The sequence below is a fragment of the Amycolatopsis vancoresmycina genome, assembly GCF_000716785.1.
GTDB classification, from domain to species: domain Bacteria; phylum Actinomycetota; class Actinomycetes; order Mycobacteriales; family Pseudonocardiaceae; genus Amycolatopsis; species Amycolatopsis vancoresmycina.
The window spans coordinates 111,377-169,047 of sequence record NZ_JNYY01000014.1 but is presented as its reverse complement, the minus strand read 5'-3'; the positions used below and the strand labels follow the sequence as shown (position 1 = coordinate 169,047).

49 protein-coding genes and 1 riboswitch (2 of these 50 running past the window's edge) are annotated in these 57,671 nt (G+C 72.4%); of the genes, 7 read left to right on the top strand and 42 right to left on the bottom strand.

The window, feature by feature from the left end:
* On the top strand, positions 1–571 hold the 3' portion of the coding sequence (locus OO60_RS29945) for a class F sortase (RefSeq protein ID WP_033262669.1). 14 nt of this gene lie to the left of the window's left edge; only the last 571 of its 585 coding nucleotides appear in the window; the start codon falls outside the window, past its left edge; its stop codon occupies positions 569–571.
* Between the two features lie 322 nt (positions 572–893).
* Here OO60_RS29945 and OO60_RS29940 read toward each other — a convergent pair whose 3' ends face one another.
* The 3 genes from OO60_RS29940 to OO60_RS29930 form a co-directional block, all read right to left on the bottom strand.
* Positions 894–1,934, bottom strand: coding sequence for an LLM class F420-dependent oxidoreductase (locus tag OO60_RS29940; protein WP_003055952.1), 1,041 nt, complete (start codon positions 1,932–1,934; stop codon positions 894–896).
* Between the two features lie 84 nt (positions 1,935–2,018).
* A complete protein-coding gene (gene fahA, locus OO60_RS29935; protein ID WP_003055948.1) occupies positions 2,019–3,230 on the bottom strand; it encodes a fumarylacetoacetase in 1,212 nt (403 codons plus the stop codon).
* Positions 3,231–3,392: 162 nt separating this feature from the next.
* Positions 3,393–10,016: a DUF885 domain-containing protein gene (locus tag OO60_RS29930; protein WP_003055946.1), complete on the bottom strand. Its 6,624-nt coding sequence runs from the start codon at positions 10,014–10,016 to the stop codon at positions 3,393–3,395.
* A gap of 133 nt (positions 10,017–10,149) precedes the next feature.
* Here OO60_RS29930 and OO60_RS29925 point away from each other — a divergent pair, with 133 nt between their 5' ends.
* On the top strand, positions 10,150–11,154 hold the full coding sequence (locus OO60_RS29925) for an AsnC family protein (RefSeq protein WP_003055943.1): 1,005 nt from the start codon (positions 10,150–10,152) through the stop codon (positions 11,152–11,154).
* Here the strand turns inward: OO60_RS29925 and OO60_RS29920 are convergent.
* From OO60_RS29920 to OO60_RS29880, 9 genes are all read right to left on the bottom strand, one after another.
* A complete protein-coding gene (locus OO60_RS29920; RefSeq protein ID WP_003055941.1) occupies positions 11,151–12,080 on the bottom strand; it encodes an RluA family pseudouridine synthase in 930 nt (309 codons plus the stop codon). The two genes, OO60_RS29925 and OO60_RS29920, sit on opposite strands and share 4 nt — an antisense overlap.
* Positions 12,077–12,706, bottom strand: a complete 630-nt coding sequence (lspA, locus tag OO60_RS29915) for a signal peptidase II (RefSeq protein ID WP_003055939.1) — start codon at positions 12,704–12,706, stop codon at positions 12,077–12,079. The genes OO60_RS29920 and lspA overlap by 4 nt, the downstream gene beginning before the upstream one ends.
* Before the next feature lie 23 nt (positions 12,707–12,729).
* Positions 12,730–13,335, bottom strand: coding sequence for a hypothetical protein (locus OO60_RS47510; RefSeq protein WP_003055936.1), 606 nt, complete (start codon positions 13,333–13,335; stop codon positions 12,730–12,732).
* Between the two features lie 16 nt (positions 13,336–13,351).
* On the bottom strand, positions 13,352–14,686 hold the full coding sequence (locus tag OO60_RS29905) for an aminotransferase class V-fold PLP-dependent enzyme (protein WP_003055935.1): 1,335 nt from the start codon (positions 14,684–14,686) through the stop codon (positions 13,352–13,354).
* Between the two features lie 39 nt (positions 14,687–14,725).
* Positions 14,726–14,840, bottom strand: a riboswitch (SAM riboswitch).
* A 77-nt stretch (positions 14,841–14,917) separates the two neighbouring features.
* On the bottom strand, positions 14,918–16,396 hold the full coding sequence (locus tag OO60_RS29900; RefSeq protein WP_003055934.1) for a potassium/proton antiporter: 1,479 nt from the start codon (positions 16,394–16,396) through the stop codon (positions 14,918–14,920).
* A 97-nt stretch (positions 16,397–16,493) separates the two neighbouring features.
* Positions 16,494–17,234, bottom strand: a complete 741-nt coding sequence (locus OO60_RS29895) for an ArsR/SmtB family transcription factor (protein ID WP_003055932.1) — start codon at positions 17,232–17,234, stop codon at positions 16,494–16,496.
* A 166-nt stretch (positions 17,235–17,400) separates the two neighbouring features.
* Positions 17,401–19,029, bottom strand: coding sequence for a penicillin-binding transpeptidase domain-containing protein (locus tag OO60_RS29890; RefSeq protein ID WP_003055930.1), 1,629 nt, complete (start codon positions 19,027–19,029; stop codon positions 17,401–17,403).
* A gap of 80 nt (positions 19,030–19,109) precedes the next feature.
* Entirely contained in the window at positions 19,110–22,277 is a 3,168-nt protein-coding gene (ileS, locus tag OO60_RS29885; protein WP_003055928.1) for an isoleucine--tRNA ligase, read from the bottom strand.
* A gap of 243 nt (positions 22,278–22,520) precedes the next feature.
* Complete coding sequence (locus OO60_RS29880; RefSeq protein WP_033262575.1) at positions 22,521–23,819, bottom strand: MFS transporter; 1,299 nt, start codon at positions 23,817–23,819, stop codon at positions 22,521–22,523.
* A gap of 64 nt (positions 23,820–23,883) precedes the next feature.
* Here OO60_RS29880 and OO60_RS29875 point away from each other — a divergent pair, with 64 nt between their 5' ends.
* Entirely contained in the window at positions 23,884–24,630 is a 747-nt protein-coding gene (locus OO60_RS29875) for an ArsR/SmtB family transcription factor (protein WP_033262574.1), read from the top strand.
* A 77-nt stretch (positions 24,631–24,707) separates the two neighbouring features.
* Here OO60_RS29875 and OO60_RS29870 read toward each other — a convergent pair whose 3' ends face one another.
* The 11 genes from OO60_RS29870 to OO60_RS29820 all read right to left on the bottom strand — a co-directional run bounded on the left by OO60_RS29870 (position 24,708) and on the right by OO60_RS29820 (position 33,794).
* Positions 24,708–25,274, bottom strand: a complete 567-nt coding sequence (locus tag OO60_RS29870; protein ID WP_004561795.1) for a hypothetical protein — start codon at positions 25,272–25,274, stop codon at positions 24,708–24,710.
* A 124-nt stretch (positions 25,275–25,398) separates the two neighbouring features.
* Complete coding sequence (gene wag31 / locus OO60_RS29865; RefSeq protein ID WP_004561796.1) at positions 25,399–26,253, bottom strand: DivIVA-like cell division protein Wag31; 855 nt, start codon at positions 26,251–26,253, stop codon at positions 25,399–25,401.
* 52 nt (positions 26,254–26,305) lie between these two features.
* The gene (locus OO60_RS29860; protein ID WP_013224824.1) at positions 26,306–26,581 is read right to left on the bottom strand and encodes a YggT family protein; all 276 of its coding nucleotides are present in this window, start codon (positions 26,579–26,581) and stop codon (positions 26,306–26,308) included.
* 115 nt (positions 26,582–26,696) lie between these two features.
* Positions 26,697–27,296: a cell division protein SepF gene (locus OO60_RS29855; RefSeq protein ID WP_004561798.1), complete on the bottom strand. Its 600-nt coding sequence runs from the start codon at positions 27,294–27,296 to the stop codon at positions 26,697–26,699.
* Positions 27,297–27,392: 96 nt separating this feature from the next.
* Complete coding sequence (locus OO60_RS29850; protein ID WP_004561799.1) at positions 27,393–28,103, bottom strand: YggS family pyridoxal phosphate-dependent enzyme; 711 nt, start codon at positions 28,101–28,103, stop codon at positions 27,393–27,395.
* Positions 28,100–28,804 (bottom strand): peptidoglycan editing factor PgeF, encoded by a 705-nt coding sequence (gene pgeF, locus OO60_RS29845; protein ID WP_033262573.1) that lies wholly within the window; start codon positions 28,802–28,804, stop codon positions 28,100–28,102. The genes OO60_RS29850 and pgeF overlap by 4 nt, the downstream gene beginning before the upstream one ends.
* A gap of 69 nt (positions 28,805–28,873) precedes the next feature.
* Positions 28,874–30,181, bottom strand: coding sequence for a cell division protein FtsZ (gene ftsZ, locus OO60_RS29840; protein ID WP_004561801.1), 1,308 nt, complete (start codon positions 30,179–30,181; stop codon positions 28,874–28,876).
* Positions 30,182–30,423: 242 nt separating this feature from the next.
* Complete coding sequence (locus OO60_RS29835; RefSeq protein ID WP_244885598.1) at positions 30,424–31,194, bottom strand: anti-sigma factor; 771 nt, start codon at positions 31,192–31,194, stop codon at positions 30,424–30,426.
* The gene (gene sigK, locus OO60_RS29830; protein WP_004559066.1) at positions 31,191–31,805 is read right to left on the bottom strand and encodes an ECF RNA polymerase sigma factor SigK; all 615 of its coding nucleotides are present in this window, start codon (positions 31,803–31,805) and stop codon (positions 31,191–31,193) included. The genes OO60_RS29835 and sigK overlap by 4 nt, the downstream gene beginning before the upstream one ends.
* Complete coding sequence (locus tag OO60_RS29825; RefSeq protein ID WP_033262571.1) at positions 31,798–32,532, bottom strand: DUF1365 domain-containing protein; 735 nt, start codon at positions 32,530–32,532, stop codon at positions 31,798–31,800. The genes sigK and OO60_RS29825 overlap by 8 nt, the downstream gene beginning before the upstream one ends.
* Positions 32,526–33,794: an NAD(P)/FAD-dependent oxidoreductase gene (locus OO60_RS29820; protein ID WP_004559068.1), complete on the bottom strand. Its 1,269-nt coding sequence runs from the start codon at positions 33,792–33,794 to the stop codon at positions 32,526–32,528. The genes OO60_RS29825 and OO60_RS29820 overlap by 7 nt, the downstream gene beginning before the upstream one ends.
* 154 nt (positions 33,795–33,948) lie before the next feature.
* On the opposite strand from OO60_RS29820, the gene OO60_RS29815 reads away from it, so the two are divergent.
* Together OO60_RS29815 and OO60_RS29810 are read left to right on the top strand one after the other, a co-directional pair.
* A complete protein-coding gene (locus tag OO60_RS29815; protein ID WP_004559069.1) occupies positions 33,949–35,214 on the top strand; it encodes an SAM-dependent methyltransferase in 1,266 nt (421 codons plus the stop codon).
* Positions 35,214–35,975, top strand: a complete 762-nt coding sequence (locus OO60_RS29810; RefSeq protein ID WP_205624252.1) for a DUF1295 domain-containing protein — start codon at positions 35,214–35,216, stop codon at positions 35,973–35,975. The genes OO60_RS29815 and OO60_RS29810 overlap by 1 nt, the downstream gene beginning before the upstream one ends.
* On the opposite strand, the gene OO60_RS29805 is transcribed toward OO60_RS29810, so the two are convergent.
* The 5 genes from OO60_RS29805 to OO60_RS29780 all read right to left on the bottom strand — a co-directional run bounded on the left by OO60_RS29805 (position 35,962) and on the right by OO60_RS29780 (position 38,989).
* Positions 35,962–36,468 (bottom strand): DinB family protein, encoded by a 507-nt coding sequence (locus OO60_RS29805; protein ID WP_004559071.1) that lies wholly within the window; start codon positions 36,466–36,468, stop codon positions 35,962–35,964. The genes OO60_RS29810 and OO60_RS29805 overlap by 14 nt on opposite strands.
* Positions 36,469–36,516: 48 nt before the next feature.
* Positions 36,517–36,705, bottom strand: coding sequence for a hypothetical protein (locus tag OO60_RS29800; protein WP_004559072.1), 189 nt, complete (start codon positions 36,703–36,705; stop codon positions 36,517–36,519).
* Positions 36,706–36,997: 292 nt separating this feature from the next.
* Positions 36,998–37,852: a helix-turn-helix domain-containing protein gene (locus tag OO60_RS29795; RefSeq protein ID WP_081656016.1), complete on the bottom strand. Its 855-nt coding sequence runs from the start codon at positions 37,850–37,852 to the stop codon at positions 36,998–37,000.
* Positions 37,827–38,351: a DUF6879 family protein gene (locus tag OO60_RS29785; protein WP_004559074.1), complete on the bottom strand. Its 525-nt coding sequence runs from the start codon at positions 38,349–38,351 to the stop codon at positions 37,827–37,829. Before OO60_RS29785 ends, OO60_RS29795 begins: the two co-directional genes overlap by 26 nt.
* Before the next feature lie 101 nt (positions 38,352–38,452).
* Positions 38,453–38,989, bottom strand: coding sequence for a CGNR zinc finger domain-containing protein (locus OO60_RS29780; protein ID WP_004559075.1), 537 nt, complete (start codon positions 38,987–38,989; stop codon positions 38,453–38,455).
* Positions 38,990–39,065: 76 nt separating this feature from the next.
* On the opposite strand from OO60_RS29780, the gene OO60_RS29775 reads away from it, so the two are divergent.
* On the top strand, positions 39,066–40,235 hold the full coding sequence (locus OO60_RS29775) for an MFS transporter (protein WP_033262570.1): 1,170 nt from the start codon (positions 39,066–39,068) through the stop codon (positions 40,233–40,235).
* Here the strand turns inward: OO60_RS29775 and OO60_RS29770 are convergent.
* A complete protein-coding gene (locus OO60_RS29770) occupies positions 40,232–41,122 on the bottom strand; it encodes a LysR family transcriptional regulator (protein ID WP_033262569.1) in 891 nt (296 codons plus the stop codon). The two genes, OO60_RS29775 and OO60_RS29770, sit on opposite strands and share 4 nt — an antisense overlap.
* Positions 41,123–41,205: 83 nt before the next feature.
* On the opposite strand from OO60_RS29770, the gene OO60_RS29765 reads away from it, so the two are divergent.
* Positions 41,206–42,060 (top strand): EamA family transporter, encoded by an 855-nt coding sequence (locus tag OO60_RS29765; protein WP_033262568.1) that lies wholly within the window; start codon positions 41,206–41,208, stop codon positions 42,058–42,060.
* On the opposite strand, the gene OO60_RS29760 is transcribed toward OO60_RS29765, so the two are convergent.
* The 13 genes from OO60_RS29760 to mraZ form a co-directional block, all read right to left on the bottom strand.
* Positions 42,057–42,887 carry an SDR family oxidoreductase gene (locus OO60_RS29760; protein ID WP_003055659.1) on the bottom strand — a complete coding sequence of 277 codons (831 nt, stop codon included), beginning with the start codon at positions 42,885–42,887 and terminating at the stop codon, positions 42,057–42,059. The two genes, OO60_RS29765 and OO60_RS29760, sit on opposite strands and share 4 nt — an antisense overlap.
* Before the next feature lie 77 nt (positions 42,888–42,964).
* Positions 42,965–43,792: a cell division protein FtsQ/DivIB gene (locus OO60_RS29755; protein WP_033262567.1), complete on the bottom strand. Its 828-nt coding sequence runs from the start codon at positions 43,790–43,792 to the stop codon at positions 42,965–42,967.
* Positions 43,793–43,796: 4 nt separating this feature from the next.
* Entirely contained in the window at positions 43,797–45,194 is a 1,398-nt protein-coding gene (gene murC, locus OO60_RS29750; RefSeq protein WP_003055653.1) for a UDP-N-acetylmuramate--L-alanine ligase, read from the bottom strand.
* On the bottom strand, positions 45,187–46,311 hold the full coding sequence (gene murG, locus OO60_RS29745) for an undecaprenyldiphospho-muramoylpentapeptide beta-N-acetylglucosaminyltransferase (RefSeq protein ID WP_003055651.1): 1,125 nt from the start codon (positions 46,309–46,311) through the stop codon (positions 45,187–45,189). Before murG ends, murC begins: the two co-directional genes overlap by 8 nt.
* Entirely contained in the window at positions 46,308–47,810 is a 1,503-nt protein-coding gene (ftsW, locus tag OO60_RS29740) for a putative lipid II flippase FtsW (protein ID WP_003055649.1), read from the bottom strand. Before ftsW ends, murG begins: the two co-directional genes overlap by 4 nt.
* Positions 47,797–49,203, bottom strand: coding sequence for a UDP-N-acetylmuramoyl-L-alanine--D-glutamate ligase (gene murD, locus OO60_RS29735; RefSeq protein WP_033262566.1), 1,407 nt, complete (start codon positions 49,201–49,203; stop codon positions 47,797–47,799). The genes ftsW and murD overlap by 14 nt, the downstream gene beginning before the upstream one ends.
* A gap of 2 nt (positions 49,204–49,205) precedes the next feature.
* Positions 49,206–50,288, bottom strand: coding sequence for a phospho-N-acetylmuramoyl-pentapeptide-transferase (gene mraY / locus OO60_RS29730; protein WP_003055643.1), 1,083 nt, complete (start codon positions 50,286–50,288; stop codon positions 49,206–49,208).
* Positions 50,285–51,787 (bottom strand): UDP-N-acetylmuramoyl-tripeptide--D-alanyl-D-alanine ligase, encoded by a 1,503-nt coding sequence (locus tag OO60_RS29725; RefSeq protein ID WP_003055640.1) that lies wholly within the window; start codon positions 51,785–51,787, stop codon positions 50,285–50,287. The genes mraY and OO60_RS29725 overlap by 4 nt, the downstream gene beginning before the upstream one ends.
* Complete coding sequence (locus OO60_RS29720; RefSeq protein ID WP_081911276.1) at positions 51,784–53,328, bottom strand: UDP-N-acetylmuramoyl-L-alanyl-D-glutamate--2,6-diaminopimelate ligase; 1,545 nt, start codon at positions 53,326–53,328, stop codon at positions 51,784–51,786. Before OO60_RS29720 ends, OO60_RS29725 begins: the two co-directional genes overlap by 4 nt.
* A gap of 254 nt (positions 53,329–53,582) precedes the next feature.
* Positions 53,583–55,508, bottom strand: coding sequence for a peptidoglycan D,D-transpeptidase FtsI family protein (locus OO60_RS29715; RefSeq protein WP_033262565.1), 1,926 nt, complete (start codon positions 55,506–55,508; stop codon positions 53,583–53,585).
* A complete protein-coding gene (gene ftsL, locus OO60_RS29710; protein ID WP_033262564.1) occupies positions 55,508–56,224 on the bottom strand; it encodes a cell division protein FtsL in 717 nt (238 codons plus the stop codon). Before ftsL ends, OO60_RS29715 begins: the two co-directional genes overlap by 1 nt.
* Complete coding sequence (rsmH, locus tag OO60_RS29705) at positions 56,221–57,174, bottom strand: 16S rRNA (cytosine(1402)-N(4))-methyltransferase RsmH (protein ID WP_004561063.1); 954 nt, start codon at positions 57,172–57,174, stop codon at positions 56,221–56,223. The genes ftsL and rsmH overlap by 4 nt, the downstream gene beginning before the upstream one ends.
* Before the next feature lie 215 nt (positions 57,175–57,389).
* Positions 57,390–57,671 carry the 3' portion of a division/cell wall cluster transcriptional repressor MraZ gene (gene mraZ / locus OO60_RS29700; protein WP_004561064.1) on the bottom strand. It continues 150 nt past the right edge of the window, so only the last 282 of its 432 coding nucleotides appear in the window; its start codon lies beyond the right edge, outside the window; its stop codon occupies positions 57,390–57,392.

Sequence of the window (57,671 nt, the reverse complement as noted above, 5' to 3'; positions counted from 1 at the left end):
CGAACTCGTGCGGCCCGCTGCCGTGGTGCTCGCGGTCGTGGCCGGGCTGGGCTGTGTCCTGCTCGGGGTCACGTCGGTGCTGGCCCCGGCGTCCCCGGTGACGCCGGGCGCGGAGGCGGCGGACAGCGTGGCCGGAGCCCCACCGGCGGCGCTGCTGATCCCCGACCTCGACCTGACGCTGAACCACCTGATCGCCCTGGGCCACACGGCAGGCCGCCGCGAGCAACCGGGCACGGCGGCGGGGGTGGGCTGGTTCAGCGACGGTCCGGCCCCGGGATCACCGGGCGTCGCGGTGTTGTCGGGCCACTCGGGCTTCGGTTACGCCTCGGGCGCCTTCGCCCGCCTGGCGCGCTTGAAGCCGGGCGCAGCGATCACGGTCCGCGATTCCCATGGGCACGAGACGAGGTTCACGGCCCGCCGGGTGGCCCTGTTCCCGGCGAACGAGCCGGACAGCACGCTGGTGGCGCCGGAGGAGGCGGGACCGGAGCTGCGCTTGATCACGAGCGACGGGAGTTACGACAGCGCCGGCCTCGGCGGAGCGCGGGTGGCGGTGTACGCGACACCGGCTTGAGGCGCGGGTGGTGGGCTCGCTTGGGCGCGCAGAATTGTCGGTGCTCGCCGGTAGAGTGGAATACGGGGGGCGCCCCCGCGGCCGGGGGTGAGCTCAGGCTTCCGGGCCACACCGACGGGCTGCCGGGCGCGGAATCCCGCCCGGCAGCCACCCGCCGCCGCGGGCTTGCGAGTCAGCCGATCAGCTCACGCAGCCGCGACACCGCTGTCGCGGGCCTGCGAGTCAGCCGATCAGCTCACGCAGCTGCAACACCGCCGCCGCGGGCCTGCGAGTCAGCCGATCAGCTCGCGCAGCTGCGACACCGCCGCCGCGAGCCTGCGGCTCAGCCGATCAACTCGCGCAACTGCGACACCGCCGCCACCCGCGCCTCGCGGCCCGGCTGCAGCGGGTTCACCACCAGTGTCGTCGCGCCCGCCGCCTTGAACGCCGCCAGGCGCTCCTTCACGTAGCCCGCCGGGCCGACCAGGGAAATCGCGCGCAGCAGCTCCAGCGGGACCGCCGCGGCCGCTTCCTCCTTCTTGCCGTCCAGGTACAGGTCCTGGATCAGCTTCGCCTCGGCCTCGTAGCCGTAGCGGCAGGCCAGGTCGTTGTAGAAGTTCTTGCCGCGCGCGCCCATGCCGCCGATGTACAGGGCCAGCACCGGCCGCACGTAGTCCAGGAGCGGCTCCACGTCGTCGCCGATGGCCAGGGCCACCGTCACGTACGTGTCCAGCTCGCCCAGGGCCGCGTCGCGCTTGGCCTTGCCCTCCGCCAGGGAGGCGCCCCAGACGTCGGCCGCCTTCTCCGGGTGGAAGAAGATCGGCTGCCAGCCCTCGGCGATCTCGGCCGTCAGCGCGACGTTCTTCGGGCCGATCGAGGCCAGCAGCACCGGGATCCGCTCGCGCACCGGGTGGTTGATCAGCTTGAGCGGCTTGCCGAGCCCGGTGCCCTGCTCCGGCGGCAGCGGGATCGTGTAGTGCTTGCCCTCGTGCACCACCCGCTCGCGGCGCCACACCTGGCGGCACACCTCGACGATCTCGCGGGTGCGGGCCAGCGGCGCGTCGTACTTCACGCCGTGGAACCCCTCGATGACCTGCGGGCCGGACGCCCCCAGGCCGAGGATGAACCGCCCGTCGGAGACGAAGTCGAGGCCGGCCGCCGTCATCGCGGTCAGGGTCGGCGTGCGGGTGTAGATCTGGAAGATGCCCGACGCCAGCTGGACGCGCTCGGTCTTCGCGGCCAGGTAGCCGAGCTGACTGACCGCGTCGAACGAGTACGCCTCCGGCACGAAGACGACGTCGAGGCCGGCCTTCTCCAGTTCGACGACGTCGGCGACGCTTTCGGCGAAGCCTCCGGAGTAGCTGATCCCGGTCCCGATCCTCATGGGCGTCCTTCCGCGGTGAACGAGCGCTTAGTCGCTCGTCATTATGCGCGTTACCCGGCTCCTTCCGGTGTGGGCACCGCCACGTCAGCCCGCGACGACCGTCCCCCGCACGTCGCCGAAGCCGATGCGCGTGCCGCCCGGGCCGGGGGCGGTCGCGCTGATGACGACCTCGTCGCCGTCCTCGAGGAACGTCCGCGTCACCCCGCCGGGCAGCTCGAACGGCTCGCGGCCGCCCCAGGACAGCTCCAGGAACGAGCCGCGCTGGTCGCGCTCCGGGCCGGTCACCGTGCCCGAGGCGAACAGGTCGCCGGTGCGCAGGCTCGCGCCGTTGATCGTCATGTGCGCCAGCTGCTGCGGAGCCGTCCAGTACTGGGTCGCGAACGGCGGGCTCGACACGAGGTGGCCATTGAGGCGGACCTCCATGGCGAGCTCCAGGCCCCACTTTTCGCCGGTCCGCAGGTACTCGAACGGCTCCGGGTCCTGCGTCGGGCCGTCGACGCGCGCGTGTTCCAGCGCGGCCAGCGGGACGATCCACGGCGACACCGACGTCGCGAACGACTTGCCGAGGAACGGGCCCAGCGGCTGGTACTCCCAGGCCTGGATGTCGCGCGCCGACCAGTCGTTGACCAGGCAGACGCCGAACACGTGGTCCGCGAAGTCCGCTGTGGACACTCGCGTGCCCGGCGCGGACGGCACGCCGACGACGAACCCGACCTCCGCCTCGATGTCCAGCCGCTGCGACGGGCCGAACGAGGGGGCATCGGCGGCGCGGGGCTTGCGCTGCCCGTGCGGCCGGACGACCGGCGTGCCCGACGCGACGACGGTGCCGGCCCGCCCGTGGTAGCCGATCGGCAGGTGCTTCCAGTTCGGCGGCAGCTCGGTCGCGTCCGGGCGGAAGATCTTGCCGGCGTTGAGGGCGTGGTGCTCGCTGGAGTAGAAGTCGACGTAGTCGGCGACGTCGAACGCGAGGTGGGTGGTCACTTCGGCCAGTGGCACCAGGTGCGGCCGGAGCTGGTCGGCGTACCGGCGTTCGGTGAGCCATTCGGTGACGCTCGCGCGCACGTCCCGCCAGGTGGCGGGCCCGGCGGCCAGCAGCGGGTTCAGCACGCCCCCGGTGAGCAGGGGCGCGAACGCGGCGGCGGTCCCGGCGGCCGCGGCGGTCAGGTCGAGCACGTGATCGCCGACGGGAACGCCGATCCGCCGCTCGGGCGCCCCACCGGCGGAGAAGACACCGTAGGGCAGGTTGTCCAGGCCGAACGGCGTGTCGTCGGCAAGGTCGAGCCAGGTCACGTTCACTCCTCGTCCAGGGCGGCTCGCGCCGCCGGGTAATCGGTCACGCCCGCCCTCCGGCGGCCATCGGGTCGCGCCCACCATGGCCGGCGCCGGCCGGCATCACCTCGAGCCCGAAGGCGCGGCCTGCGCGAGCCGGACCGCCGCCTGCACCTCCGGGCACCGTTGTCACCTGCCGTTCCCCGCTGCGCGTGTGGCCACCCAATCCGCCACCACGTCCGCCAGGACCGGGAGGGGCAGGGTTCCGCTGCCCAGCACCGTGTCGTGGAACTCGCGGATGTCGAACCGGTCGCCCAGTGCCTGCTCGGCCTCCGCGCGCAGGCGCTCGATCTCCAGGCGGCCCACCATGTAGCTGAGCGCCTGGCCCGGGTGGCCCGCGTAGCGGTCGATCTCCGCGTCGATCTCGATCTGGGCCATCGGGGTGTTGTCGCGCAGGTAGTCCACCGCCTGTTGGCGGCTCCAGCCCAGCGCGTGCAGACCCGTGTCGACCACCAGGCGCGCCGCGCGCATCGAGTCCTGGGTCAGGAGGCCGAGGCGGGCCACGTCGTCCGAGTACAGGCCCATCTCGTCCGCCAGGCGCTCCGCGTACAAGCCCCAGCCCTCCGCGTACGCGTTGAACATCGCGATCCGGCGCAGCAGCGGCACGCCCGTCAGCTGCTGGGCGAGCGCCAGCTGGAAGTGGTGCCCCGGCACGGCTTCGTGGAACGCGACCGCCTCCCCCAGCGTCCGCTGGCGCTCCTCCGCCTCCTGCGTGTTCGCGTAGTACGTGCCCGGCCGTGAACCGTCGAGCGACGGCTCGATGTAGTAGGCGATCGAGCCGCTTTCGGCCTCCGCGGCGGGCACCGGGGCCACCTGGCACCGCTCCGCCGGCACCCGCGAGAACCATTGCGGCGCCACGGCTTCCGCGCGCGTGATCGTCGCCCGGGCGGCGTCCAGCAGCTCGTCGCCGTCCCGCCAGCGCAGGGCCGGGTCCGTGCGGATGCGGTCGAAGATCTCCGCGAGGTCGGTGGTGCCGAACACCTTCTCGCCCAGCTCGCGGTACTCCCCCGCCAGCTGCTCGATGATCGCCAGGCCCGTGTCGTGCAGGTCCTGGGGCGTGCGCTCGGTCGTCGTCTCCGCCCGGATCAGGGCCGCGTACCGCTCCGCCCCGCCCGGCAGGTCGCCGATGCCCGGCGACGTCTCGGGCCGCGCCACCGGCACGACCTCGTCGGCCAGGAAGTCCTGGTACCGCGCGTACGCCGGCCGGACGACCTCGGCCAGCAGCCGGTCGCGCTCGGCTTCCAGGCCGTGGACCGGCACCTTCAGCGGGTCGTTCTCCGGCGCGCCGAGGTACCGCTCGACGTAGCCGACGCCGATGCGCGCCAGGAACTCCGGCGGGATCAGGCCCTCGGCGAGCGCGGCCCGCTGCCGCTCGATCAGCTGGTCCAGGTACGTGCCGACGGCGGCGAGCCGGCTCAGGTAGCCGCGGGCCTTGACCTCGTCGTCGAGGACCGTCTGCGGCAGCGCCATCAGCAGCTCGAGGGCCGGCGCGGCCAGCCCGTCGCTGACCGCGATGTCGGCCCGGCCGGAGTCCAGCACGTCGATCTGGGTGCGGGCCTGCCAGATCACGACGTCCCGGGTGACCCGCTCGGCCGGCGACAGCGCCGCCGCGTCGATCGCCTCCGCCCGGGCGATGATCCCGGCGAGCCCGGCGCGGTGGCGGGCGGCGGCCTCGGCGGTCTGGTCGGCGAGCTTGTCGTGGGTGCCCGGCAGCCCATACAGCGACGGGAACAGCGGCTGCGCCTCGAACATCAGCTCCAGGCACTCGTCGGCGAGCCGGTCGGGCGTGTCCCGCTGCGCCGCCACCCACTCCGCGACGACGCCGGCGAGCACCGGCAGCGGCAGGGTGCCGCTGCCCAGCACGACGTCGTGGAACTCGCGGATGTCGAACGCCGCGCCCAGCGCCTGCTCGGCTTCGGCGCGCAGCCGCTGGATTTCCAGCCGTCCCACCATGTAGCCGAGCGCCTGCCCCGGGTTGGCGGCGTACCGGTCGACCTCCGCCTCGATCTCCAGCCGCGCCATCGGCGTGTGCTCGGCGAGGTAGCCGACCGCCTGCTGCCGGCTCCACCCGAGCGCGTGCAGGCCCGTGTCGACGACCAGCCGCCCGGCCCGCATCGAGTCCTGGGTCAGCATGCCCAGGCGCGAGACGTCGTCGGAGTACAGCCCCATCTCGTCCGCGAGCCGCTCGGCGTAGAGCCCCCAGCCTTCGGCGTACGCGTTGACGTGCGCGATGCGGCGCAACAGCGGCAGCCCGCCGAGGTCTTGCGCGAGGCAGAGCTGGAAGTGGTGCCCCGGCACGGCTTCGTGGAACGCGACGGCCTCGCTGGTGAACCGCGGCCGCTTGGCCGCCTCGTGCGTGTTCGCGTAGTAGACGCCCGGACGCGTCCCGTCGAGCGACGGCCGCAGGTAGTACGCGATCGTGCCGCTGGCGGCTTCGGCCGCCGGGACCGGCGCAACCTGGCACTTCTGCTCCGGCACCCGCGAAAACCATTGCCCGGCCACGGATTCCGCCCGCGTGATGGCTGCCCGGGCCCCGGCCAGCAGCTCCTCGCCGTCCCGCCAGCGCAGCGCCGGATCGGTCCGGATCCGGTCGAAGATCTCCGCGAGATCGGTGGTGCCGAACAGCTTCCCGCCCAGCTCGCGGTATTCCTCGCCGAGCTTTTCGATCAGCGCCAGGCCGGTGTCGTGCAGGTCCTGCGCGGTGCGTTCGGTGGTCGTCTCGACGCGGATCAGCGCGGCGTACCGCTCCGGCCCGCCCGGCAGGGCACCGATGCCCGGCGACGTCTCGGGCCGCGCCACCGGCACGACCTCGTCGGCCAGGAAGTCCCGGTACCGCGCATACGCCGGCCGGACGACCTCTTCGAGCAGCCGGTCGCGCTCGGCCTCGAAGCCGTCGAGCGCATGCGGCGGGGTCACGCGCAGCGGGTCGCTGCCGGGCGCGCCGAGGTAGCGGTCGAGGTAGCCGATGCCGATGCGCACCAGGAACTCCGGCGGCACCAGCCCTTCGGCCACCGCCGCGCGCTGACGGCCGATCAGCGCGTCGAGGTAGTCGCCGACCTCGGCCAGCCGGCGCAGGTAGCCGCGCACCTTCGGCTCGTCGTCCAGCACCGTCTGCGGCAGGTAGAGCAGCAGCTGCAGCGCGGGCGCCGCGAGCCCGTCGCTGACCGCGAGGTCGGTGCGGCCGGAGTCGATCTCGTCGATCGCCGTCTTCGTCTGGGAGATCACGACGTCCCGGGTGACGCGCTCGGCCGACGGCAGCCCGGCGGGGTCGATCGCCTCGGCGCGCCCGGCGATCGCCGCGTACGCGGCACGGAACCGGGCTTCGGCCTCCGCGCTCGGATCGGGCAGCCGGTCGTGCTCGCCGGGCAGGCCGAACACCGACGGGTAGAGCGGCTGCCGCTCGAAGTTCACCGCCACCAGCTCGTCGGCGAGCCCGTCGGGCGTGTCGAGCCGCCCGGCCACCCAGTCCTCGACCACCTTCGCGAGCGCGGACAGCGGCAGCATGCCGTGTCCCAGCACGACTTCGTGGAACCCGCGGATGTCGAACGCCGCCCCCAAGGCCCGCTCGGCCTCCGCGCGCAGCCGCTGGATCTCCAGCCGCCCCACCATGTACCCGAGGGCTTGGCCGGGCCAGCCGACGTACCGGTCGATCTCCGCCTCGATCTCCAGCCGCGCCATCGGCGTGTTGTCGACCAGGTAGTCGATCGCCTGCTGCCGGCTCCACCCGAGCGCGTGCAGGCCCGTGTCGACGACCAGCCGGCCCGCCCGCATCGAGTCCTGCGTGAGCATGCCCAGCCGCGAGACGTCGTCGGAGTACAGCCCCATCTCGTCCGCGAGCCGCTCGGCGTAGAGGCCCCAGCCTTCGGCGTAGGCGTTGAACATGCCGATCCGCCGCAGCAGCGGGACGTCCTGCAGTTCCTGGGCCAGGCTCAGCTGGAAGTGGTGCCCCGGCACGGCTTCGTGGAACGCGATCGCCTCGCTGGTGAACCGCGGCCGCTTGCCGGCCTCATGGGTGTTCGCGTAGTACGTGCCCGGGCGGGTCCCGTCGAGCGACGGCTGGAGGTAGTACGCGATCGTCCCGCTCGCCGCGTCGGCCTCGGGCACCGGCGCGACCTCGCACTTCTCCGCCGGGATGCGCGAGAACCACTGCGGCGCCACGGCTTCCGCGCGGGCGATGGCTTCCCGGGCCGCGGAGAGCAGCTCCTCGCCGTCCCGCCAGCGCAGCGCCGGATCGGTGCGCAGGCGCTCGAAGATCTCGGGCAGTTCGGTGGTGCCGAACACCTTCGCGCCCAGCTCGCGGTATTCCTCGCCGAGCTTTTCGATCAGCGCCAGCCCGGTGTCGTGCAGCTCCTGCGCGGTGCGCTCGGTGGTCGTCTCCGCGCGGATCAGCGCGGCGTACCGCTCGGCCCCGCCCGGCACGTGGGAAATCCCGGGGGCGGTGTCCGGCCGCCCGGCCGGCTCGACCTCCGTGCGGAGGAAGTCCCGGTACCGCGCATACGCCGGGTGAACCACCTCCGCGAGCAGCCTGTCCCGCTCGGCTTCGAAGCCCTCGACGGCCGCTGTCGTGCCCACCTTCAGCGGATCGGTGTCCGGCGCCGCGAGGTAGCGGTCGATGTACTCGACGCCGACGCGCGCGAGGTACGCGGGCGGCACCAGCCCTTCGGCCAGGCTTTCGCGCTGCCGCCCGGCCAGGTCGGCGAGGAACGGCTCGATCGCCGCGAGCCGGGCTAGGTAGCCGCGCGCCTTCTGCTCGTCGTCCAGCTGGTAGTACGGCAGGTACATCAGCAGGCCGAGCGCGGGCGCGGTGAGCCCGTCGCTGACCGCGAGGTCGGCGGCCCGCGCGCCGAGCCGGTCGGCTTCCACCTCGGCGGAGGCGATCACCACCTCGCGAGTGACGGCTTCCTCCGGCGTCAAGCCGTCGGTGGCCAGCGCCCGTGCGCGGGCGGCGAGGGCCGTGTATGCCTCGCGATAACGCTCCTGGGCTTCCCGGGTCTGGTCGGCGAGCCGGTCGTGGTCGCCGGGCAGGCCCAGGATCGACGGATTCAGCGGCTCCTGCTCGAACGACAGCTCGACGAGCTCGGCCGCCAGGCCGTCGACGGTGTCGCCGTGCCCGGCCACCCACTCGTCGACGACGGAGGCCAGCACCGACAGCGGCAGCGGGCCGCCGGCCAGCACCAGGTCGTGGAACGCGCGGACGTCGAAGCGCGAGCCGAGCCGCCGCGCGGCCCTCGTGCGCGCCCGCTGGATCTCCCGGCGCCCCACCAGGTAGCCCAGCGCCTGGCCGGGCCACGCGATGTAGCGATCGACCTCGGACTCGATCTCGGGACGCGACTCCGGCGTGTGTTCCAGCAGGTAGTCGACGGCCTGCTGGCGCGTCCACCCCAGCGCGTGCAGACCCGTGTCGACGACCAGCCGGCCCGCCCGCAGCGAGTCGCCGGCCAGCATGCCGAGCCGGGCGATGTCGTCGGAGTACAGGCCCATTTCGTCGGCGAGGCGCTCGCTGTAGAGGCCCCAGCCCTCGATGTAGGCGTTGAAGCCGCCGATGCGGCGCAGCAGCGGCAGCTCGGTGAGCCCCTGCGCGATGCTGAGCTGGAAGTGGTGCCCTGGCACGGCTTCGTGGAAAGCGGTCGTCTCGGCCATGTGCCGGAACCGCTCGGTGGCTTCGTGCGTGTTCGCGAAGTAGATCCCCGGCCGGGAGCCGTCGGCGGCCGGGCGCAGGTAGTACGCCGCGGGCGCGCCGGGCGCGACTTCAGACGGCACGGCTTCGACCGAGCACGGCTGCGCCGGGATCCGGCCGAACCACTTCGGGGCCTCCGCGGCCGCGCGGGCGACGGCCGTGCGAGCGGTCTCCAGCAGCTCGTCCGCACTGCGCCAGCGCAACGACGAGTCGGTGCGCAGCCGCGCGAAGATCTCGGCCAGGTCGTCGGTGCCGAACGCCCGCAGCCCCAGCTCGCGGTACTCGACGGCGAGCGCGGCGATGGTGTCGGTGCCGATCCGGTGCAGCTCGTCCGGGGTGAGCTCGGTGGTCGTGTGCATCCGCGCCAGGCCGGCGTACGTCTCCGCGCCACCCGGCAGCCACGACAGGCCGGGCCGGTCCTCGGGCCGCCCGTGCGGCTTCACCTCGGTGAGGAGGAACTCGCGGTACTCGGCGAAGGCCGGGCGGACGACGTCGGCCAGCAGCTCGTCCCGCCGCCGCTCGAACGCCTCGTCCGGGGCCGGCTGGCGGCGCAGCGGGTCGGCCGCCGGGTCGGCCAGGTAGCGGTCGAGGTGCGCGACCGCGGCGTCGACCAGGTGGGCGACCGGGAGCAGGCCGGCGGCGATGCCGTCGGCGTGCCGCCGTGCGGCCTGGCGGAGGTACGCCGGGATCGCGGCGAGCCTTCCGAGCTGGGCCTCCGCGGTCTCCCCCGCCGTCACCGTGGTCATCGGCAGCGCCATGAGCAGGCCGGCCGCGGTCCCGATGGACAGGTCGGTGACGGTGAACTCGGTCATCCGGCTGTCGATCGAGGCGATGCGGTTCTCGGCCGTGGCGATCAGCACCTCGCGGGTGACCCGGTCCTCGGCGTCCTCGGCCGTCAGCGCGCGGGCGCGGTCGAGGAACGCCGCGAGCCGGGCGCGGAACACCTGTTCGGCCTCGGCCGACAGATCCGGCAGGCCGGGCTCCGCCGGGCGCAGGCCCAGCAGCGCCGGCGTCAGCGGATCGGCGGCGAACAGCGCTTCGACGAACTCGTCGGCGAGTTCGGTGACCGCGGTCATGGCAGGACCCCCAGCTTCGACTGTTGTGCTCCCGGCCGACCCTAACGGAGATCACCGACAGAAACGGCGGGCCGTTCGCCGGGGGCGGACGGCCTGCGGCACCGCGGATGGGCGAAGCGGTAGCGTTCGAGGGGTGGCCGTGACCGATCCCGTGGATACCCGCCTGCTCGCCGCGCTCGCCGACCTCGGCAAGGCGGCCGTGCACGAGCTCGCGGCGAAGGTCGGCATGGACCCGCGTGAGGTCGCCTACCGGCTGGTCGCCCTCTCCGGCAGCGGCCTGCCCCTGCTCGTCGGGGTCGAAAGCGACCCGAACGGCCTGCGCGCAGCCATCGCCGGGGCCCCGCCGTCGTGGGCGAACCGGCCGCCGGCGCAGTACCCGCCTTCGCAGCCGGTACCGCAGCAGCCGGTGCCACAGCAACCCGTGCCGCCGATGCCGCCGCCGGTCCAGGGCACGCCGTCGGGGCCGTACACCGTCCAGGGCGCCCCCTCGGGGCCGTACACCGTGCAAGGCGCCCCCTCGGGGCCGTACCACGTCCAGGGCACGCCGTCCGGGCCGCACCAGGTCCAGGCCGGGCGGTACCCCGGCCCGCCCCCGCAGCAGCGGCCACCCCGGCCGGGCCCGCCACCGGTCCCGCTCGACCCCGCCGTGAGCACGTGGGGCATCCCGCAGACGGCGTCCTGGGCCCGCGGCGACCAGCCTGCCGCCCCGGCCGGCGGCAAGCGCGGCCGGCTCGGCGAGGTCATGGAGACCCAGGGCCTGGAGGGCGAGCAGCTGTCGGTGCAGCTGCTCGAAGTCCAGGACCCGGCGGACTACCTGTTCAGCGCGGCCGGCTACCGCCTGGAGGACGGCGAGCGCGCGGTGGTCGTGCACACCGAGATCACCAACCGCGGGTCGATCCCGTTCGCGTCGCTGCCGGACAACTACCTCGAGCTGCTCGCCGCCGACGGCCAGGCGATCGGCAAGGCGCCGGTGTCGCTGACCTCGCGTCCGCCGCACAAGATCGGCGTCAAGCCGGGCGAGACGCTGGGCGGCCACACGGTGTACGTGCTCCCCGACGCCACGCGTGTGGTTTCGGTGCGCTGGAGCCCGCGGCCGGAGCCGGACGAACGCACGCTGACCTGGTCGATCGAGGACTAGTAGCTTTCCTCGCGCAGGATTTCCAGTGCTTTCGCCAGGTCGTCCGGGTACTCGGACTCGAACTCGACCCATCGGCCGTCCGCCGGGTGCGCGAACGCCAGCGTCTTCGCGTGCAGCCACTGGCGGCTCAGGCCGAGGTGGCGGGCCAAGACCGGGTCCGCGCCGTAGGTCAGGTCACCCACGCAGGGGTGCCGCAGGGCCGAGAAGTGCACCCGGATCTGGTGCGTCCGCCCGGTTTCCAGCTTGATGTGCGCCAGCGACGCCGCCCGGAACGCCTCGACGACCTCGTAGTGCGTCACGCTCGGGCGGCCGCCCTGGACCACGGCGAACTTGTAGTCGTGGCGCGGGTGGCGGTCGATCGGGGCGTCGATCGTGCCGCGCGTCGGATCCGGGTGGCCCTGGACGATCGCGTGGTAGCCCTTGTCGACCGTGCGTTCCTTGAACGCGCGCTTCAGCACCGTGTACGCGTGCTCGCTCTTGGCCACCACCATCACACCGGTGGTGCCCGCGTCGAGCCGGTGCACGACGCCCTGGCGCTCGGCCGCGCCCGACGTCGCGATGCGCAGGCCGGCCGCGGCGAGGCCGCCGACGACCGTCGGGCCGGTCCAGCCCGGGCTCGGGTGCACGGCGACGCCGACCGGCTTCGAGATCACCACGATGTCGTCGTCGTCGTGCAGGATCTGCATGCCTTCGACCGGCTGCGCGACGACCTCGACCGGGTTCGCCGGCTCCGGCAGGGTGATCTCCAGCAGGCCGCCGCCGGAGAGCCGGTCGGACTTGCCGGCGGGACGGCCGTCGAGCAGCACGTCCCCGGATTCGGCGAGCTCGGCGACGACCGTGCGGGACAGCCCGAGCAGCTTGGCGAGGCCGGCGTCGACCCGCATCCCGTCGAGCCCGTCGGGCACCGGGAGCATCCGCGAGCTCACGCCTGCTCCTTCTCGAGCTTCTTCTTGTCCTTGGTCGACGTGCCGTCGTAGTCCTTGCCCAGCAGGGACAGCAGCACGATGAGCGCGCCGCCGACGCAGATCGCGGAGTCGGCGATGTTGAAGATCGCGAAGCCCTTGCCGTTGGGCGCGAAGGCCGAAATGAAGTCGACGACGTGGCCCTGCAGCCCGCCGGGCGCGCGGAAGATGCGGTCGGTCAGGTTGCCGGTGGCGCCGGCGAGCACCAGGCCGAGGCCGATCGCCCAGCCGATCGAGCGCAGCCGCCGCGACAGCCAGACGATCGCGACGACCACCGCGAGGGCGACCAGGGCGAGCACCCACGTCATGCCGGTGGCCATCGAGAACGCGGCACCCGGGTTGCGGATCACCTGCAGGTAGATCAGCCCGCCGAGGACCTTGACCGGCTCCTTGCCCTCCAGGTTCGCCACGACCAGGTTCTTCGTCACCAGGTCGATCGCCCAGAACACGACGGCGACCGCGAACACCCAGCCGACCCGCCGCTTCGGCAGCGGCGTCGCCGGTTCTTCCGGCGTCTCCTGCACGGTCTCGGGCGTCGCCTCGGCGGCGGCTTCGGTGTCGGGTTCGGAGTGGCTGGGCTCGGTGCTCACCGCTCCATTGTCCACGGCGCTGGTCAGGCCGTGTCGGCGGCGGTGTCGTGGCGGCCGCGCAGCAGGGCGGCGAAGGCGGCGGCGAGCAGGATCGACGCCGAAACCAGCACGCCCGCCATGTCCGCCGAGAGCACCACGGCGACCAGCGCGAACGCCGCCGTCGTCAGCAGGACGAACCGGCTGCGTTCGTAGGCGGCGAGCGCCAGCAGGCCGAGTGTGGCCAGCAGCGGGCCGCGCAGGCCGTCACCGAGCCGGAACTGCCACGAACCGACCAGGTCGAGCAGCGGGACGGCGAGCAGCGCGCCGACCGTGCCGAGGACGAACCACGCCATCCGGACGGGCCGCCGGGCGACCGCGTACCAGACGGCCGTGCCGGCGACGACCACGCCGAGCGCGACCAGCCACGCGGGTCCGATGGGCAGGCCGGTGCCCTCGGTGTGGAAATCCAGGGGCATCCGCAGCGCGCGGCTGTACTCGGTCGTCCCGGGCGGGACCGCCGGGCCGAGCAGGAGGTTCGCGGACTCGCTCTCGGCCCGGCTCCGGCGCGCCAGCAGCTGCGCCGTGGCCAGGCCGATCTCGGCGAATCCGAGCAGTGCCAGCGGAAACCAGAAGCGCGGCCCTCTCCCCATCGGCCCAGGCTAGCGCTCAGCAGAACGGCGGCAGCTCCCGCGGGTCGCCCACCGGCGCCCAGCGGCCGTCCACCTTCGCGTACTCCCAGCGGGCGCCGCGGGCGACGATCTGGCGCAGGGCGAGGAGCACGCGGTCGACGTGTTCCTCCGTGCTGCCCAGGCCGAGGCTGACGCGGACTGCCTGCTGTCCCTCCCCGCCGGTGACGCCGATCAGGCGCTTCGCCGCGATGTGGGCGCAGAAGGCGCCGTCGCGGACGCCGATGCCGTACTCGGCCGACAGGACCGCCGCGAGCCAGCCCGGGTCGAAGCCGTCGACGACGAAGCTGACCGTGCCGACGCGGTCGACCGGCGCGTCGAACAGCCGCAGTTCGGCGCAGCCCGGGATGCCGGCCAGGCCCTTGCGCAGCCGGGCGAGCAGCGCCTGCTCGTGCGCCACCACCGCGTCCCAGCTCGCGCTGAGGGTTTCGCACGCGACGCCGAGGGCGTACACGCCGACGGTGTTGGGCGAGCCGGCTTCGTGGCGTTCCGGCCCGGTGTTCCAGACGACGGCGTCTTCGGTGACGAGCTTGGTCGCGCCGCCGCCGGCGAGGTACGGGCGGGCCGCGCGCAGCCAGTCGGCGCGGCCGATCAGCGCGCCCGCGCCGAAGGGCGCGTACAGCTTGTGGCCGGACAGGGCGACGTAGTCGACGTCCAGCTCCTTGATCGAGATCCGCCGGTGCGGGGCCAGCTGGGCGGCGTCGAGCGCGACGCGGGCGCCGTGTTTCCGCGCCACCGCGGCGATTTCCGCCACCGGCAGCAGCTCACCGGTCACATTGGACGCTCCGGTGACGACGACCAGCCGCGGGCCCTGCGGGGCGTCCGCGAGCGCTTCGTCGACGGCGGACACCGCGGCGAGGCGGGTGCGCGGCGTCGGGATGCGGCGGACGTTCGGCCCTTGCCACGGCAGCAGCGCGGCGTGGTGCTCGGTGTCGAACACGATCACCGTGGTGTGCCGCGACAGGCTGCGGGCGAGCAGGTTGAAGGCGTCGGTGGTGTTGCGCGTGAAGACGACGGTGTCGGTCCGCCGCGCGTCGACGAAGCGGCGCAGGATGTCGCGCGTGCGCTCGTAGAGCTTGGTGGAGACCTGGGACGCGAAGCCGGCACCGCGGTGGACGCTGGCGTACCAGGGCAGGAATTCGTCGACCTTCGCGCGGACGGCGTCGAGACAGGGGGCGCTCGCGGCGTGGTCGAGGTTGGCGTAGCCGATGTCCCCGCCGGTCACCAGCGGCACCCGCAGCGACGCCCCCGCGACGGTGGGGATGTCGCGGGTTTCGCGGCTTTCGAGCTGGGTGCGGTCGATGGCGAGAGTCATCGGGGTGCCTCCTCGGCGATCCGGGGGACCCCGGCGAGGGGCCCGCGCTTGCCCGTCGCACGGCGCGACCGGCCCGGTCTTCACCCGGGGCACCCCACCGCGGTAGGAGGGTTGCCGGCCAGCAAGCCGGGGCTTCGCGCTGGCACTCATGACCTGGCTCGAAAGGTAACCGAGAGCGCGCCCGGCCGCCAACCCCGTCGCACATTCTGAGACGCCGCTCACAGAGCGTGCTCAGCGCCCGGACTCGCCCTTCCAGCGGGCCAGGCGCCCGGCCCGGTCGACCGCGCGGAGCCGGCGTTCGACGGCGTCGCGGACGACGCTCGTCGTCACCACCAGCAGCTGGTCGTTCTCCTGCAGCCGGCTGGTCTTCTGCGGCGTGAAGCCGGCGCCGGCCCGCACGACCAGGCTGATCGTCGCCCCGACCGGCAGCCGCAGCTCGGACAGGTACACGCCGTGCAGCTTCGACCCCGGCTGGATCCGGACCTGCAGCAGCTCGGCGCCCAGCTCGTCCAGCGGCGCGGAGTCGACCTCGATCTCGTGCGCCTCGGACTTCTTGGCCAGCCCGAGCCGGCGCGCGAGCGGTCCGAGCGTCGACCCCTGCACCAGCGTCAGCACGATGACCAGCACGAACACCGCGTCGACCAGCCGCTGCGCGCCCGGCAGGCCGTGCGACAGCGGGATCATGGCGAGCACGATCGGCACGGCGCCGCGCAGCCCGGCCCACGACAGGAACGCCTGTTCCCGCCACGGCAGCCGGAACGGCAGCATGGACAGCACGACCGAGACCGGCCGCGCCAGCAGCAGCACGACGGCGCCCGCGACCAGGCCCGGCACGATCGCGTCGAGCAGCCGGCCCGGCGAGGCGAACAGGCCGAGCAGCACGAACAGCCCGATCTGCGCCAGCCAGCCCAGTCCCTCGGCGAACGACAGCGTGTCCGACCGGTGCGGCAGCCGCGAATTGCCGAGCACCAGGGCGGCGACGTAGGTGGCGAGCAGGCCGGAGGCGTGCAGCAGCTGCCCGGACGAGTAGGCGACGACGCACACCGCGACCGTGGCGAGCGGGTAGAGGCCGGTCGCCGGCAGCGCGGCCCGGCGCAGCGCGAACCCGCCGAGCCAGCCGAAGGCGAGGCCGATGACCAGGCCCGCCGTCAGTTCGTAGACCACCAGCAGCGGCAGCGTCCAGTCCACAGTGGTGCCTTCGGCGAGCACCACGACGGCGATGTAGGCCGGCGCGTCGTTGATTCCCGACTCGAGTTCGAGCGCGCCGGTGAGTCGTTTTCCGATGCCCGCCGTGCGCAGGACGGAGAACACCGCGGCCGCGTCGGTGGACGCGAGCACCGCGCCCCACAGCAGCGCGAGCCGCCAGTCGAGCCCCAGCAGCCAGTGCAGGGCCGCGCCGGTGACCGCGACGCTCACCACGACGGCCACTGTGGACAGTGCGATTCCGGTGCCCAGCGCGGGTTTCACCGCCGACCACCGGGTGGTCAGCCCGCCTTCGGCGAGGATCATGACGAGCGCCGCGAGGCCGAGCGACTGGGTCAGTTCGGGGCTGTCGAACCGGATGCCGAAGCCGGCTTCGCCGAGCAGCACGCCCATCGCGAGGTAGAGCAGCAGCGAGGGGAGGCCGAGCCGGATCGACACGCGCACGGCCAGCACGGAGGCGAGCAGCACGACACCGCCGACGCCGAGCAGCACGGGGAGCTGGTCCATGCCGCCTCCCTCCCGAGTGCCGTGGGGCACTCAGAATAGTGAAGCGGCGGGGTTAACTCGTTCGTGTACCGCTGCCCCGCGGCGGACACCCGGTGTGTTAAGGCCCCGTCAACGCGCCGAGATCGACCCCCAGCGCCGCGAACGGCGCCTCCGCCAGCACCTTGACCGCGCGGTGGCCGTCCCGGCGCACCCAGCCGGCGTCGACGGCCCGCTCGAGCAGGGCCGCGGGCAGCGCCCCGGCCAGGTGATCGCGGCGTTCCGTCCAATCCAGACAGTCACGCAGCAGCGGCCGCCGCCCGGCCGCGACCGGCACGCCGAGGGTGCCGAGCACCTCGCGGCCGCGCGGGGTCAGCGTCAGCCCGTCGGCGGTGTCGACGAGGCCGGTGGCCAGCATGCCGTCGCGGAGGGCGACGCCGAGCTCACCGGCGAGGTGGTCGTAGCAGGTCCTCGCGAACCCGAGCCGCCGTGCCCGCAGGGTCGGCTTCAACCCGGTCACGGGCCGGTGCTCGGCAGTCTTTCGGGGGTTCCGGGTGGCGGAGCCCCCGGCCCGGGGCAGAGCCCCGGATGTCACTGCGTGCTGGGCCAGGTGCTCGATCAGCTCGGCCACGCGCGGGTCGGCGATCCGGACGTAGCTGGCCCGCCCCTGCTTGACGCGGACGACGAACCCGGCCCCGGCCAGCCGCGTGACGTGCTCGCTCGCCGTCGACAGCGCGATCCCGGCCGCCTTCGCGAGCTCGCCGACGGTCCAGGCCCGCCCGTCCAGCAGCACGAGGCACATGGTGGCCCGGCTCGGGTCAGCGAGCACCGCGGCCACCTCGGCCAGCGCGATCGTCTCCATCCCCCCACGCTACGACCCCCACACTTCGCCCGCGGCCGAACCGTCGTACCCAGGCGGACGACACGCGTACCTGGACGGTCGGCTCGCGTATCTGGACGGTCGGCTCGCCGGCCGACCCTCTGGGTACGCGAGCCGACTCCCTGGGTACGCGAGCCGACCCTCGGGATCAGAGGGCTTTGAGGAACTTGGTGGCGAGCTGGACGGCCGGGCCCGAGTCGTTCGAGTTCTCGAGGACCACCGCGAAGGCCACGTTGCCGCGGTAGCCCACGAACCAGCCGGTGGCCTGCTTGCCGTCGCCGAACTGGGCCGTGCCCGTCTTGCCGAAGACGTTGCCCGCGGCCGCGGCGGCGTGGCCGGTTCCGCTGGTGACCACCGCGCGCATCAGCTTCCGGACCTGGGCGAGCACCGGCGCCGGCGGCGGCGTGTAGCCCTTGACCACCGTGGTCTCTCGGTCGCGCCACAGCCGGGGGGTGATCTCCGCGCCGGACGCCACCGTCGCCGCCACCAGCGCGCCGCCGAGCGCGCTGGCCTGGATGCGGCCCTGCCCGAACCCGTCCTCGACCTGCTCGTCCTTGCTCGCCGCCGGCTCGACCTTGCCCAGCTCGGTGTCGATGCCGGGGATCTCGTAGTCGGCGTTGAGGCCCAGCTCGTCGGCCGCCTTCTGCAGCCCGTCCGCCGGCAGGGCGAGCGCGAGCTGCCCGAACGTCGTGTTGCAGGAGCGCGCGAACGCCGTCTGCAGGTCCGTCGCGCCCAGCTCGAAGCCCTCGTTCTTGACCGTCCGGGTGCCGATGGTCGCCACGCCCGGGCAGTCGACCGGCGAAGCCGCGGTGAGGCCGCTCTGCTGGATCGCCGCCACCGACGTCGCGATCTTGAACGACGAGCCCGGCTCGTACAGGCCGTTGAGGGCCTTCGGCGCGTTCCCCGCGGCCGCGTTCTGCGCGACGGCGAGGATGCCGCCCGACCCCGTGTCGAGGGCGACGAGCATCGCCGAGCCCCGGTAGCCGTCCACCGCGGCCTGGGCCGCGCCCTGCGCCGCCAGGCTCAGGCTCGTCACCAGCGGTCCGCCCTCGCCGCCCGACGGCGCCTGCCCGAACAGCGTCTCGAGGTTCTTGCCGGCCGTGTCGACCCGGGCGACGGCGAACCCCTCCCCGGTCGAGGCGGTGACCTGCCCGGTGATCGCCGTGCGCAGCAGCGGCGCCGGGTTGCCGTCCGCCGGGCGCAAGCCGCCGGGCCCGTTGATGATCAGGGGCTTGCCGTCGCGGTCGGCGACCGCGGTGGTGTCCTGCGCGGCCGTGCTGATCACCAGCCGCTGATCCGCCTCCAACTTCGGGTGCAGCAGCGACGGCGCCCAGTGGACCAGCCACTTCCCGCCGTTCTGGGCGAGCTCGAACGGGACGTCGTAGGTCCAGACCCGGCCCGGCTTCAGCGTCCACGACAGGCTGAACGTGCCGCCCGTCTTCGCCGCTCCGGCCGGCGTCGGCTGCAGGACGGTCAGCTTGCCGGCCACCGACCGCGGGTTCAGCGCGTTCCGCGTGCTGCGCAGCGCCACCGCCGCGGCCGCGTTGTCGTCGGTCAGGCGGGCGGCCGCGTCCGGGTTGTTCTCCGACAGGTCCTGCAGGTATTCGGTGATCGCCGAGTTCGGATCGTGCGCGCCGGGACTCTCCACCGCCGTCGCCCCGGTGGCGGCTTCCGGCGTCGATCCCCCGCTGTTCAGCAGGAAGAACGCCGCCACCACGACCACGACGACCAGCAGCGCGCCGCCGATCAGGATCCCGCGTCTCTTGCCAGGACTCATCCCGGTCCCCCTCCCCCGTGCCCGCCACCGTCGTGAGTGGCAAGTCGGGTTAGAACCCTACTTGCCACTCACGACCGGTGTCAGGCCTTTACGACCGCGGCGGTCACCTTCGTGCCGTCGCCGACCGTGCCGGCGAAGCCGTCGGCGGCCGGGCCGTAGGTCACCGACGTCGCCAGGGTCTCCGAGGCCAGGAACTCCTGGTGCGCCTGAGCCGCCTCGACGACCTCGGCCGGCGCGTCGACGGTCAGCGCGATCCGGTCGGCGACGTCGAGCCCGGCGTCGCGGCGCGCCTGCTGCACGACCCGGACCAGGTCGCGGACCAGGCCCTCGGCCGCCAGCTCCGGCGTCACCTCGGTGTCGATCAGCACCAGCCCGGACCCGCCGGGCAGTTCCGCGGCCGCGCCGCCGCCCTTGGCGACGAGCCGCCGTTCGAACTCGCCTTCGCGCAGCGCGATGCCCGCCGCGACGACCGCGCCGCCCTGGAACGACCAGTCGCCCGCCTTGACGGCCTTGATCACCGTCTGGACGTCCTTGCCCAGGCGCGGGCCGGCCGCGCGGGCGTTCACCGCGACCTCGAACCCGCCGTGCGCGGCGACGTCGGTGGTCAGCTCGACCTCCTTGACGTTCACCTCGTCCCGCAGGATGTCGGCGAACGGCGCCAGCGAAGCAGCGTCCTCGGCCGCCACGACCAGCGACGACAGCGGCAGCCGCACGCGCAGCTTGTTGGCCTTGCGCAGCGACAGCGCCGACGACGCCACCTGCCGCACCCGGTCCATCGCGGTGACGAGCGCCGCGTCCGCGGGCAGGTCGTTGGCGTTCGGCCAGTCGGTCAGGTGCACCGAGCGGCCGCCGGTCAGGCCGCGCCAGACGACCTCCGTGGTCAGCGGCAGCAGCGGCGCCGCCACCCGCGACGTCACCTCCAGCACGGTGTGCAGCGTGTCGATGGCGTCCTGGTCGCCGGCCCAGAAGCGGTCACGCGAGCGGCGCACGTACCAGTTCGTCAGGACCTCCAGGAAGTCCCGCACGGTCTGGCACGCGCCCGCGACGTCGTAGCTGTCCATCGCGTACTCGACGTCGGTGACCAGCTCGTGCGTCTTCGCCAGGACGTACCGGTCGAGCACGTTCGGCGAATCCGTGCGCCACTTGCCCTCGACACCTTCGGCGTTCGCGTACAGCGCCAGGAAGTAGTACGAGTTCCACAGCGGCAGCACGGCCTGGCGGACGGCGTCGCGGATGCCCTTGTCGGTGACGATCAGGTTGCCGCCGCGCAGGATCGGGCTCGCCATCAGGTACCAGCGCATGGCGTCCGAGCCGTCGCGCTCGAACACCTCGTTGACGTCCGGGTAGTTGCGCAGCGACTTGGACATCTTCGCGCCGTCCGAGCCGAGCACGATGCCGTGCGACACGCAGGCGCGGAACGCCGGCCGGTCGAACAGCGCCGTGGCGAGCACGTGCAGCAGGTAGAACCAGCCGCGGGTCTGTCCGATGTACTCGACGATGAAGTCGCTCGGGTAGTGGTGCTCGAACCAGTCGGCGTTCTCGAACGGGTAGTGCACCTGGGCGTACGGCATCGAGCCGGAGTCGAACCAGACGTCCAGGACGTCCTCGACGCGGCGCATGGTCGACTTGCCCGTCGGGTCGTCCGGGTTCGGCCGGGTCAGCTCGTCGATGTAGGGCCGGTGCAGGTTGTCCAGCCGGACGCCGAAGTCCGCCTCCAGCTCGTCGAGCGAGCCGTAGACGTCGGTGCGCGGGTACTCCGGGTCGTCCGACTGCCACACCGGGATCGGCGTGCCCCAGTAGCGGTTGCGCGAGACCGACCAGTCGCGCGCGTTCTCCAGCCACTTGCCGAACTGGCCGTCCTTGACGTTGTCCGGGTACCAGGTGATCTGCTGGTTCAGCTCGACCATCCGGTCCTTGAACTGCGTCACGGCGACGAACCACGACGACACCGCGCGGTAGATCAGCGGGTTGCGGCAGCGCCAGCAGTGCGGGTACGGGTGGTCGTAGGTCTCGTGCCGCAGCAGCAGCGCACCCTGCTGTTCCGCGGATCCGGTGCCGTTCTTCAGGTCGCGGATGATGTTCGGGTTGGCGTCGAACACCTGCTGGCCCTGGTAGTCCGGCACGGTCGAGTCGAACCTGCCCTGCGCGTCGACCGGCGTCACCGGGGCGATCCCGGCGGCGTCGGTGACGACCTTGTCCTCTTCACCGTAGGCGGGCGCGATGTGCACGACCCCGGTGCCGTCTTCGGTGGTGACGTAGTCGGCGGCCAGCACCTGGTGCGCGTGGTCGGCGCCCAGGAAGTACGGGAACGGTGGCTCGTAACGGGTTCCGAGCAGCTGCGCGCCCGTGTAGTGCGCGACGACCGTCGGCTCCTCGCCGAGTTCACGTGCGTACGCGGCAACGCGCGCTTCGGCGAGCAGGAACCGCTTGCCGGGGAAGTTCCCGCTCTCGACGACGACGTAGGACACCTCGGGGTGCACCGCCGTGGCCATGTTGGACGGCAGCGTCCACGGCGTGGTCGTCCAGATCAGCAGGTAGGTGCCGTCGAGGTCGTTCCCGTTGCCCTGCAGGCGGAAACCGACCGTGACGGCCGGGTCCTGCCGCGTCTGGTAGACGTCGTCGTCCATCCGCAGCTCGTGGTTGGACAGCGGCGTCTCGTCGCGCCAGCAGTACGGCAGGACGCGGTAGCCCTCGTAGACGAGTCCCTTGTCCCACAGGCGTTTGAACGCCCAGAGCACCGACTCCATGTAGGACACGTCGAGCGTCTTGTAGTCGTTGTCGAAGTCGACCCAGCGGGCCTGGCGGGTGACGTACTCGCGCCACTCGTTCGTGTAGCGCAGGACGGACTCGCGCGAAGCCTCGTTGAACTTCGCGATGCCCATCTCTTCGATCTCGGACTTCTCCGTGATCCCGAGCTGGCGCATGGCTTCGAGCTCGGCGGGCAGGCCGTGGGTGTCCCAGCCGAAGCGGCGCTCGACCTTGCGGCCCTTCATCGTCTGGTAGCGCGGCACCAGGTCCTTGACGTACCCGGTGAGGAGGTGGCCGTAGTGCGGCAGGCCGTTGGCGAACGGCGGGCCGTCGTAGAAGACGTACTCGTTGTCGCCGTGCTCGCCCGCGGGCCGCGCGTCGATGGTCGCCTGGAACGTCCGGTCCGTCTCCCAGTAGGCGAGGACCTGCTTCTCCAGCGCGGGGAAGGACGGCTGAGACGGGACTCCGGCACCGTCGTCGAGCTGGGCCTGGGGGTACATCCGGGTGCTCCTCGGTTCGTCGCTCGCGTACGGACGACCGGCTCCCGCACCGGTCACCCACACGGGGACGAGACACCTTCCGGCGTTCCGCGGTACCACCCCGCTTGCCCGGCACTTGCTCCCGGGCCGCTCATTCGACGGCTATCACGGGCCGCACCCGTCCGGTTCTACTGCGAGCGTGCTGCTCGGTTCTTCCGGAGGCTCCCCGGTGATGGCCGGATCGACGCCGTGTTGCTTACCAGGTTAACCGGCCCGCGCAACCGGGTTGTCACGAGGGGCACGAACACCGGCCAGCGTCACGCCGATCGCCAGCAGCCACAACACCCCGGCGATCAGGCCCACCGCGTGCAGGCCGCCGCCCGCCCTGGCACCGAGCACCGCCACCCCGAGCGCGCCGCCGGCCTGGCGGGCGGTGTTGTTGATGCCACTGGCGACCCCGGCCCGCCCGGGCGGGACACCGCCGACCGCGGCCGTCACCACCGCCGTCGTCACCAGGCCCATCCCGGCTCCGAGCCCGAGCAAGGTCGGCAGCAGGGCCGCGTACCCGCTGTTTTCGTTGCACAGCACCAGGTTCAGCATCCCGAGCGCGCCCAGCGCGAGTCCCGCGACCATCGGCGGCCGGGGCCCGAACCGTCCGGTCAGCCGGCCCGCCACCGGCGCCAGGGCCGAGAGCGGGAGGAACAGCGGCAGCACTTCGAGCCCGGCTCGCAGCGGTCCCGCGTGCCGCACGCCCTGCAGGTACAGCGTGAGCACGAGGATCGTGCCGATGCCGACGAAGTTCATCGCCGCCGCAACGAGGTTGGCCGCCGCCGTCCGCCGGACCACGTCCAGGGGCAGCATCGGGTGCGCCGACCGGCGTTCGACGAGCAGGAACGCCGCCAGCAGGACCACCGCGAGCACGGCGGCGACGACACTCCCGCCGATGATCGCGTAGACACCGGCCCCGAGCGCGGGCGCGGCCGGCACGATGCCGGCGACGTCGACCCGCCCGGGCCCGCGGTCACCGCGCGGCACGAGCCGCCGGGTCGCCACGGCGGCCGCCAGCACCACCGGGACGTTGAGCCAGAACACCGGCCGCCAGCCGGCCGCGGCGACGACCGCGCCACCCAGCACCGGGCCCGCCGAGAGCGCCAGGGCCGACACCCCGGCCCAGATGCCGAGGGCCCGCGCGCGCTCGGCGCGTCCCGGGTAGGCGTTCGTGATGACGGCGAGGGTGCCGGGCAGCAGCAACGCCGCGCCCAGGCCCTGTCCGGCGCGGGCGGCGACGAGCAGGGGCGCGGTGGTGGCGAGCCCGCACGCGGCCGACGCCGTACCGAACACCGCGAAGCCCACGAGGACGACCCGGCGATGGCCGAAGACATCGCCGAGCGCACCGCCGGTGAGCAGCAGCGCGGCCAGGACGACCGCGTAGCCGTCGACCACCCACTGCAGCGCGGCGAGGTGCGCGCCCAGTCCGGAGCCGATGCTCGGCAAGGCGACGTTGACGACCGTGACGTCCAGCTGCACGAGGAACATGCCGGCGCACATGGTGAGCAGGAGCATGCCTCCAGTGGACCGCGCGGACACTTCCGTCGCGGTGGAAGCGTGCCGGGAGCATCCTGGGGACATGGAAGGCGACGCCGACATCGCCCGCACGGCCACGCTGTTCGCGGACCCGGCGCGGGTGCGCGTGCTGCTCGCGCTGGCCGACGGCCGGGCGCTGGCGGCGTCGGTGCTGGCCGCCGAGGCGCGGCTGTCCGCGCCGGGTGTCAGCGCGCACCTGGCGAAGCTGCGGGACGCGGGCCTGGTCGTCGCCGAGAAGTCGGGACGCCACCGGTTCTACCGGCTGGCCGGGCCGGACACCGCGGAGCTGCTGGAGACGCTGGCGCGGTTCTCGCCGTCCCAGCCGGTGACGTCGTTGCGCGAGGGCACCCGCGCGGAGGCGTTGCGGACGGCCCGGACGTGCTACGACCACCTCGCGGGCCGGCTCGGGGTGGCGGTCACGTCGGCGCTGCTCGCCCGGGGCGCGCTGGCCGGCGCACCCGACACGCGACGGCGTCCGGGCGACCGGATTTCGGCTCCGCTGCGCGAGCACCCGTACACGCTGGGCCCCGCGGCCGCTGAGGTGTTCGGCTCACTGGGCGTGGACTTGGAGGCCGTCGCAGTGGAACGGCGTCCGCTGCTGAAGTTCTGCCTGGACTGGAGCGAGCAGCGCCACCACCTGGCGGGCGCGCTGGGCGCGGCCGTCGCGGCCCGGTTCACCGAGGCTGGCTGGGTTCGCCGACGCGCGCAGGCTCACCGCGCCCTCCGGCTGACTCTGGAAGGAGCAGAGGCGCTGGAAACCCACCTCGGCGTGGCCGACCTCGCTGCCTGACGCCGTGTTCGTCCGTGCCGGTATGGGCATCACGCGTGATCAGACAGGCATCACGCGTGATTGGAGAGGCATCACGGTCAGCGGTGGGCGGCGACCAGGGTGGCGTCGGGGGTGCAGGTGGCGCAGGGGGTGAAGCCGAGCTGGCGGGCCTCGCCGACGCCGATCGGGATCAGGTCGCGGGTGCCCAGCCAGGGGCACGTGCGCAGGTGGTAGCGCGGGTGTTCGTCCACGACCACGACCTCGTCCTCGAGGTCGGCCAGGACGGCGATGTCGGCGTCCGGGGTCTCTTCGACGCCCGGCTCGGAATCGGCCTTCGGTTCGGGCTCGGCTGAAGCGTCGGGTTCTTCCACGGCAGCCGGGTCACCCAGGTCGCCGGCGGCCGGGATGAGGGTGGTCTGTTCTTCTTCGGCTGGCTTGGCGGGTTCCGGCTCGGGAGCGGCCTCGGCGGGCGGCTCGGCCGGGACGTCGGCCTTGGGTGCGGGTGCGGGCCGGCGACGGCGGCGCAGCCAGTCGGCGATCAGGATCAGCCCGGCGAGCACCGAGAGGCCGATGGAAACCCACGCCCACAGCGAAGAAGCGGTGATCAGCGCCGTGACGAGCAACCCCAGAGCCGCCAGCACGAGGACCAGCACGATGTACAGCACGCTGCATTACAACACGAACCGGACGGGCGCGGTCCACGACCCGCCCACCTGCGGTGCCGGATCGACTCCGAACCGTGGCCCACCCCGCCGGCACGGGCCGGCGGGGTGGGTCCTACGGAGAAACTCAGCCGGCCTCGGCCCGCGGGCCGAACGAGTAGCCCTGGCCGCCGCTCGTCGAACCGGACGTCTGCCCGGAGTTCGACGACGCCGACGCCGGGGCCGCGGAGCCGCGGTCGTCGAGTTCGCGCAGCTGGGACTCGAGGAACCCGCGCAGCCGCGTGCGGTACTCCCGCTCGATCGTGCGCAGCTCCTCGATCTTCTTGCCCAGCCCGCTCTTCTCGGAGTTCAGGCTGTTCATCGTCTCGGTGTACTTCCGCTGCGACTCGCGCTCCAGCGTGGTCGCCTTGTCGCGCGCCTGGCGCTCCAGCGTCTCCGCCCGGGTCCGCGCGTCGTTCAGCATCGTGTCGACGCGGGTGCGGGCCTCGTTCACCATCGAGTCGGACTTCGCCCGGGCGTCCGAGAGCAGCTGCTCGGACTTCGTGCGGGCCTCGGCCAGCATGCCGTCGGACTCGGTCTTCGCCTCCGCGGTGAGCCGGTCGGCCATCTCCTGGGCCAGGCCCAGGACCTTGGCGGCCTGCACGTTCGGCTCGGTGCTGTCGCCGACCATCGAGTGCGCCTGCGTCTGCTCCATGGCTGACTGCGGCGGCGGCACCGGCGCCAGGCGCCGCGACGGCTCTTCGCGCATCGGGGGCGCGCCGACGTTCGCCTTGGCGCTTTCCAGCTCGCTGCGGGTCGATTCGAGCTCCGCGTCCAGCTGTTCCATCTGCTGGCGCAGCTCGTTGTTGTCCTCGATCAACCAGGCCAGCTCGGTCTCCACCAGGTCGAGGAACGCGTCCACCTCGTCCTCGTTGTAGCCCCTCTTGCCGATGGGCGGCTTGCTGAACGCGACGTTATGCACGTCAGCGGGGGTCAACGACATCAGATCACCTCACGCACTCCATGGCCTGCAGGGTCCACCCAAGTCTCCCCGATCAACTTGGAGTCGCCAGTTGCATCGCGAAGAACACAACCAACAGCAGCACCATAATCGACAAGTCCAGTCCGACGCCGCCGATCCGGACCATCGGAATGATCCTCCTGAACAACCGGACCGGCGGGTCCGTCACTGTGTAGATGGTCTCGAGCGTGACCGCAACCCCTCCGGCCGGATGCCACTCACGAGCGAACGTCCGGACGAGTTCGACCACGATCCGCGCCGTCAGCAGCAGCCAGAAGGCGAACAGCACGTACCAGACGACCAGCCACACAGCTTCCACGTACCTACTCTAACCGGGCGTCCTCCTCGAAGACGCAGTTGAGGGGGCCGACCCCGGATCGGGTCGGCAAAGTCACGTCTGCTTGCGCTCAGCGGTACCGGCGACTTCAGCCCCGCAAAAACAATCCGCCCTCGGCAATCCGCCGGCGGTCCTCCGCGGTGACGTCCACATCGGGCGGTGAGAGAAGGAACACCTTGTTGGTCACCTTGTCCATCGACCCTCTGAGCGCGAACGCCAGCCCGGCGGCGAAGTCGACGAGCCGCTTCGCGTCCGCGTTCTCCATCTCGGTGAGGTTCATGATCACCGGGATGCCCTCGCGGTAGTGCTCCCCGATCGCCCGCGCCTCCGCGTAGCTGGTCGGGTGGAGCGTGGTGATGCGGCTCAGCGGGTCGCGCACCGGCTGGCGCACGACCGGCTCGACGACCGGGCGCAGGCGCGCCACCGGCTCCGGCTGCCGGTCGACGGCCAGTGCACCGTGGACGGCGGGCTCGGAACCGACCACGGAGCGTGACCGGCTGCGGCTGACGGGCTCGTCGTACGTGTCGTCGACGTCGCGGTACCGTGACCGGGACGACCGCGGGGCCGGCTCCTCGTAGGAGTCGTAGTCGTCCGCGTAGCCGCGCCGGTAGTCGTCTTCGACGTCGTAGCCGTCTTCGTCTGCGGGCACCATCCCGAAGTAGGCCTTCAGCTTCTGCAGCGCGCTCATGCCTCTCCCTAGCCCTAGCCGCTCCCGCACCGACTGTTTCCACGCCGTCAGTGCCCCGCGCGGGCGGCCACGAAACGTGACGACCGCGCGAGCTCCCTACGGCGAGGCTAAACCGCGGCCACCGAGCAGCGCGGTTCCGACACGCACACAGGTGGAGCCGTGCGTGATCGCCTGCTCGAGATCATGGCTCATCCCGGCGGACACGTCTGCGGCATTCGGGTGATCTTTGCGCAGGCCCTCCCCCGCGCGAGCGAGCCGCTCGAAGGCGGCGGCGGGGTCGGCACCCAGGGGCGCGACGGCCATCAGGCCGCGAAGCCGCAGCTCATCCGTCTGCGCGATGTGGTCGGCGAGCGCGGCCAGCTCGGTGAGCGGGCAGCCGCCGCGCCCGGGGTCGTCGTCGAGACTGGCCTGGATCAGCACGTCGAGGGGTTCGTCACGTATCTCTGCGGTTTGAACCGCACGCACCGCTTTGGCCAGCGCGTCGGCGAGCCGCGCGGAATCGACGGACTGCACTTCGTGTGCCCACCCGACCACGGACCGCGCCTTGTTCCGCTGCAGCCGCCCGACCATGTGCCACCGCAGTCCCGGCACTTCGGCGGCTTTCGGGCCCGCCTCCTGGTCGCGGTTCTCGCCGACGTCGGTGACGCCGAGCTCGGCCAGCAGCGCGACGTCGGACGCGGGGAAGGTCTTCGTGATCGCGAGCAGCTTGACCTCGTCCCTGGCGCGCCCGGCGGCCCGGCAGGCGGCGGCGATCCGCGCCTCGACCTCGGCCAGGTTCTCGGCCAGCTCGGCCTTCCGGCCGGTCATGCCTCGATCCAGGTGATGCCCGCGATCCGGCCGGTGGTCCCGTCGCGGCGGTAGCTGAACAGCGTCTTGTCCTCGTTCGTGCACCGCGGGTCGACGCCGATCTTGCCGACGCCCAGGTCGGCGAGCTGCCGCCAGAGCCCGGCGCGCAGGTCGAGCCCGGGCGTCCCCTTGCGCGTTTTGCACGCACTGCCGGGGACGTGTTTTTCGACGTCGGCGGCCATTTCGGCGGGGACTTCGTAGCAGTCGCCGCAGATGGCCGGGCCGAGCAGGGCTTCGATCCGGTGCGGTTCGGCGCCCACCTCCTGCATGGCCCGGACCGCGGCCGGGACCACGCCGACCCGGGTGCCCACCCGGCCCGCGTGCACCGCCGAAACCACCCCCGCCTCGGCGTCGGCCAGCAGGATCGGGACGCAGTCGGCGACCAGCACCACGAGCGCGACGCCCGGGGTCGCGGTCACCAGGGCGTCGGTCGCCTCCGCCGCGGAAGCCTCCGAGCCGTCGACGACGGTCGCCGTCCGGCCGTGGACCTGCTCCATCCAGGCGAGCTTGTCCTCGGCCAGGCCCAGCTCGGCGGCCAGGCGCTTCCGGTTGGCGTAGACGTTGCCCTCGTCGTCGCCGACGTGGTCGCCCAGGTTGAAGCTGTCGTAGGGCGGCCGCGACGCGCCACCCGCCCTGGTCGTGACCACTCGCCGAACCCGCATGCTCCCCATCCTCCCAAACGCGGTGAAGGCCACCTCGAGGATCTCGAGGTGGCCTTCACGAACAGCTGATCAGCGCCGCATGAACGGCGGGACGTCGACCTCGTCGTCCGACGGGTCGTCGTGCACCGGCATCGCGCGGCCGGGCAGGCTGCCCTGGGTCGCGTTCGAGCCCAGCGGCGAGTAGCCGCGCGAGCCGCCGCCGGGCTGTGGGAGCCCACCGGCCGGCTGGTTGCCGGTGGCCGAGGGCAGCGGCGAGTGCGACCGCGGCGGCGCCACCGGGTAGCCGGAGCTGCCCGCGGACGGCACCGGCGTGGCGCCGGACGGCGGCGACGGCGGGCTCGACACCTGCCCCGCCGCGGCCGAGGCCGTGGTGGACGACGCGCGCGAGCCGGAGCCGAACGTCGACGGGTCTAGCTTCTTGTGCGTCGGCGCGCCGGCGTCGAACCCGGCGGCGATCACCGTGACGCGGACCTCGTCGCCGAGGGAGTCGTCGATGATCGTGCCGAAGATGATGTTGGCGTCCGGGTGCGCGGACTCCTGGACCAGCGACGCGGCCTCGTTGATCTCGAACAGGCCCAGGTCGGAGCCGCCCGCGATGGACAGCAGCGCGCCGTGGGCGCCGTCCATCGACGCCTCCAGCAGCGGCGAGTTGATCGCCTTCTCCGCCGCCTGGATGGCCCGGCCCTCGCCGCGTGCCGAGCCGATGCCCATCAGCGCGGAGCCCGCACCGGACATGACGCTCTTGACGTCGGCGAAGTCGAGGTTGATCAGGCCCGGCGTGGTGATCAGGTCGGTGATGCCCTGGACACCGGACAGCAGCACCTCGTCCGCGGAGCGGAACGCGTCCATCAGCGACACGCCGATGTCGCCGAGCTGCAGCAGCCGGTCGTTCGGGATCACGATGAGCGTGTCGCACTCGTTGCGCAGCGACTGGATGCCGTCTTCGGCCTGCTTGCCGCGGCGCTTGCCCTCGAAGGTGAACGGGCGCGTCACCACGCCGATGGTCAGCGCGCCCAGCTTGCGGGCGATCTGCGCGACGACCGGCGCGCCACCGGTGCCGGTGCCGCCGCCTTCGCCCGCGGTCACGAACACCATGTCGGCGCCCTTGATGACCTCTTCGATCTCTTCGCGGTGGTCTTCGGCGGCCTTCTGGCCGACCTCGGGGGCGGCGCCCGCGCCGAGGCCGCGGGTCAGCTCGCGGCCGATGTCCAGCTTGACGTCGGCGTCGGACATGAGCAGTGCTTGTGCGTCGGTGTTCACCGCGATGAACTCGACGCCCTTGAGGCCGACCTCGATCATGCGGTTCACGGCGTTCACGCCGCCACCGCCGATGCCGACCACCTTGATCACCGCAAGGTAGTTGTGCGGGGGCGTCATCGAAGTCCGCCTTCCTGATCGTTGTGCCCGTACAGCCCGCCGGCCGGTGATCAACTCTCAACCTCAACCCCAGATTGAGAGTTATGTCAACTGCCGACGTTAGGCAGGACGGTAGGCACCAGGCACGCTCTAATCCAGTAGGCACGCCGTGTGTCGCAAAGGTGTTTTGCCACAACACGTTCGAGCGCGCAAGAGCGGGGAGCCGGGAGCACCGCCCCGGCCCGATCTGCTATGGCGCGAGATCAGGCCGGCGCCGGCATGCTCATCAGCACGTCGGTGGGTGTCCCGGTGGGCGAACCGCCCGCCTGCTCGACGCTCACCGCGAGCTTGTCCACCGGACCCACGCCGTCGGCCACGACCAGGCCGCCGTCGTCGGACGCGGCGATCACCCCGGCCGAGCGCGGCGCGTTCGCGCCGGTGATCAGCCAGGCTTCGTAGACCTTGCCGCCTGGCTGGGCCGGCAGCCCGGTGTCCATCACCATGACGCGGTTCAGCGACTTCGAGACGATGACGGTGACGCCGCCACCGATGGGCGCCTCGCCGTGCACGGTCTTCGCGTCCGGCGCCGACAGCAGCGCCGCCACCGGCTCGTAGCGCTGCTTCGCCTGGTCGAGCCGGCTCTGCGCGGACTGCAACTCCTGCTGCTGGGTCAGCGCGATCCCGCCGAAGACGCCGCCCGCGGCGAGCCCGACGACGGCGGCCGCGGCCGCCACGACCACCGCCCAGCGCGGGGCCCGCGCCGACCGCCGGGACCGCTCGTGGGCCCCCGGCCGGGTCCGCGGCGGCAGCTGGCGGGTGGCGTGCATGGCCGCCAGCACCCGGTCCTTGAACTCCGGCGGCGGCTCCTCGGCCATCGCCGCGCCGAGCCGGGCCGCGGTCGCGCGCAGCTCGGCGACCTCCTGCGCGCACGACTCGCACTGCTCGAGGTGGCGGGCGAACTCCGCGCGCTCGACGTCGTTGACGGCGTCGAGGGCGAAGGCGCCGGCCAGGGTGTGCATCTCCGGCGTGCTCAAGCGGTCACCCCCAGGCAGTCCCGCAGGCGGATCAGCCCGTCCCGCAGCCGCGTCTTGACCGTGCCCTGCGGCGTCGACAGCACTTCGGCCACCTCGCGATACGTATAGCCCTGGTAGTAGGCGAGCAGCACCGATTCGCGCTGCAGGTCGGTCAGGAAGGACAGGCACCGGCGCACCTGGGAGCGTTCGAGCCGCGCGGTGACGGACTCCGCGACCTCGTCGAACGGCCGGCCGCGGGCGGCCTCGAAGGTCGCCTTCTGCTCCCGCTCGGTGCTGGCCCGCGCCGAGCGGACGCGGTCGACCGCGCGGCGGTGGGCCAGTGTCATCGCCCAGTTCAGCGCCGAGCCGCGCTCGGGCGCGTACCGCGTCGCGGTGCGCCAGAGCTCGACGAGCACCTCCTGGGCGACCTCTTCGGACTGGGCCGCGTCGCGCACGATCCGGCGGACGAGCCCGTAGATCGGCCCGGCGAGCTGGTCGTAGAGCAGCTCGAAGGCCCGCTCGTCGCCCTTGGCGACGCGCACCATGAGCTCCTCCGAGGACGGCACCGCGGGCCGGTCAGCGTTCTCGGAGGGCACCGGCGCCATGTGGCGCGGGCGGGCCGGCTCATCCATGCAGCTGTCCTCCGGCGTTCTGCGGGGTGCGCGGCACGACCGCGGCCTTGCGCAGCCACAGCGTGACGCCGTGGCGGCGGATCAGCGCGGACACCCGCTGCGGGAGCAGCGGCCGGGCCAGCACGAGCCGGGCCAGCCACCGCGGGTTCACCGGGCGGCGAACTCCCCGAAGCGTAGCGACCAGCGGTGTCGAGTTCCCGCGGCGCAGGGCCACAGTGAGGTCGAGCAGCGCTTCCGGGCGCGGCAGGCGCATCCGGTACTCGCCGTCCATCTCCTGGAACGGCGAGACGTAGAACTCCTTGGCCGCGCGGGCGCGCCCGGCGTCGTCGGGGTGCAGCAGGTAGGCGTGGCGGCCGCCGTAGGTGTTGTGCACCTCGGCGACGACGCACGCGAGCCGGCCGCCGTCGTCGTGGCACCAGTAGACGCTGATCGGGTTGAACACGTACCCGAGCACGCGCGCGGCGGCGAGCATCACGACCCGGCCGCCGCGCAGGTCGACGCCGCGCTCGGCGAGCCACGCGTCCAGCTTCTCCCGGATGCCGCGCGGGTCCGCGGCGGCGAAGTGGTCGCGGCGGTCGAACCGGGCGAACGGCCGCAGCCACCACGGCAGCCGCGGAAGGTCGTCCAGGTCGACCCGCCACAGGTAGACGCGGTGGGCGAAGGCGTGCGGCGGGTCGATCCGCCGCACGTGCGCGACCGTGGCGTCGTAGAGGGCGTTCGTCACCAGCCGGCTCCCAGGCTTTCGGCGGCGCGGGCGCCCGAGGCGCAGCCGTCTTCGTGGAAGCCCCAGCCGTGGTAGGCACCCGCGTACGCGAGCACGCCGTCGTTGAGTTCGGGCAGCCGGCGTTGCGCGGCAACGGATTCCGGCGTGTAGACGGGGTGCTCGTACTGCATCCGCGCGAGGAGGTGCTCCGGCGCGGGGCCGTCACCCGGGTTCAGCGTCACGACGTACCCGGTCGGCTCGTCGAGCCGCATCAGGCGGTTCATGTCGTAGCTGACCTGGACCGCGCCGGTCGGGGCGCCGCAGATCGGCGCGCGGTAGTTCCACCCGGCGCGGGCGTCGGCGAGCGAGGGCAGCACGCTGGTGTCGGTGTGCAGCCAGGCTTCGTTGGCCGAGTACCGGAACGCGCCGAGCACCTCGCGTTCGGCGGCGGTCGGGTTGGCCAGCAGGGCCAGCGCCTGGTCGGCGTGCGTGGCGACGACGACCTTGTCGACGCGGTGCGGGGTGTCGGCGTCGTCGCGGATCTCGACGCCGCCCGCGGTCCGCAGCACCGACCGCACCGGCGTCGACAGGTGGACGGCGGTGAGCTGCTTCGCCGCGAGTTCGACGTACTCGCGGGAGCCGCCGGCGACGGTCCGCCAGACCGGCGAGTTCTTGACGCTCAGCATGCCGTGGTTGCGGAGGAACTCGAACAGGTAGCGCGCCGGGTAGCGGAGGGTGTCGCTGCGGTCGGCCGACCACACCGTCGACACCAGCGGCAGCATGAAGTGGTCGACGAAGTACCGGGTGTAGCCGCCGATGGCGAGGAACGCACCGAGCGTGACGTCCCCCGCGTCCTGCGCCGCCAAGAGCCGCTTCGCGTGCCGGTGGAACGCCTTCACCTCGGCGAGCATCCGCAGGTACCGGCCGCGGAAGGCGTTGCCGCGCTGGGCGAACAGCCCGGGCAGCCCCTTCGCGCCGGCGTACTGCAGGCCGCAGCCGTCGCAGCGGATGCTCATCGACATCTCGGTGTCGCGGGTCCGGACCCCGAGCTCGCCGAACAGCTTGAGCAGGGTCGGGTAGGTGCGCTCGTTGTGGACGATGAAGCCGGAGTCCACGCCGATCGTGCCGCCGTGGGTGCTCGGCACGTCGTGCGTGTGCGCGTGCCCGCCCAGGCGGTCGTCGGCCTCGAACAGCAGTACTTCGTACTTGCGTTGCAGCAGGTAAGCCGCGGTCAGTCCGGCCACCCCGCTGCCGATGACGCCGATGCGTTCTCCCGTGATCTCCACACCGGTCCTTCGGGACCGCGGGCCGCCCGGATTGGCGGGACCGCGCGCCTCCGACGTCGCGAATGACTCATTCGGGACGTCGGAGGTCCCGAATGAGTCATTCGCGACACCGGCGGCCACCAATCCACCGTGGCCGGGAGAGCGAATCCCGGGCATGCCGAACACCACCGCGCACCGTCTCGCTTCGTTCGCCGAGAAGCTTCTCGGCGGGCCACTCCCCGTCGGCCTCCGCACCTGGGACGGCACCCGCGCCGGCCCGGAAGACGCCCCGGTCGTCGTGCTCCGCAACCGCCGCGCCCTGCGCCGCCTGCTCTACGCGCCCGGCGAGCTGGGGCTCGCCCGCGCCTACGTCACCGGCGACCTCGACGTCGAGGGCGACCTCGCCGACGGCTTCCGCCGGATCTGGGCCCTCACCCGCACGGGGGAGCTCAACCGGGTCGACCTCAAGCCGCGCGACTGGGCGGAGGCCGTCGCGCTGGCCGCCCGGCTCGGTGTCGCGGGGCTGCCGCCGAAGCCGCCCGCCGAGGAGGCCCGGCTGTCCGGGAAGCTGCACAGCCTGCTGCGCGACCGGTCGGCCATCGCGCACCACTACGACCTGGGCAACGCGTTCTACCAGCTGCTGCTCGACGAGTCCATGGCCTACTCCAGCGCGTACTTCACCACGGAGTCCCAGAGCCTCGAACAGGCGCAGTACGACAAGCTGGAGCTGATTTGCCGCAAGCTGGGGCTGCGGCCGGGCATGCGGCTGCTCGACGTCGGCTGCGGCTGGGGTTCGCTGCTGGTCCACGCGGCCAAGCACCACGGCGTCGAGGCCGTCGGGATCACGCTGTCGGCGGAGCAGCTGCAGCACGTCCGCGCCCGGCTCGCCCAGCACGACCTCGAGGACCGCGTCGAGGTCCGCCGCCAGGACTACCGCGAGCTGCCGGACGCGCCGTTCGACGCGGTGGCGTCGATCGAGATGGGCGAGCACGTCGGCGAGGTCAACTACCCGGCGTACGCGGCGACGCTGCACCGCATGGTGAAGCCGGGCGGGCGCGTGCTGCTCCAGCAGATGTCGCGCGGGCACGTGGCGCCGGGCGGCGGCGCGTTCATCGAGCGTTACATCGCGCCGGACATGACCATGCGCCCGGTGGGCCGGACGCTGGACCACCTGGAGTCGGCCGGGTTCGAGGTCCGGGACGTGCACGCGATGCGGGAGCACTACGTCTGGACGGTCCGGGCCTGGGCCGCCACCCTGGAGGAGAACTGGGCCGACGTCGTCGCGCTGATCGGCGAGACGGGCGCGCGGGTCTGGCGGCTGTACCTGGTGGGCGGGGCGCTGGCGTTCGAGGAGAACCGGATGGGTGTGGACCAGATCCTGGCCGTGCGGCCCGATGAGCACGGCCGGTCCGGGATGCCGGCGACGCGGGAGTGGTGCTGATGCCGCAGCTGCTGGTCACGGCCGCCGTCACGCTGGTGGCGGTCGCGGTGACGTTCGGGATCGCGCTGGCGCGCAAGCGGTATGACACGATCGACACGTTCTGGGGGCTCGGGTTCGCGATCGTCGCGCTCGTGGCCTTCCCGTTCGGCGACGGCCCGCTGTCGCTGCGGCTCGTGGTGGTCCTCCTGACGGTCGTGTGGGGCGTGCGCCTTTCGGTGCACCTGCACCTACGCAACCACAAGCTGCCCGAGGACCCGCGGTACGCGCGGATGGGCCACGGGCGGCTGAAGATGTTCGTCCGGGTGTACCTGTTCCAGGCGGTGGTGCTGTACTTCGTGTCGCTGCCGGTGCAGTTCGCGGTGGACGGCACGGGCATCGGCATCCTCGGCTGGCTCGGCATCGCGGTGTGGGCGGTGGGTTTCGCGTTCGAGACGATCGGCGACGACCAGCTACGCCGCTTCAAGGCCGACCCGACGTCGAAGGGCAAGGTGCTGGACACCGGGCTGTGGAGGTACACCCGCCACCCGAACTACTTCGGCGACGCATGCGTGTGGTGGGGCCTGTACCTGCTGGCGTGTTCGACCTGGCCAGGCGCGGCGACGGTGCTGTCCCCCGTGGCGATGACGTTCACGCTGGCCCGCGGGACGGGCAAACCCATGCTGGAGAAGGGAATGGCCCGCACCCGCCCGGCGTACGCGCACTACGTCGAGCGCACCAGCGGGTTCTTCCCGTTGCCGCCGAAGAAGGTCACTCCCCGGTAAGCCCGTCGGTGAGCTCGCGCAGCACGTCGAGGTGCCCGGCGTGCCGCGCGGTCTCCTCGATCATGTGCGTGAGGACCCAGCGGACGTTGAAGGTCTCGTCCTTGTGCGTGACTTCGTCGTCGAAGCTGCGGTTTGCGATGATCTCCCGGCTGCGGGCACATTGCTTTTCGTAGTCGGCGAGGAGCTGTTCCACGGTGGTCCCGGCCGGGACCCGGAACTCGGCGTCCGGGTCCTGCTCGAGTTTCTCTTCCCAGGTGTCTTCTTCACCGTCGACGACGACGCCGAACCAGAACCATTCGTTCAGGGTGAGGTGAGCGACGAGACCGGCGACGGTCATCAGTTCGCTCGGCAGGTGCACCTGCCGGGATTGCTCGACGGTGAGCCCGCCGGCTTTCCACGCGACGGTGGCGCGGTGGTGGTCGAGCATGGTGGTGAGGATGTCCCGTTCGCCGCCGGTGAGCGGGACCTCGGGGCGCTGGGGTCGTTCGGTCATGGGCAGGACTCTGCCAGAGGGGTCCGACAGTTCCGGGGTGGTGCCGGTTCATCGGGAGAACTTGGCGAGGTGACCATCGACCCAGGTACGCCCGAACCCGGCGAGGACCACGCCGGACCACCGGCCGGCGATCTTGACGTCGCCCCAGAGGGGCATGCTGGGACCGTCGATCGTGCCGTGGCTGACGTGGACGGCCGATGCGCCTTCGGGCCAGCGGAAGACGAAGTGGGCGTACATGAAAAGCCAGGCACGGTTTCCGGCGGGATCTTTGGTTTCCTGTGGGCCTTCGGTGGGGTACGGGGCACGGTAGAAGGTCTGAGTTCTGGTTCCGGTCCGGAATTCGTCGGGAATGAGGCCGGGGCGGAGAAGCGGGTCAGTCTTCGACAATGGTGATCGTGCCGGTGCCATCGCAGCTTCCGCAGCCCTTCCCCCTGCAGTCACCACAGGTGCGAGTGATGTTTTCCATACGAGAATCGTGGCATTGCCTTCAAGACAATTCCACTACCACTCGCGTACACGCATAGACAGATTATTCGATTTCCCGACTGAAATCTTCGGCGACCGATCGAAGGAAATCGGTTGCTTTTTCACCTCTCAGGGCATGCGACCGGAAGAACTCGAACAACTCGAGGTGATAACCGATGTCCCGCGGATCACGCAATGCAACAGTGCCGGAGAACAGCTCGACCGTGACCAGCCGCTCGTCGTAGATCACGAAGAGGTTCAACGGAGATGCCCGGATTTCACCCGCCTGCGGGACGACCGAGAGGTCGATGTTCTTCCGCTCGCTCAGTGCAGCGAGGTTCGCCGACTGGCCGACCATCACCGACGGCGACGCTCGCCGCCAGCGGACCGCCTGCTCGGTCAACACGAACTCGAACTGCCGCTCCGATTCCTCCAGCACCCGCTGCCAGGACAACCGCGCTTCGAGCATCTTGCCGACATCACGCTCCGGCCGCCCCCTGACGGTCGAGGTGAGCACCTGCCGCGCGTAGTCCGGCGTCTGCAGCAGGCCACTGGGGATCGCGGGCAGAAACTGCCGGACCACCTGCGAGGACTCGTGCAGCGCCTTGATCTCGAGCTGACCACGCCACAGCCCGGTGCGCGCCAGCGACCGCCACGACGTGTACCCGACGTTCGCGACCCGGGCCAGCGCCACGAGCTTTTCGGCGGCATCGGCCGGAACGGCCAGCGCGGCGACGATCTGTTCGACGTCGACCACAGACGGGAGGATCTTGCCCGTCTCGATGCGGCTGATCTTCGCCTGGCTCATCGCACACCGTGCAGCGAGTCTCTCACCCGAGAGACCAGCAGCCTGCCGCAGTTCGCGCAGCAACTCCGCCAGGGTCGCGCGCTGTTCATCCTGCCGGCCCGGCTCCAGCATCCCATTCGCCAAACGGCACCCCGTGACTCAGAGCTGAATCTCGCCAATGACGGTACTGCGCCGGATCGGCTCCCTCAACCAACTCGGCGCCGATGAATGTTCCGTCGGGATTGTAGTCGAGATGCACCACCGTCACCTCGTCGAAAAGCCAGAAGTCCTGATCGGGCAGCCCCCAACCGCCCTCCGTGATGTCGACCATCCGGTAGTCCTCGCCGGCCGCGATGTTTCCCGGAATTCCCCACGCACGCTGGTAGCGGAGATAATCGGTCAACGGACTGCGGACCAGTTTGGCGCGCTGAACGGTTCGACCGGACGCGATGATCTTCGCAATACGGCCACGCCATGAGGCATTGTGGCCGGCAGGGCGGTCACCACCGGCCAGGAACAGTTCGACGTTGGCCTGCTCGGCCGGTATCGCGTAGACCTGCCGTGTCTCGAGCCGGAACGCCGACACCCTGAACTCGTCGAAGTACCTCGCCCACTCAGCGCCCAAGCGCACGCAATGCCTCCTCGACGAGGTCCATGTTCGCCACGGTAGCCAGCACTCTGCGCACCCACAAGGTCACGGCACGTTCAATCGCGTCTTCGCATAAGCCCGCCTCAGGGAGCCGTCGCCTTGGCTCGATATGTCGACTTCTTCGCCTGGTTCCCGCACACCTCCATCGAGCACCACCGCCGCGTCCCCGGGCGGGACGTGTCCAGGAACAACGCCCCGCACCGCTCCCCCGCGCACCGCCGCACCCGCGAAAACTCCGGCGACGTCACCAGATCCAACGCGTCCCGGGCCACCAAAGCCAGCATCGAAGACCCAGGATCCGCAGCCTGCCAACGCAACTCACCCGACACAGCCAGAGAAGGCGCCGGCACCGGCGACGCCGCGAACCGGTTCAACCGCTGCCGCGACGCCGGCCGCAGCGAACCGGTCACCAGCTCATACACCGCCTCACGCACAGCCCGAGCGTCACGAGACGACCCCGGTACGACCGGCGACGAGAACGGCCCGAACTGGTCGACCCAAGCCCCCCACGCCCGCTCGTCCGGCAGCTCCTCCGTCTCCGCCGGCGTTCCCCGGTACCGCAGCGTGCGGATGAAGTCCAGGCACAGGCGGCCCGCTCCGGCGCGGAATCTCTCCGTCATACGGGTCACAGTACGCCGGAACCGGTTTGACTGGTACCGTCGGGAACCGATCAAACCGGTTCCAGAGGGGGCACGCATGACCGAGACCGAGCAGAAGGCCCCGCCCGGGTGGCTCGTGCTGCTGCTGGCCGTCTCCTGTGGACTGACCGTCGCCAACCTCTACTACGCCCAGCCGCTGCTCGCCGAGCTGCGAGGGACCTTCGGGGTCGGCGAGGCCGCCGCCGGGGGCGTTGTCACCGCCACCCAGATCGGGTACGCCGCCGGGATGCTGCTGCTCGTTCCGCTCGGTGACCGGCTCGAGAACCGCGGGCTCGTCGCGACGCTGCTCGCCGTCGCCTGCGCCGGGCTCGTCGTCACCGGGGTCGCGCCCGGGTTCGCCGTCCTGCTGATCGCGTCGCTCGCGGTCGGGGCCACGTCGGTCGTCGTGCAGATCCTCATCCCGTTCGCCGCCGACATCTCGCCCGATGCCATCCGGGGGCGGATCGTCGGGCGCGTGGTCAGCGGGCTGCTCTTCGGCATCCTGCTCTCGCGGGTGGTCGCCAGCTTCCTCGCCGAGGTCACCGGCTGGCGGGTCGTCTTCCTGATCTCGGCGGGGGCGATGGCCGCGCTCGCCCTCGTGCTGCGCTTCATCCTGCCGCCCCGCGCGCCCAAGACCGACGTCCCCTACGGGCAGCTGCTCCGCTCCACCTTCGCCATGGCGCGCAAGCACCCCGCCCTGCGGCACCGCGCGCTCTACCAGTCGGCGATGTTCGGGGCCTTCAGCGCCTTCTGGACGACCATCGCCTTCGTCCTCACCGCGCCCCCGTTCAACTACTCCCAGCTCGGCGTGGGCCTCTTCGCGCTGGCCGGCGCCGCCGGTGCCGCGGTCGCGCCGCTGGCCGGGCGGTGGGCCGACCACGGCCACAGCCGGCCGCTCACCGCGGGCGCCTTCGTGCTCTGCGCCGCGGCTTTCGCGCTCGCCGGGTTCGGCGCGCACAGCGTCGTCCTGCTGGCGATCGCCGCGATCGCCGTCGACATGGCCGTGCAGACCACGCTCGTGGTCGGGCAGCACACGATCTACCAGCTCGACCCGTCGGCCCGCGCCCGCATCAACAGCGTCTACCTGGGCACGTTCTTCATCGGCGGCGCGATCGGCTCGCAGGCGGGCTCGGTCGCCTACCACCTCGGCGGCTGGACGGCGGTCGTGGTGTTCGCCGGCGTGCTCCCGCTGCTCGGCCTGGCCGGGATGACCCGCACGCGGGTCTAGCGCGCCAGCAGCCCGAGCACCAGCGCCAGCGGTGGCCACGCCTCCCGCCCGCGGCGGGTGCAGGCGAACGCGCGCTGCCGCACGTCCGGGCCGGCGAGCGGGAGCAGCGCGACCCCCGCTTTCACCGCCCGGCCCGCCGGCAGCAGGCCGACCGCGGGGGCCGGGCCGGTCGCGATGAGGTCCTCGACCAGCTCCAGGCTGTCCGCGCGGTGCGTCACGACCGGCGTGAACCCCGCCATCGCCGCCAGCCGGCGGACCACGTCCTCGTCGGCGCTGTTGCGGGAGTTGACGATCCAGCCGTGGCCGCGGAACGCCTCGAAGACCGCCAGCGTCCCGTCGCCCCGCACCCGAAGAGCGTCGAGAGCCGGGACCGCGAGCCCCCACCACGAAGTCCACAATGGACTCGCCGTGAGCGCCGAGTCCACACTGGCCGGCGCGAGGTCGTAGTCGTAGGTGAGGGCGAGGTCGATGTCGTCGGCCAGCAGCGCGGCGAAGGCCTCGTGCGGTTCGTACTCGCTGATCCGCAGTTCGACGCTCGGGTGGTGCGCGGCGAGCGCGGCCGCAGCCGGGAGCACCGAGCGCCGGACGGCCGTGGCGAACCCGGCGACCCGCACGGTGCCGGCCGGCTCGGCGCCGGGGTCGAGGTCGGCGCGCGCGGCCTCCACGGCGGCGAGGATCGTCACGGCGTGCTCGGCCAGCCGCCGTCCCGCGGGGGTCAGCCGCACGCGCCGGCCGTCCGGTTCGAGCAGGGGCACGCCGGTTTCCCGCGCCAGCACCGCGATCTGCTGCGACACCGTGGACGTCGTCGTGCCGAGCACGTCCGCCACCGCCCGCATCGAGCCGTGGCGGGACAGCTCGAGAAGGAACCGGAGCCGGCGAGTGTCCACCCCGCCATTGTCCACGAATCGTGAACGGTATGTCCATGATTGCCACGTGGACACGAACGGTTGCGGTCGGCTTTGCTGGACGCGTGCCCTCTTCGTCCCGCGCCGGAGCGTCCCTCGCCGTCGCCGCCATGCTTTGCGTCCAGCTCGGTCTCGCCGTGTCGGTCGGCCTGTTCGACCAGGTCGGTCCCGAAGGAGCGGCGTGGCTGCGCCTGGCGTGGGCCGGGGTGCTGCTGCTCGTCGTGGTCCGGCCGCGGCCGTCGTCGTTCCGGCGGAGCACCTTCCTGGCCTGCTGCGGACTGGGCGTGGTCACGGCAGGGATGACCATGCTGTTCATGGAAGCCGTCGCCCGGTTGCCGCTGGGCACGGCGAGTGCCCTGGAGTTCCTCGGCCCGCTGACCGTCGCCGTCACGCGGGGCCGCGGCGGCAAGCGGCTGTGGCCCGTCCTCGCCGCGATCGGCGTGCTCCTGCTGACCCAGCCCTGGCGGGGTGGCGCGGACCTCGCGGGCGTCGGCTTCGCGCTCGCCTCCGCGGTCTGCTGGGCCGCCTACATCCTGCTGACGCAGCGGGTCGGCGACGAGGTGGCGGGTGTGCGCGGGCTCGCGGTGTCGATGCCGGTGGCGGGCCTCGTCGCCACCCTCGTGTACGGACCGGACGTGGCCGGGCACCTGACCTGGCCGCTGCTGCTGACCGGCCTCGGGCTCGCGGTGCTGCTGCCGGTGGTGCCGTTCGCGCTCGAAATGCTCGCGCTGCGGCGGCTGACCGCCCCCGCGTTCGGGACGCTGATGAGCCTGGAACCGGCCATCGCCCTGACGATCGGGTTCGTCGTGCTCCACCAGGTACCGGACGCCGGCGCGGCGGCGGGCGTGGTGTTCGTCGTGGCGGCCGGGATCGGCGCGGAGCGGACCGGAACGCGGGAGCCGGTCGAGCAGCCCGCCTAGGCGAACACCTCCCGCCGCGCGGCCACCCACGCCGCGTACGTCGTCCCCGGGCGGCCCAGCAGCTCCTCGACGACGCCGGTCGGCACCTGCGGGTGCCGAAGGGTCTCGGCGAAGCCCTCGAGCAGCCAGCCGACGGCCGATTCCGGGACTCCGTAACCGATCCACTGCGCGCGCTGCTCCACCGGAGTCAGCTCGCGGAACCGGATCTCCATGCCCAGCACCGCGGCCAGGGTTTCCACCTGGCCGCGCAGGCTGATCGCCTCCGGTCCACTGAGGACGTACGTGACGCCGACGTGCCCGCCGGTCGTCAGCACCCGGGCCGCCACGGCCGCGATGTCGCCGAGGTCGATGGGCGTCTGCGTCGCGTTGCCGTAGGCCGTCGCCACCTCGCCCGCCCGGACCATGGGCGCCCAGTCGAGCGTGTTGTTCATGAACACGCCGGGCCGCAGGAACGTCCAGGCGAACCCGGCGTCCCGGACGGCGGTCTCGACGGCGGCGTACTCGTGGCCGCTGGACCCCTCGTGGTCGTCGCCGACGCTGCTGCCCGACAGGGCGACCACCCGCTCGACGCCGGCTTCCGACGCCAGCTCGCAGAACCGCCGGACGGTCCGCGCCATCGGCGCCAGGTACACCGCCGAGACGCCCTTCAGCGCGACCGGCAGCGTCGACGGCTTCGCCAGCGAGCCGACGACCACCTCCGTCTCGGCCGGCAGGTTCGCGCGTTCCGGGTCGACGGTCAGCGCCCGCACCGGCACCCCGGCCGCCAGCAGTTCGTCGACCACGAGCCGGCCGACACTGCCGGTCGCACCCGTCACCAGGATCGTCATGAGCACCCTCCTCGTTCTCGTATGCCGTACGAGATCGTACGGCATACGAGAAGCCGGTGGCCACGAAAAACCGGATTTCAGGAGGTGATGGTGGGCAGCTCGGGCGCCGCGACGTCGTAGACCTTGCCGTCCTGGGTCAGCAGGGCCGCCAGGACCTTGGCCTTGCGGTCGGTCTGCTCCGGCGTCCCCCAGCGCACGATCTTCCCGCTGGCCAGCGTGAACTCCACGCTCGCCGGCGTCTTCGCCGTCGCCGTCGTGACCTGCTTCAGCAGCTGCTCCGGGATCACCCCGAGCACCGCCGTCACCGCACGGGTCACCGGGTCGTCCGCCGACACCTTCGGCAGCTTCAGCTCGGGCAGGCCCGGCGGCCGGGACGGCACCGTCTTGAACACCACGCCGCCGCCGTCGACGAGGTGGACGCCGTCGCCGCCCGGGCCGCTGTCGAAGAACGCGATCGCCGTGCGCTCGGTCACCGTGATCTCGACCGTGTTCGGCCACGACCGGGACACCTCGACCGTCGCGATGCCCGGCATCGCCGCCACCCGGTCGCGGATCTCGTCCGTGCTCAGGCGCAGCATCGGCTTGTCGGCCGGCACCGCCGCCACCGTGCGGATCTGGTCGGCGGACACCGTGCGCGAGCCGGTGACCGCGACGTCCTGCACCCCCAGCATGGAGCTGAAGAACAGCAGGTACACCGCGGCCACGACAGTCAGCACGGTCAGCAGCGCAACCCACCGGCGGCGGATCTCCACCTGCCGGTTGGGCCGGTTGCGCGGCGAAGGCCGCGCGGCGACGCGAGTCCGGCGGCGCTCCTCCTCGGAGCGCCGCCCGCGCCGTTGCCGGGCCAGGGTCGCCCGATCCGGTGCGTCTTCTTCCGAAGGACGGCGTTCCCTGGTCGGACTCATGGCCTCAGCGCTTGTCCAGCTCGGCGAGGATCTCCGGGCCCAGCTGCGTGACGTCGCCCGCCCCCATGGTCACCACCAGGTCGCCGGGCTTCGCCAGCCCCGCGGCCAGCGGCGCGGCGACGTCGAACGCCGGTTCGTAGTGCACCGGCGCGGTCACCTGGTCCGCGATCAGCGCACCGGTGACGCCCGGCTCGGGCTCTTCGCGCGCACCGTAGACGTCCAGCACGACGACCTCGTCCGCCAGCGACAGGGCGGCCGCGAACTCGGCCGAGAACGTCTTGGTCCGCGAGTACAGGTGCGGCTGGAACACCACGACGACCCGGCCGGACCCGGCCGCCGTGCGCACCGCGCGCAGCTGCGCAGCCACCTCGGTCGGGTGGTGGGCGTAGTCGTCGTAGACGCGGACGTCGCCGGCCCGGCCCTTGAACTCGAACCGCCGCCGGACGCCGCCGAAGGCCGCGAGCCCGGCCACCAGGCCGGGCACCGGCGCGCCGAGCTCGAGCCCGGCCAGCAGGGCCGCGACCGCGTTCAGCGCCATGTGCTCGCCCGGCACGGCGACCCGGACGTCGACCGGCTCGCCCCGCAGCGCGATCCGCACGATCCCGCCGTCGGGCAGCGGCTCGTAGGACGTGATCCGGACGTCGTCGACGCCGCCGACCTCGCGCCCGTACCGCTGCACCCGGAGCCCGCGCTTCTCGGCCTCGTCGCCGAGCGCTTCGGCACCCTCGTCGTCACCGCAGACGATGAGCAGCCCGCCCGGCTCGATCCGGCCGACGAAGTCGCTGAAGACCTTCGTGTACGCCTCGGCCGTGCCGTGGTGGTCCAGGTGGTCCGGCTCGACGTTCGTCACGACCGCGACCGACGGCGAATACGTCAGGAACGAGCCGTCGCTCTCGTCGGCCTCGGCGACGAAGAGCCCGCCTTCGCCGTGGTGGGCGTTGGCGCCGGACTCGTTGAGGTCGCCGCCGATGGCGAACGACGGGTCGAGCCGGCAGTGCTGCAGGGCCACGGTCAGCATCGACGTCGTCGACGTCTTGCCGTGCGTGCCCGCGATGCAGGCGACGCGGTGGCCTGCCATCAGCCCGGCCAGCGCCTGCGCCCGGTGCAGCACCGGGATGCCCGCGGCCCGTGCCGCGGCCAGCTCGGGGTTGGTCTCCTTGATCGCCGTCGAGACGACCACCGCGGACGGCGGCTCGGACAGCGCCGAAAGGTTCGAAGCGGACTGGCCGACGAACAGCTCCGCGCCCTGGGCCCGCAGCGACAGCAGCGCGCGCGACTCCTTGGCGTCCGAACCCGACACGAAAGCCCCGCGCGCCAGCAGGATCCGCGCGATGCCGGACATGCCGGCCCCGCCGATCCCGATCAGGTGCGCCCGGCGGAGTTCTTCAGGCAACTCAGGCACCAGCGGCCTCCAAAACGATGCGGGCCAGGGTCTCGTCGGCCTCGCGGTGACCCATGCCGACCGCCGCCGCGCTCATCTTCGCGACGCGGTCGGCGTCGGTGACCAGCGGGACGACCAGCTCGGCGACCTTGGCCGGGCTCAGGTCGGCGTCCTCGACCATCAGCGCGGCGCCCGCGTCGACGGCGGGACGGCCGTTGGACGCCTGCTCGCCGTTGCCGATCGGCAGCGGGACGAACACCGCGGGCAGCCCGACCGAGGTCACCTCGGCGACGGTCATCGCACCGGACCGGCAGATCGCGACGTCCGCGGCGGCGTAGGCCAGGTCCATCCGCTCCAGGTACGGCACCGGCACGTACGCCGGCTTGCCCGGGAACTCCTGCACGACCAGCGTGTTCTTCGGCCCGTGCGCGTGCAGCACGCCGACGCCGGCGTCGGCCAGGTCCTTGGCCGCGCCGGACACCGCGGCGTTGATCGACTGGGCACCCTGCGAACCGCCGAACACCAGCAGGGTCGGCGCGTCGGGGTCCAGCCCGAAGTGCTCGCGGGCTTCGGCCCGCAGCGCGGCCCGGTCCAGCGACGTGATCGAGCGCCGCAGCGGGATCCCGACCACCTCGGCCTTCGGCAGCGGCGTCCCCGGGACGGCGACCGCCACCCGGCGGGCGAACCGCGCGCCCACCTTGTTCGCCAGGCCGGCCGACTTGTTGGCCTCGTGCACGACGATCGGGACGCGCCCGCGGGCGGCCAGGTAGGCCGGCAGGGCGACGTACCCGCCGAAGCCGACGACGACGTCCGCGCCGACGCGCTCCAGCACCTCGCGGGTCTTGCGGACCGAGTCGCGGACCTTCAGCGGCAGCCGGACCAGCTCCGGGGTCGGCTTGCGCGGCAGCGGCACCGGCGGGATCAGCTCCAGGGGGTAGCCGCGGGCCGGGACGAGCTTGTTCTCCAGGCCGCGCTCGGTGCCGAGCGCGACGACCTTCGCGTCCGGTCGCAGCCGCATGACGGCGTCGGCCAGGGCGAGGGCGGGTTCGATGTGTCCTGCGGTGCCACCTCCGGCGACCACCACCACGGGCGCTCTGCGCGCGGCCGACCGCTCGGTTCCCTTGACGGGCTTGCTCACCTATGACCTCTCCGGTTCGCGGTACTCCGGGTACCACGGCTCGCTGTTGTCCGCGCGGCCCCGCCGCGAGACGTGGCCGTGCTCGTCCGTGCCGCGCTGCGGCGCACCGGTTCGCGGACCGACCTGCGTCGTTCCTGTGCCGGGGCGGGCCGGGCCGCACGGGGCGCCGGCCGGGCCGCCTTCGCCCCGGGCCGCCCCGCCCCCTTGCGCGTGGCGGGCGGGCGGTACGGGTCGGGCGCGGGCAGCCGCAGCAGGCGTCCGAATTTACCCGGCCCCTGTGTGCGCAGTGCGGCCACCGCCTCCGGTTCGTGCCGGGCGGCGTTCGCGAGCACGCCCATGATGAGCATGGTGATCACCAGCGACGTGCCGCCGTAGGAGATCAGCGGCAGCGTGACACCGGTGACCGGCAGCAGGCCGACGACGTACCCGATGTTGATGCCGGCCTGGGCGACCAGGAACACCGTCAGCGTGCCGGAGACGATCCGGATCCACGGGTCGATGTTGCGGGTGGCGATCCGCAGGCCCACGACGGCGACCCCGCCGAAGAGGGCGAGCACGACGACGCAGCCGATCAGCCCGAGTTCCTCGCCGATCAGGGCGAAGATGAAGTCGTTCTGCACGTTCGGCAGGTAGCCCCAGTTGGACGTGCCCTGGCCGAGGCCCTTGCCGAGGAACCCGCCGTCGGCCAGCGCGAGCTTGGCCTGGTTGGCCTGGAAGCCCTCGGCGCTGACGTCGGCGTCCGGCGAGAGGAACGACATCACGCGGGCGAGCCGGTAGGGCGCGATGAGCGCGAGCACGAGCACCCCGGCCAGGCCGCCGGCCAGGATGACGCCGAACAGCCGTTTCGGCGCGCCGGCGAACCACAGCAGGGCCAGCAGGACGACGGCGAGGGTGACCGTGCCGCCGAGGTCGGGCTGCAGCATGACCAGGGCGAACATCAGCAGCGCGATCGGCACCACGGGCACCAGCAGGTGCCGCCACTGGTGGATCACGTTGTACTTGATCACCAGGATGTGCGCGCCCCAGAAGGCCAGCGCGACCTTCGCGGCCTCGACCGGCTGGAAGGTGAACTCGCCGATCTTGAACCAGCCCTGCGAGCCGTTGACCGTCGAGCCGAGCGGGGTCAGCACGAGCACCAGCAGGCCGAGGCAGATCACCGTCGCGGTGGCCGACATCCGCCGGATCCGCTCCAGCTTCACCCGCAGGCCCAGCCAGAACACGACCGACCCGAGGGCGACGAAGACCAGGTGCTTGACGAACAGCGAGTACACGCCGCTGCCGGTCTTCGGGTTGTAGGAGGCGACCGACGACGCCGAGAGCACCATGACGATGCCGATCACGGTGAGCACGCCGGTGAGGGCGAGCACCAGGTGGAACGACGCCAGCGGCCGCGAAAGCCACGCGGTCAGCGCGGTCCGGACGGCGACGAAGCCGCTCTCCTTGCGCTCGCGGCGCGGCCGCTTCGGCGGTGCTTCGGTCTTGTTTTCAGCTGTCGTCACTCGGCTCCCCCGCTGCGTCGTCGCGGAGGACATGCACCGCCGCGGCGAACGCGTCGCCGCGCGCGCCGTAGTTCGGGAACATGTCCAACGACGCCGCGGCGGGTGCCAGCAGCACCACGTCACCGGGCCGGGCCATCGCGCTGGCCGCACTCACCGCCGCAGTCATGGGTTCATCGTCACCCGGACGGAGGCTGTTCACCGGGACATCCGGCGCGTGTCGCGCAACCGCGGCGGCGATCACGGGTGAATCGACGCCGAGTAGCACAACTCCGCGCAGGCGGCCTGCGATGCTGCTCACCAGCTCGTCGACCGAGGCGCCCTTGAGCTGGCCCCCGGCGATCCACACGATGCTCTCGTGCGCGCGCAGGGACCCGGCGGCCGCGTGCGGGTTGGTCGCCTTCGAGTCGTTGACGTACCGCACGCCGGCCACCTCGGCCACCTCGGCGGCCCGGTGCGGGGCGGGCTGGTACTCGCGCAGGCCCTTCAGCACGGCGTCGGCCGTGACGCCGTGGGCGCGGGCCAGCGCGGCCGCGGCGAGCGCGTTGGCGACGTTGTGCGGGCCCGCGGGACGGACGTCCGACAGCGTCGCCAGCTCCTCGGCGCTGTTCGCCGGGTCGGCGACGAAGGCGCGGTCGACCAGCAGGTCCTCGACCACGCCCAGTTCACCGGCGCGCGGGGTGTCGAGCTGGAAGCCGACGCGCCGGGCGCTCTCGGGCGCGTGCTCGGCGGCGATCCGGGTGGACCAGTCGTCGTCGGCGTTGTGCACGGCGACCTTGGCGCGGGCGTACACCCGGCCCTTGGCGGCCGCGTACTCCTCCATCGAGCCGTGCCAGTCGATGTGGTCCTCGGCCAGGTTCAGCACCACGGCCGCGTCCGGCGCCAGTGTCGAGGACCAGTGCAGCTGGAAGCTCGACAGCTCCACGGCCAGCACGTCGTACCCGGCGCGGACCGCGTCGAGCGCCGCGTACCCGATGTTCCCGCAGGCCACGGCGTTGGCGCCGGCCGACTTGAGGATGGACTCGAGCATGCCGGCGGTGGTCGTCTTGCCGTTCGTGCCAGTCACCACCAGCCAGGCCGGCGGGTGCTCGCGCAGCTGCCCGACCCGCCAGGCCAGCTCGACGTCGCCGATGACCTCGACGCCCGCCTCGGCGGCGGCCACGAGCAGCGGCGATGTCGGCCGCCAGCCGGGGCTGGTGACGACGAGTGCTGTTCCCTCAGGCGGTTCGGTCAGCCCGGGCACCAGCTCGGCGCCGAGGCCGTCCAGCTCGGCCAGGCGCTCGGCGTTGCCGTCGGTGACGGTGACGCGCGCCCCCAGCTCGACCAGCACCGGCACCACCGACTTGCCGGTGACCCCGGCCCCGGCGACGAGAACGTGACGGCCAGCGATGTCCACGATCAGCCGCCGAGGCCCAGCTGCTCGCTGTAGAACAGGCCGAGCCCGAACATGCAGCAGATCGCCGAGAGCAGCCAGAACCGGATGATCACCGTGGTTTCGGCCCAGCCGGCGAGCTCGAAGTGGTGGTGGAACGGCGCCATCCGGAACAGCCGTCGCCGGGTCGTCCGGAACACCGCGATCTGCGCGACCACCGAAATCATCTCGACCATGAACAGGCCGCCGATGACGATGGCGAGCAGCTCGGTGCGGGTGGTCATGGAGAGCCCGGCGACCAGGCCGCCGAGGGCAAGCGAGCCGGTGTCGCCCATGAAGATCTTCGCCGGGGCCGCGTTCCACCAGAGGAACCCGACGCAGGCGCCGGTCGCCGCGGCGGCGACCACGGCCAGGTCCAGCGGGTCGCGGACGTCGTAGCAGGCGGGGGCCGGGCCGTTGGCGCAGGACAGCCGCTCCTGCCAGAACGAGATGACCACGTAGGTGGCCAGCACCATCGCCGCCGCGCCACCGGCCAGGCCGTCGAGGCCGTCGGTGAAGTTCACCGCGTTCGACCAGCCGGAGATGACGATGTAGCAGAAGATCACGAAGATCACCGACGGGAAGGTGATCAGCGCGAGGTCGCGCACGTAGGAGAGGCTCTCCGACGCCGGCGTGATGCCGTGCTCGTTCGGGAAGTTCAGCACCAGCACCGCGAACGCGACCGTGACCACCAGCTGGCCGACCAGCTTCGCGGTCTTGTTCAGCCCCAGGTTGCGCTGCTTGCGGATCTTGATGAAGTCGTCGAGGAACCCGACGATCCCCAGGCCGACCGCGAGCATCAGGACGAGCAGCCCCGACGCCGTCGGCGCGCCGCTGCGGGAGTTGAACATCCAGTTGATCAGGTGCGCGGCGAAGTACCCGACGACCATCGCGATGATGATCGCGACCCCGCCCATGGTCGGGGTACCGCGCTTGGACTTGTGTCCCTGGGGGCCTTCCTCGCGGATCTCCTGGCCGAAGCCCTGCCGGGAGAAGACCCGGATCAGGTAGGGCGTGAGCAGGATGGAGATCAGCAGGCCCGCCGCGGCCGCGATCAGGATGCTGATCACGCGTCACCACCGTTCGAGCGATTCTCGGAGTTGTCGGTTTCCCGGGGTTCGAGGAGGGCCTCGGCGACCCGCCAGAGACCGGCGGCCTTGGAGGCCTTGACCAGCACCACGTCCCCGGGGCGCAGCTGATCATGCAGCAGGGCGATCGCGGCCTCGACGTCGGGTACCAGAGCCGACTCCTCGCCCCAGGAGCCCTCCTGGAACGCGCCCTGGTGCATCGCCGCCGCCTCGGGCCCGATCACGACGAGCTTCGCGATGTTGAGCCGGACGACGAGCCTGCCGATCTCGTCGTGGGCGGTGACCGAGTCCGCGCCCAGCTCGCCCATCACGCCGAGGACGGCCCAGGACCGGCGCCCGGTGTCCCGGGTCATCGCCGCGAGGGCCTTGAGGCCGGCCCGCATCGACTCCGGGTTGGCGTTGAAGGAGTCGTTGAGGATCGTGACGCCGTCTTCGCGGGTGACGACCTCCATCCGCCGCGCCGAGCGCCGCTCGACGGCCGACAGCCGCGCGGCGACCTCGGCCGGGGTGGATCCCAGCTCCAGGGCGATCGCGGCAGCGGCGAGGGCGTTGCTGACGTGGTGCTCGCCGTGCAGCGGCAGCCGCACGTCGGCCTCGCCGGCCGGGGTGACCAGCCGGAAGGCCGCGCGGGCCTGGTCGTCGAGGGTGATGTGCTCGGCCCGGACCTGCGCGGACGCGCTTTCGCCGAAGAACACCACGCGGGCCTTCGTGCGGCTCGCCATGGCCGCGACCAGCGGGTCGTCGAGGTTGAGCACCGCGACGCCGTCCTCGGGCAGGGCCTCGACCAGCTCACCCTTGGTCTTCGCGATGCCCTCGCGGGAGCCGAACTCGCCGACGTGCGCGCTGCCGACGTTGAGCACCGCGCCGATCCGCGGCGGGGCGATCTCGGCGAGGTGGGCGATGTGCCCGGGCCCGCGCGCGGACAGCTCCAGCACCAGGTGGCGGGTCTCGGCGTCGGCACGCAACGCCGTCCAGGGGTGGCCCAGCTCGTTGTTGAACGACCCCGGCGGCGCGACCGTCGGGCCCAGCGGCTCCAGCAGCTGCGCGATCAGGTCCTTCGTCGACGTCTTGCCGGAGGAGCCGGTGACGCCCACGACGGTCAGGTTGCCCTCGGCCAGGCGCTGCACGACGAACCGGGCGAGCTTGGCCAGCGCGGCCAGCACGGCGGCGCCGGAGCCGTCCTTGTCGCCGGTCAGCGCGACCGACCGCTCGTGGGCCTCGCCCGCGGGCAGCGGCGGGACCACGATCGCGGGCGCATCGACCTCACGGGCGGCCAGCACGGCCACCGCGCCGGCCTCGACGGCCTGCGCGGCGAAGTCGTGGCCGTCGACCTTTTCCCCCGGCAGCGCGGCGAACAGGCCGCCGGGCGTGAGCTTCCGGGTGTCGAACTCCACGGTGCCGGTCACCTGCACGCCCGGGTCGGCGCGGTGCAGCCGGCCGCCGACGACGTCGGCGATCTCGGCCAGGCTGAGCACGATCACACACTCACCTCGAGTTTGTTGCGGATGGCCGCGGCCAGCTCGTCGCGGTCGGAGAACGGGTGCACGACACCACCGGCCTCCTGGCCGGATTCGTGCCCCTTGCCGGCGACGAAGACGATGTCGCCCGGCTCGGCCAGCGCGACGGCGCGCGCGATGGCCTCGCGGCGGTCGCCGATCTCGACGACCTCGCCGCCCTCGGCGGGGCCGACCGCGCGGGCGCCGGCGAGCATGGCGGCGCGGATCGCCGCCGGGTCCTCGGAGCGCGGGTTGTCGTCGGTGACGATCAGGACGTCGCTGCGGCGGGCCGCCGCCTCGCCCATCATCGGGCGCTTGGCGGTGTCGCGGTCGCCGCCGCAGCCGAGCACGGTGATGATCCGGCCTTCGGTGCGGGCCCGCAGCGCGTCCAGGCCCTGGGCGACCGCGGCCGGCTTGTGGGCGTAGTCGACGACGGCGGTGAACTCCTGGCCGACGTACACGCGCTCCATCCGGCCCGGCACCTGCACCTCGGCGAGCCCGGTGACGATGTGCTCCAGGGACACGCCAGCGGTGCTGAGGATGGCCGCCGCGAGCACGGCATTGGCCACGTTGAACTCGCCGGGCAGCGGGATCCGGGCGGGTGCGCTGACGCCGCCCGGGCCGTGCAGGGTGAACGTCTGCTCGCCGTGCGGGGTGGCCTGCAGGTCGGTGGCCTTCCACGCGGCGTCGGTGCCCGGGTCCGTGGTCACGGTGATCGTCTGCGGCGTGAGCAGCGCCTGGCCCCACGCACTGTCGACCACGACGACCTCGTGCGTCGAGCGGCCGTCGAACAGCAGCGACTTCGCGGCGAAGTACTCCTGCATGTCCTTGTGGAAGTCCAGGTGGTCCTGGGAGAGGTTGGTGAACGCGCCGACCGCGAACCGGGTGCCGTTGACCCGGCCCAGCGCGAGCGCGTGGCTGGAGACCTCCATCGGCACGTGCGTGACGCCGCGTTCGAGCATCACCGCGAGCAGCGCCTGCAGGTCCGGCGCCTCCGGCGTGGTGAAGCCGCTGACCAGGCGTTCGCCCGCGATCCGGGTCTCGACCGTGCCGATCAGGCCGGTGGTCAGGCCCGCGGCCTGCAGGCCGGCGTCGACCAGATAGGACGTCGTGGTCTTGCCGGAGGTGCCGGTGACACCGAGGACGGCCAGCCTGAGGGACGGCTCGCCGTAGATCCAGGCGGCGATCTCGCCGAGGGCGGCGCGCGGGTCGGCGTGCACCAGGATCGGGACGCCGGCGTCGCGCAGGGCGGGCCGCTCGGCGCCGGCGGCGTCGGTGAGCACCGCGACGGCCCCGGCGGCGACGGCCTGGTCGCTGAAGTCGGCGCCGTGGGCGCGGGCGCCCGGGAGGGCGGCGAAGAGGTCGCCGGGCAGCACGTGCTGCGCGCGCAGCGTGGTCCCGGTGACGGTGAGCTCGGCCGCGTCGGGGCTCTCCGCGATCAGGCGAGCGTCCGCCCTGGCGAGCAGCGTCGCCAGCGGGACCGGGTCGATGCGCGCCGGGCGGGGCGGCGCGGGGACCGCTTTCACCGGGCTTTCCGGCACCTGGGAACTGGACGAGGACACGGACACGGCCAAGAGGCTACCGGCGCCCGTTCCGGCCCCCCGCACGCGGTACGGCGATTGCGCGCGGCTGAGGCACATGTGCTAGGCCCCCACCCGCTCCTTGTTGCCCCGCAACACTTTCCCCGCAGCCAGCTCATGTGGACACTCTGCCGCGGCCGGTCGTGAGTGGTAAGGCGAGTTAGAACTCGCCTTACCACTCACGACCGGCCGCGCGAGGGTTACGGGGCGATGATGAGCGGGACCTCCGGCGAGGGCCCGTCCGACAACGGGATCTGGTACCGCTGCGTCAGGTACGACGCGATCGTGTGGAACAGCGGCGCCGCGGAGTGCCCCACCGGCAGCGTCGTGTCGGGGGCGTCCAGCCGGATGCCCACCACGAACCGCGGGTGGTCGGCGGGCAGGATGCCCGCGAAGGTGATGTTGTACAGGTGGTCGCTGTATGCCTTCGTCCGCGGGTCGACCTGCTGGCCGGTGCCGGTCTTCCCGGAGATCTGGTAGCCCTCGACCGCCGCCGTCGGGGCGGTGCCCTTCTGCAGGCCCTTCCCGTTCTGGGCGACCGCGCGCATCATGTCGCGCACCGTCTTGGCGGTCTGCGGGCCGACCACCTGGACCGCCTTCGGGGCCGGCTCGGGCACGGTCGTGCCGTCCGGGTTGACCTTGGCCTTGACGATCCGGGGTTCGACGCGCAGGCCGTCGTTGGCGATCGCCTGGTACATCCCGGCCATCTGCAGGATGGTCATCGAGAGGCCCTGCCCGATCGGCAGGTTGCCGAAGGTGGTCGCCGACCACTGGCTGCGCGCGGGCACGGAACCCGCGCTCTCACCGGGCAGGCCGACGCCGGTGCGCTGGCCGAGGCCGAACAGCTTCAGCAGGTTCGCGTACCGTTCCTCGCCGATCTTTCGCGCCAGCAGCAGGGTGCCGATGTTGGACGACTTGGCGAAGATGCCGGTGGTGGTGAACGTCTGCGTGCCGTGCGTCCAGGCGTCGTGCACCGTCTTGTCGGCCACCTGCAGGGCGCCGGGCACCTCGACGGTCGACTCCGGCGTCGCGACGCCGTATTCGATCGCCCCGGTGGCGGTCACCAGCTTGTTGACCGACCCGGGTTCGAACGGCGTGGTGACGGCCGGGTTGCTGAGGTCCTCGGTGGTCCAGGTGCTCTGGTCGTTGGGGTCGAACGTGGTGTCGTTGGCCAGCGCGTAGACCTCGCCGGTCTTGGCGTCCAGCACGACGGCCTGGCCGCCCTTGGCGTGGGAGTTCCGCACGTAGTCCGATAGCTGGCGCTGCACCTCGTACTGCAGGTCGGAGTCGATCGTGAGCTCGAGGTCCGAACCCGGGACGGCGGCCTGGATGTCGCGCTCGGTGCCCGGGATGACGACGTTGTCGCTGCCGTTCTTCGTGTTGACCAGCATCCGGCCCGGGGTGCCGGCGAGGTCGTTGTCGCGGATGAGCTCCAGCCCGACGAGGCCGTGCAGGTTGTGCTTGGAGACGTCCGGGTCGTCCGAGCGCCAGTTCGCCGCGCCGACGATGTTCGCCGCGAGGTTGCCGCCGGGGTACTCGCGCAGCGCGCGCTTCTCGACGCCGATCCACGCGTAGTGCTTGACGATGTCGGCGGCGATCGACGGCTCGACGTTGTTCACCAGGTAGGTGAAGGACGCCTGCTTGTGGAACAGGTCGAGCAGCTGCTGCTCGGTGATCACGTTCGGCAGCTTGCCCGCGATGTACTTGGCGGCGCCGGCGGTTTCGGAGTCGAACGTCTTGGCCGTACCGGGGTTCTTCGCGGCGAAGTCGTCCATGCTCTTGTGCAGGGCCTTGAGGTTCACCGAAAGCGTCCGCACCTCGACGCTGAACGCCAGCTTGGCGCCGTTGCGGTCCACAATGGACCCGCGCTGGGCGGGGATGTCGATGGTCTGGGCGCGCTGCCGCTCGGCCGCGGCCGACAGCGCCGCGGCGTCGAACCACTGCACCTGCACCAGTTTCACGCCGGCCACGAGCAGCACGGCGACCAGCAGCAGCCGCACGGCGGAGAACCGGCTGCGGTGCCCGCCGTTGCCGCGGCGCGCGGCGGCGCTGCGCGTCCCGGCGGCGTACGTCCGGCGGGCGCTGCCGGCGGCGCGCGCCCGGACCTGGCTGCGACCCGAGGCCATCACTGGCCGCCCCCCGGCTGCGCGGGCGGCTCTTCGGCGGGCACGGCGGGCTGGTCGCCCTCGATCGGCGCGCCCTGCTGGGACTGCGTGCCGGCGGCGGGCGCGGCGGGCGGCGCGGCCGGCACCACCGGCGTGTCCGCCTGGGCCTTCTTGGGCTCGCCGACGAGCGACGTCCGGCCGTCCGGGCCGACGACGATGCGCGCCGGGTCGCCGCCGGGCACCATGCCCAGCTGCTGGGCCGCGGGGGCCAGCGAAGCGGGCGACTCGGCCTTCGCGACGTCGCGCTGCAGCTGTTCCTTCTGCTCGGCCAGGTTCGCGTTGGCCGTGCGCAGCTGCTCGAGCCGGTAGGAGTCGGCGATCGCCTGCGTGGTCAGCCACAGCGTGGTCGCCACCCCGGCGGCCAGCAGCGCCATCATCATCAGCACGAACGACGCCCGCGACTTGGGCAGCAGCAACCGGAGCTTGAGCTTCGGCTTCGGCTCGGCGGCTTCGGGCTTCGGCTGCTGCGGACGCGGCTCGCGGTCCTTCAGCAGGTCGGCGCGCTGGGCGCGGCGCGCGTAGGCGCGCTCGGCCGCGGAGGTGCGGCCACGGGACGCCCGGCGGCCGGGTTCGGGCGCCTTCGGGTCCGGCTCGACGGTCGTCGAGGTGCGGGCGGCGTCGCTGCGGCCCCGCGTCGCCGGCGCGGCCCGGCGGCGGGACTTCGCGGGAGCGGTCATCGCGGCTCTCCGATCCTCTCTGCGGCCCGCAGCCGCACCGAGGCGGCCCGCGGGTTTCGTTCGATCTCCTCTTCGCCGGCCTTCTCGGCGCCGCGCGTCAGGAGCTTCAGCTCCGGTCCGTGGCCCGGCAGTTCCACCGGGAGGCCTTCCGGGGTGCGGGACTTCGCGAGTTCGGCCAGCGCCTGCTTGACCAGCCGGTCCTCCAGGGACTGGTAGGACTCGACGACGATCCGGCCGCCCAACTTGAGCGCACCCAGCGCGGCGGGCATGGCGCGGCGCAGCACCTCCAGCTCGCCGTTGACCTCGATCCGCAGCGCCTGGAACGTCCGCTTGGCCGGGTGCCCGCCGGTGCGGCGGGTGGCGGCCGGGACGGCGTCGTAGAGCAGCTCGACCAGCCGCCCGCTGTTCGCGAAGGGCTCCTTCTCCCGCGCGGCCACGATCGCCTTGACGATCCGCTGCGCGAAGCGTTCCTCGCCGTAGTCCCGCAGGATGCGGACGAGCTCGCCCGGCGCGTAGGTGTTGAGGACGTCGGCGGCGGTGAACCCGGTGGTCGGGTCCATCCGCATGTCGAGCGGCGAGTCCTTGGCGTAGGCGAACCCGCGTTCGGCGCGGTCCAGCTGCATCGACGAGACGCCGAGGTCGAACAGGATGCCGTCGGCCTTGGCGATCCGCAGCCCTTCGAGGGCCTCCGGGAGCCCGTCGTAAACGGTGTGCACGAGGTCGACGCGGTCGCCGTGCCGGGCCAGCCGTTCCCCGGACTTCTCGAGCGCGGCCGGGTCGCGGTCCAGCGCGACGAGGCGCAGCCGCGGGAACGCTTCGAGGAGGGCATCGGAGTGCCCGCCGAGGCCGACCGTCGCGTCCACGAGGACGCCGTCGCGGCCGGCGAACACGGGAGTGAACAGCTCGACTATCCGGTCGAGCAGCACCGGGACGTGCTCGGGTGCCGTCATCGTTCCCTCCCCCTTTCTCCGCCTGGGCGGCCCGGGGGAAATATGGCGGATGCCGTCAGGTCCCTGTCCGCCCGCTGCGGACCTGGTACCGGGGAAGGTGCACCAGGGCTGTTGAGCGGACAGAGGCCTCACGGCATCCGGGTGGGCTTCCCCTCCTCGCGCGGACGGCGAACCTCTTCGTCCCCCGACGACGAAGGTGCACCGCGACCGCACGCCTAGAAGACGCCCGGCAGTACTTCCTCTCGAGCCTTCGCGTAGCTGTCTTCGTGTTCCTCCAGGTACGCCTGCCACGCTTGGGCGTCCCAGATCTCCAGCCTGGTGATCGCCCCGATCACCACGCACTCCTTGCTGAGCCCCGCGTAGCGGCGGAGCTCGGGCGCGATGGTGATGCGCCCCTGGCCGTCCGGACGTTGCTCGTCCGTGCCGGCAAACAGGTAGCGCTGGTAGGCCCGAACCGCCTCGTTCGTGAACGGGGCCTCGGCGACCTTGCGCGCCAT

Coding starts and splice junctions, on each gene's coding strand:
- OO60_RS29940 (WP_003055952.1), bottom strand. CDS start 1,934: ATGAGGATCGGGACCGGGATCAGCTACTCCGGAGGCTTCGCCGAAAGC.
- OO60_RS29930 (WP_003055946.1), bottom strand. CDS start 10,016: ATGACCGCGGTCACCGAACTCGCCGACGAGTTCGTCGAAGCGCTGTTC.
- OO60_RS47510 (WP_003055936.1), bottom strand. CDS start 13,335: ATGGGGAGAGGGCCGCGCTTCTGGTTTCCGCTGGCACTGCTCGGATTC.
- OO60_RS29905 (WP_003055935.1), bottom strand. CDS start 14,686: ATGACTCTCGCCATCGACCGCACCCAGCTCGAAAGCCGCGAAACCCGC.
- OO60_RS29900 (WP_003055934.1), bottom strand. CDS start 16,396: ATGGACCAGCTCCCCGTGCTGCTCGGCGTCGGCGGTGTCGTGCTGCTC.
- OO60_RS29895 (WP_003055932.1), bottom strand. CDS start 17,234: ATGGAGACGATCGCGCTGGCCGAGGTGGCCGCGGTGCTCGCTGACCCG.
- OO60_RS29890 (WP_003055930.1), bottom strand. CDS start 19,029: ATGAGTCCTGGCAAGAGACGCGGGATCCTGATCGGCGGCGCGCTGCTG.
- ileS (WP_003055928.1), bottom strand. CDS start 22,277: ATGTACCCCCAGGCCCAGCTCGACGACGGTGCCGGAGTCCCGTCTCAG.
- OO60_RS29880 (WP_033262575.1), bottom strand. CDS start 23,819: ATGCTCCTGCTCACCATGTGCGCCGGCATGTTCCTCGTGCAGCTGGAC.
- OO60_RS29875 (WP_033262574.1), top strand. CDS start 23,884: ATGGAAGGCGACGCCGACATCGCCCGCACGGCCACGCTGTTCGCGGAC.
- wag31 (WP_004561796.1), bottom strand. CDS start 26,253: ATGTCGTTGACCCCCGCTGACGTGCATAACGTCGCGTTCAGCAAGCCG.
- OO60_RS29855 (WP_004561798.1), bottom strand. CDS start 27,296: ATGAGCGCGCTGCAGAAGCTGAAGGCCTACTTCGGGATGGTGCCCGCA.
- OO60_RS29850 (WP_004561799.1), bottom strand. CDS start 28,103: ATGACCGGCCGGAAGGCCGAGCTGGCCGAGAACCTGGCCGAGGTCGAG.
- pgeF (WP_033262573.1), bottom strand. CDS start 28,804: ATGCGGGTTCGGCGAGTGGTCACGACCAGGGCGGGTGGCGCGTCGCGG.
- ftsZ (WP_004561801.1), bottom strand. CDS start 30,181: ATGACGCCCCCGCACAACTACCTTGCGGTGATCAAGGTGGTCGGCATC.
- sigK (WP_004559066.1), bottom strand. CDS start 31,805: ATGGATGAGCCGGCCCGCCCGCGCCACATGGCGCCGGTGCCCTCCGAG.
- OO60_RS29815 (WP_004559069.1), top strand. CDS start 33,949: ATGCCGAACACCACCGCGCACCGTCTCGCTTCGTTCGCCGAGAAGCTT.
- OO60_RS29810 (WP_205624252.1), top strand. CDS start 35,214: ATGCCGCAGCTGCTGGTCACGGCCGCCGTCACGCTGGTGGCGGTCGCG.
- OO60_RS29805 (WP_004559071.1), bottom strand. CDS start 36,468: ATGACCGAACGACCCCAGCGCCCCGAGGTCCCGCTCACCGGCGGCGAA.
- OO60_RS29800 (WP_004559072.1), bottom strand. CDS start 36,705: ATGTACGCCCACTTCGTCTTCCGCTGGCCCGAAGGCGCATCGGCCGTC.
- OO60_RS29795 (WP_081656016.1), bottom strand. CDS start 37,852: ATGCTGGAGCCGGGCCGGCAGGATGAACAGCGCGCGACCCTGGCGGAG.
- OO60_RS29780 (WP_004559075.1), bottom strand. CDS start 38,989: ATGACGGAGAGATTCCGCGCCGGAGCGGGCCGCCTGTGCCTGGACTTC.
- OO60_RS29775 (WP_033262570.1), top strand. CDS start 39,066: ATGACCGAGACCGAGCAGAAGGCCCCGCCCGGGTGGCTCGTGCTGCTG.
- OO60_RS29760 (WP_003055659.1), bottom strand. CDS start 42,887: ATGACGATCCTGGTGACGGGTGCGACCGGCAGTGTCGGCCGGCTCGTG.
- OO60_RS29755 (WP_033262567.1), bottom strand. CDS start 43,792: ATGAGTCCGACCAGGGAACGCCGTCCTTCGGAAGAAGACGCACCGGAT.
- OO60_RS29715 (WP_033262565.1), bottom strand. CDS start 55,508: ATGGCCTCGGGTCGCAGCCAGGTCCGGGCGCGCGCCGCCGGCAGCGCC.
- ftsL (WP_033262564.1), bottom strand. CDS start 56,224: ATGACCGCTCCCGCGAAGTCCCGCCGCCGGGCCGCGCCGGCGACGCGG.
- rsmH (WP_004561063.1), bottom strand. CDS start 57,174: ATGACGGCACCCGAGCACGTCCCGGTGCTGCTCGACCGGATAGTCGAG.